The following is a 57,671-nucleotide window of genomic DNA, read 5'->3' on the forward strand; positions in this document are numbered from 1 at the left end:
CTGATGAGCATATTGATTCAGCACAGACGAGGGCAGTCTGACTTGCTCAAGTAATGACAAAACCTTCTGATCCATATTCTGATTCTGCTTTAACAAACGCATCGGTTCTGCTATGATCTCTTTCACCGTAAAGGAGGGATGAACAGAAGATAGATAATCTTGAAAGACAACACTCATTTTCCCCCGATTCACCCTCCGCCATTTGTCAGCTGTCATACCATCAATCTGTACCTCGCCTCCATCTATTTTTTCTAAACCGAGCAGGATACGTGCCAATGTACTTTTGCCACTGCCGCTCTCACCGACTAATCCGGCACATTGTCCTTTTTCGATTTGAAACGAAACATTTGATATGCGGTCTTTTGGTTTCTTTTGTTTTGAAAAAAGACCTTTCTTCTCACCGTGTTTGACTAGATCGATAGCTGTGATCAACATGGAAACGCCTCCACTCTCTTCTGCTGCCGCAGTGCTTCAGTAGGGGCAGATAATCGAAGCCTCGTCTCAAGTAAATGCTTTGTTTGGGGATGCCCCGGTGATGTGAACACTTCCTTGGCTGACCCATGCTCAAGCATTACTCCTTGGTGCATAACCATCAATTCATCAGCAATTTCCTGAACGACGCCTAGATCATGCGTTATGACGATTAAGGTAACACCCGTTTCTTCCTTTAGACTGTGTAATTGTCTGATGACTTCACGCCGATTAAAGGCATCAAGTGATGCAGTTGGCTCGTCTGCAATGATCATGTCTGGAGAAAGCATCATCGTGATGCCAATCATCACACGCTGAAGCATTCCTCCAGACAGTTCATACGGATATTTTTTCATCAAATCATATGGATTTTTTAAATGGACACGTGTAAGCCCAGCCATAGCATGTGCTTTCCCTTCTTTCCCTCGTAAGCCCAAATGCTGCTGAAATGTTTCCACCATTTGATGACCTATCGTTTCAATAGGGTTGAATGCATTCATGACATCCTGTGAGATGAAACCTATTCGTTTACCCCGCCATTGATGCGCTTCTTGATTTGTTAATGTTTTGCCGTCAAAAATGATCGTTCCTTCTACTTCTAGCGAAGGGGCGACAAGATCAATTAACGCTTTGGCGACAGTTGATTTTCCACTGCCACTTTCTCCAATGACGGCTAAACAGCGTTGTTGATGTAAAGAAAATGTGATATTCGTCACTATATTCTTTTGCTGCTGTGGATCATGTACGGACAGATTTTTTACGTCGATTAAAGGCAAATGGCCTCACCCCTTTCTTTCTGGTATGATGCATGGCAGGATTCGCGACATGCTGAAGGCTGTCTCCTAAAAAGCTCAACGCCATGACCACAAACAAGATGGCAAGTCCAGGCGCAAGCATATGGGCTGGATGTGTTACCATGACATTCTTCGCCTCATTGAGCATCATGCCCCATTCTGGTGTAGGTGCACTCACCCCTAATCCAAGAAAAGACAGTGCTGATATATTTAAGATCACCCAGCCCGCATCAAGTGTCGCAAAAACAGCAATTTCTCCTGAGATGCGAGGAAATAGATGTCTCCTCAATATGTAAAAGGGTTTGCCGCCAGTCACCTTTGCAAATTGAACAGAAGGTTCATTCGCATATTGAAGGACAGACGAACGAATCATTCTTGTATACCAGGCCCATTTCGCTAGGACATTGGCCAAAATAATATTGAATAGTCCAGGTCCGAGTATTCCCACAACCGCAAGAATCATCACCTCTGCTGGAAAGGACAGCATGACATCACACAGCCTCATCAAAACCCCATCCACCTTTCCTCGAAAGAAGCCTGCCATGAGTCCAAGCGCGCTGCCAATGAGCATCGTGATACACATCGTCAGCATAGCTGCAAGCATTGTTGTCCGAATGCCATATAAAAGCCGCGATAATACACATCTCCCTAGATGATCCGTTCCGAGTGGGTAAGTAAGACTGATACCGGCATATTTTTGAAGAATGTTCGTATTTGTTGGGTCATGTGGTGCTAACATTGGAGCAAACAGTCCAGCTAATGCGACAAGCGCTAACAGCCAGATTGAAAGAATCGCCATACGGTCTTTTCTTAATTGATGCCACCCTATCATTGTTGTCATACCTCCTTTCGCAATTGCGGATTCATGGTCATTTGCATCATATCAGCGATGAGATTGCACATAACAAACAGGAACCCCATCACAAACAAATAGGCTTGAATAATAGGGAAGTCAGCATGGAAAATAGCAGTTACACACAACCGGCCAACCCCTGGCCAAGCAAAAAGGTTCTCAATAATGACGGTTCCCGCAATGAGCTTTGGAATAGACATGCCAAGTGCTGTTACCGCTAATTGCAGGGCATGCCTCATGATTTTCAGTTGAACGGTTCGTTCTTTTAAACCACGTGCTCTTGCATAAAAAACAAAGGGCTCGTGCTGAAATTTTAGAATTTGATTACGTATGAGTCTCACATAAGTCGATAAGTAGCCAAATGATAATGTGACAGCTGGAAGAAGAATCGATTTGAACCCTTCCATTCCACTCGTATTAACCCAATTGAATTTGACAGAAAAAAGCCAAATCAACAAAATCCCCAGCCAAAAACTAGGCATTGAAGCGGCGATAAACACAAAGGCTCTCAATAAACGGTCCACCCAAGTGTGAGCAGCATATGCACAGATCACCCCGAACAATAAACTGAGCACTATGATAAAAAAGAGCGCTGCTCCTGCAAGCTGCAATGTCGCAGGCAGCGCCTCCATGATAAGATCAAAAACGGGCTCCTGAGTGACATAGCTCCTGCCAAAATCACCTGTTAATCCATTTTTAAGCCATGTGGCATAGCGGATGAAAAATGGCTGGTCTAAGCCTAACTCCTGCCGCATCGATTCAATCATTTCTTCTGTTGGAGTGACTTGATTCACCCGCAAAGCGACCTCTGCTGGATCACTTGCCCGCATCGTCAGCAGTACAAAAGCAAAGAAGGTGATAAAGATCATAAGCGGAAAAAGCATCAGTATTCGTTTTAAGAGATAGCGAGTCATGTCTCTGCCTCCGTTTTATGACGCAAAATACATACGGTCAAATGGGATTTCATACTGAGACACATGAAAACCTACGCCTTTCAGGCGCTTATTATAAACAGCCTTTGTCACAGAATAAGAGATTGGGAGGTAAACATTTTCATCATGGATATACGTCAATATTTCTTGATACATTTGTTTCCGCTTTTGCTCATCTGGTTCTACTAATACTTCCGTAATCGTCTCGTCCAGCCACTTTTTCTTTTTCAGTCCTAATTGAGCTTGATAATCAGCATGGGATGCTACACGGAATGAAGAGACATAAGTTTGTGGATCATAAGGAAGCCCCCAAGACAGCGAGTACATCAGATCGAACTTTCCTGTTTTTTGGCGATCTAAGAATGCCTGTTTTTCTTCTCCTCTAATATCCAGCTTAATCCCCACCTGCTTGAAATCTTGTTGAATCGATTCACTGATCGTTCTTTCCCCTGCATTATCGGAATTATTGTAAATAGCCACACTCAGCAGTTTGCCATTTTGATAGCGATACCCGTCTTCTTTCATCCTCCAGCCTGCCTCATCCAATATTGCCTCTGCTTTCTTCTTTTGATAAGTTTTCTTTTTCAGTGGAATATCTGCGTATGGGACAGAAGGAGCAAGCAATGTGTGTGCCACCTTTTCCGTTCCATTTAAAATGCCTTCAGTGATCATGTCCTTTTGAATGGCGTATTGAAAAGCTTCTCTTATTTTCGGATCTTTTGTGATTGGCTGGTTTGAATTAATCACAATCGATCTTGAGCCAACAGGAGGGCTCACGGTGACACCATATTGCCCTGCTTCTTTTAAAGCCTGGAATGAGTCTCCATCAATCATGTCACCATCTGCTCCAAATAAAAGATCAATCTCTCCTTTTTGAAGCGCAAGTAAGATGGTTTGGTGATCCGGCATGACTTTCCATTTCACAGTTGAAATTTTCGGCTTTTGCCCCCAATAGTGGTCATTCATTTCAAAAACGGCATATTGATTTTTCTTATGTTCCTTTAGCACATAAGGACCTGTACCTGCATAGCTTTTAACTCCTTTTGCAGTCGTTCCATCAATGAAGCTTTTTGGAGAAATAAAACGGAAGGGGCGTGTTAAGCCCAGCTCTTCTAACGTAGGATAATAAGGCTCTTTCAACGTGAGAACAAATGTATCGTCATCTACCGCCTTTGTGGATTTGATTTCAGATACGAGATTAAGCCAAGCGTTCTTTTCAATATTTTTGACAACAGCATCAATATTCAATTTCACTGCCTTTGCATTAAAAGGCTCACCATCTGAAAAAGTCACACCTTTTCGAAGATGAAAGGTATAGGTCCTTCCATCATTTGATATGTCCCAGCTTTTCGCTAAGGCAGGCTGAACGCCCTTCTCTGTATTGACGACAAGCGATTCAAACACCATATTTTGAGCAGCCATCTCTCCACCGTATAGATGAGGATTGATGTCCCTGATATCTTTTGTACTTGCATACACGAGCTCATCTTCTTCTCTATCATTGCTGGAGGATGCTTTGTTTTCAGAGCATGAGGCCAATAAAAAACAAGCCATCACTGAAAACAGCATCAAGGTGTATGACACGTAGGGATGCCTTTTCTCATATTTCTTCTTTATGTAAACAGGTTGATCACTCATATGTACTTCCCCCAATTCAACATTATCGTAATCATTACGATTATTAATCGAAATGATTACGAATTGAATATTAGCATACAGAAATGGGAAATACAACGTCTTTTCATAAAAAAAACAGACTCATGATTGAGTCTGTTTCGCTTGTATAAATTGGTCAATCACCTTTAATGCTTTTTCTGTTCCACCTGCTGCTTGGAAGCTTTCTTCAATTTTCTCAATCCCCGCACGGTACGTGTCACTGCCTAAAACCTTCTCAACAGTTTCTCTTAGCTGCTTTGGTGTCAGCTGATCTTTATCAAGTGTACAGGCAGCAGATAATTCGGTCAGTCTTTGTGCCACCATCGGCTGATCTTTATCGACTGGAATGACGACCATCGGAACGTGGTAATGAATACCTTCATTGACACTATTCATCCCGCCGTGCGTTACAAATACATCTGTCAGTTCGAGCACTTCAAGCTGCGGCACATAAGGCTCAATCAGAAAATGAGCAGGCGCCTCTTTTAAGAGAGAACGATTTACTTTTTCACCTGTTGCGATAATCACTTTTCCGTCAAAGTCTTCGAAAGCATCTATACACATATTAAAAAATGCTTCTGTATCCCCAAGAACGGTGCCCATGGAAATAAAAACGACTTTTTCTTGCTCAAGTGCTTCCAGCGGGAAATCATGCTGGTCGGCTCTTTTTAAAAAGCTCGGTCCAATGAAAACAAACGAATCGTTTAATGAATCAACAGAAGGCTGGAAATATTCACTTGTATAGACGATATTCAGTTCTCCACGGTTTTTCATAAATTGCATCAAACGCGTTGGCTGAACGCCAAAACGCTCTTGTATTTTTTCTAACAGATGATCGGCTTTCTCATCCTTTCTGTATAGCGGTGTATCAAAATGCGCCTCTTGCAGCACAAAAGATGGGTTGGACCCAATGCTCGGAATGTGCAAATAATCTCGAACAAGCTCCCCTGCCCCAAACATATCAAAGTAAACCAATTCAAATGAATGATTCTCGGAAAGTGTTTCCACCACCTCTAAAATATCATATGATGTTTGCAGCATGGCATGAAAGAACGGCTGCATAGAATCTAAATCTCCTTCTTCCACATGTAATGTCCGAATATAGTCTGGATGTATATGTACGTGAGCGCCTAAGCGTTTGATTCGTTCCTCATAATGTACAGTTGTGACCGCATGCACTTCATCGCCTCGCTCCGCCCATGCTTTGATCATTCCTAACATAGGGTTCACATGTCCTTCAGCTGGAAATGTAATCAATAAAATCTTCGCCACAAGAAATCCCTCCTCATTGTCAATTCCCTTCCATGTTAATCATATACAGCGAACTGGCTCAACAAATACGCCTGAAAAGGGAAGAAATGAGTCTTACGTCCAGTATTTCATGGAGGGACATGAACATAACGCCTTCTACGAGCAAACATCCAATATAACCCTTTATTATTTATTCTTGTATAATTAGTCATAATATTATTTTCAGCTTCATATTGGAGGGATATTTTGTGAAATTCTTGGAGAAATACAGTTATTTAATTATCATTCTTTGTCTAGCGGCAATGATCGTGACAAACTTCACTGTGAATGACAATACATTAAAAAATACTGTATCCGTGATTGGATTTGTCATTGTTCTTCTTACAATTATACCTGCGGCTATTTACAGGAAAGGCCAGAAAGGCAGATAACTCCTTTATAGCAATAACCCCCACTCTTATGTTAAGAGTGGGGGTTATTTTATTATATTCGGATAGATGTTGCTGTTTTGCAACAAGATCGTTTTTTCACTTGCTTACCCTAGCTTTATTAGAAGAGAACAATAAATTGAACATACAAAAACCCCTCTCCATATGAAGAGGGGTTCATGACAGACCTTTATCATCGTAAGCAATGTCAAATACGCGCTCGGAGAACGTATAATTAATGTCTTTGACTACTGTTGTAACAACATTTCAAAATGATTCCGTGCAAAATTTGTGCAAATAATATTTCTATTCTTACTTTAATACAGTATTACCAACATACATATTTTAAAAATCTTTTACCAGGTGGGGTAATTACCTTTAAATTCTCGCCAATTACCATTATCATCATAATTTAAAGAACCTTGAAACCCACAATGATTCCATATCAAATCATAGCTCGGTTTTAATAGGGTTTCTAGTCTATCATCCCAAGAATTAATAATGACCGTTGGTAACTTTAAGGTGGATTCATTTATTTTCTCTCTTGGTGATTTCGGGTTTCCAACAAAATAATCTGAAATGTTGAAAAGGGTAATACTAAGAGCTATCGGTAACTTAATATCTACACTTTTGATGACTTGAAGATACTTATAGGTGTAATTAAATATATCTTGTTCAAATTTTACGAATGGTATAAATTTCTTTCCATCACTTTCCGCAAGAATACCCGCATCAACGGATTCAATTATTCCATTTCTAAAGAATTGTACGTATGCATGGGGTTTTTCAGAATTTGACCACTTTGCAAATGTACAGTATCCATATTTATTAAATTTATAGTCCCAGCCTGATGTAAAGAATGGTTTCAGGGAAGTGGGATGCTCTAATTTACTTGTAGGTAAGCTAATATCCTTAGCAATAGATTCAAACGGCACTAAGTGTACAGCAAATTTTGCCCCTTCCAAAATATTCTCAGCAAAATTATTTTCCTCAAGTTCTTTTATTCGAGACTCTAACCATTTCTCATAATACTTTTCTTGGATTATTTCATTTTTTTCGCGCATCGGTATCATTCCTGGAAATGGGGGAGGAGACGTTGGTTTTTTCCGTTCAGTTGAAACTCCTTCGAGTATTGCCGTCTTAGCCTCCTCCTCCTCTTTACCAACTAAATCTATGTATATAATTTGTGGTAAAAGTCCTTCCAGTTCAATATCTTCAATTCTTACAGGCATTAACTTTTGATTTATTCCTGTTGGATCTGAAGCGAATGCTGAAGCCCATTCCGGTTGTGTATACAAAGCATTCAAATAGTTTTGGGAAAGTAGCGCTAAGGTGTGTTTAGCGCATTCGGATCCACGCTGCATTTGAAGAATAAAGTTGTTCCCAGTTTTAAAATCCCATTCTTGAAAAAAAACTTTATGCCCAGCCTCCTCTAACATGTACGAAATCCAACTAGCATAACTTTTATCATTGCCATTGTAGCTAATGAAAAAATCATATTCTTTTTCTGTCATGTTCTTCCCCTCTTTATCCAATATATCTTTACTATTACTATACCACTAATTCTTTGAAAATAAGTAATTAAAAAGGACTACATATAAACTTGACCTTTTCAGGCCAATGGTACAACCAGAGGATTAGAGAATTAAGGGAAATGAAAAACAAAAATCAGATACATCTTTATAAACTTATTTTAATTTAAAAACAATTCATCTCACTTAATGAATAATATTCTATATTCTAAGCCATACACACTTAAAACTTCTGCAAAACTCAAACCTCCTATCTGCTATTTGTTTTTAACCATTCCAAGTCCTCTTTTGTGTCCCTCTTGGTAAGCCATTCGGGAATGGATCATCTGCATACACTGGCTTCAAAAAGAATCTCATCAAATTCTTTCGTTTCTGAAAATGAACGTATAGCTCTAGTTGCTGTTGCACATTCATCATAACGAGGTTCACACTCATAGGCTGTGATTTCAGTTTCATGTCGTCTTCCCCATATAAGACCAAATAGGTCTATAAAACTTACGAGCCCCATCCAAAAGATCATAAGAGATTCTTTTATCTTTCTCCTCGACCCGTTCATCATCAAACAGGTGACCTGATCTTGAATGGAAATGGATTCGGTCATACAATGAGCGTAACTCTTTTACAAAAAAAATAGCCGCTCTTATTGAACGGCTGCTAAATTTAATATTAAAAATCATTTCAATCCTGTTGATTTGAAATATTGAATGGTTTATCTTCTTTAGATAATTCATTTCTTAGCATTTCACTAATATTAACAGTTGGCAAAATTACTCCTTCGTTGCTCCCTTTACTCGTTAAATCCGTTACTAGAGATCTTATATAAGGATAAAGAATTGCTAAACCGTTTACTTGCAAGAGTTCTTTTTTGTTTTCATTGGATATCTCTTCTTCAGACTCAAATTCAAAAAGACCTGCAATCTGTGCATAAACATATAAACTAGTTTCTTGAACTTTCTTATCTCCAAATTCTATGCTTAATTTTATAAATGCATGATCCTCTTTAGTTAATCTAAGAGTAACCTCAAATTCAGGGTTCAACTCTTCAAACTCTTTATCATCTAATGCAGGATTATGCTTATATACTGTATTCAAAACCTTGTAATCTACAAATTGTAAAATAGCTTTCACGATACTAACGCCTCTGACATATGGAAAGATTTGTTATTCATTGATTTAAAACTAATGTTTTTTCTTTTAACAGGTTGAATAGACTCTACTCCATGGATAGAAAATTTACTATCATCTTCTTTTTCCGTAAATATTTCTTCTTTATAGAAGAATAGATTCGAATCAACTTCAGGGAATACATCTTTTAGAGATATTTTTTTCTCAATTCCACCTTCCGAAACAAAATGACCGGGATTATCAGAATTAAATTCTAATTCAATGTCTAACTCCTCTGCGATTTTATTCAACTTATCTAGACTAAAGTTTATATTCATATTACTCACACTCTTTCTTAAGAGTTAAATTAATTTATTTTTTCTCTATTTTCATTATTACCGTAACTAAGTTTATTTAAACTAATTTTATCAAAATCGATAATACTTTGATCTCTTATACATAATTGAACACCATTCAGATGCATGTTTACTTTTTTTAATCTCTTTAAATTGTTTAATCTCTTTGAAGTTGTTTTAAATGTTCTTTGAATTGCTTTAATTTCATCTGTCAAAAAATTGCAATAAAAATTCATCAAAACGTTATGGCTATCTTCATTGTTTTTATGTTTAAACTTAATACCTTTTGTTTTTTCATCAATGATGCTGATAAATTTTTGAAAGTATTCTATTCCATCTCTCGAATCCAAATTCAAAAAATAGTCCGAGTTCAATGCTAAATCAGCTTTTATAAAAGCACAGTTCTTTTCTTCATTTTTTATTTTAGCCCAGCTCATTGCCTGTTCTGGATCATCTCTAAAAAAATAAACTCCTGTACCTAGCCAATGATTTTTTCTATTTTTCACCTCGAATTTTTTTTGTGAAACAATTTTCATAGCATTTGTGTGAGACGTACCATGAAATGCGTAAACAAGTAAATTCAATCCTGAACGATTAAAATCAGCCATTTCCCAAACACCTTTTAGGTTTTTTTCCGAAGAATCAACTCTTCCTTATTAATATTCTAGGTTATTATTGCATATTAAACAAGACTTATGCCTAATTTTTGTCAGTAGAGCCGTTTTAAATATAACTCAATACAAAGCATTTTTATTAATTAGTGGCATTTGTAAGACCAAACTAGAATCAATAAGTTTTTTCGTATTATTAACATCTCTACTAATTTTTTTGTTCCAAATCATTTATTCGTTTGGAGCTGATTAGACCCCATCTTTTTTAGTTTCGAGATTGTATAATACTCAACCCTAGAAATCAACCCCATATTATATGGCCGATGTGAATTTATTTCTTATTTATCCATTCCATGTCCTCTTTTGTCCATCCCTCTGGTAATCCATTTGGGAATGGATCATCTGCATACACTGGCTTCAAAAGAACCTCGTCATATTCCTTCGTTTCTGAATCCATATGGGCATACATATGAGCGTATAGCTCTAGTTACTGTTGCATATCCACCATAACGAGATTCACACCCATAGGCGGTGATTTCAGTTTCTTGCCATACTTCCCCATATAAGACCAAATAGGGCTATAAAACCTACGCGCTCCATCCACAAGATCATACGTGATTCTCTAGTCTTTCTTCTTCACCTGTTCATCATCAAATAGGTGACCTGTATGACGCTCAACGTTTATATGTGGAAGCTCATACTTAATGTCATACACTGATGTTTCGCCTTCATTTCACTGCTATGCTTCGTTTCTTCCATTTCAACTAAAGAACGGTTTCCGCTTTTCTTGTATGTCAAATAACTTTCTACCATATTCGTCGGGACTTCAAAATCAAATACAGGTGCAATCTTTCCTCAGATGTCATTTTTATTTAGATATTATGCTCATGTTATGAAGGAGTTTAGAGAAGAGAGACTATAAGTACTTTAGATTTGTTTCAAAAGATGTTAGTACTCGAAAGTTATACAAGTGAAAAATTTGTGCAAAACCAACCGAATTAATAACGTTTAGTCACATATTTCAATTACATAAAAAACAAAGAAAAACCCTTTATTTAAAAGGGTTTTTCTCATCTTTCACAAATTATTAATCGAATCCTATCAGATCCTAAGTACGCGCTCGGAGGGATTCGAACCCCCGGCAGACGTGGTACCGGAAACCACCGCTCTATCCAACTGAGCTACGAGCGCACGATATGTTTTTTGAACGTCAGCAAATCAAATTATAAGGGAAATGCTGCAAGAAAGCAATGATTAATCATTCGTCATGATGATGTATTTTCTTACTTTGTATTCATACACTAATATGATGGTTTGAAGTGGAATGATTTTGGGGAAAATGGATAGGGGTATTTGAATTTAGGTCAGCGTTTTGTTTGACCTTTATTGACCAAAAATGTATCATTGAATTACATACTTACCTAAAAGGTGAAGGAGGAACATTATGAATTTAATACCTACAGTCATTGAGCAAACAAATCGTGGGGAAAGAGCTTACGACATTTATTCTCGTCTTTTAAAAGACCGTATTATCATGCTTGGTTCTGCGATCGATGACAATGTTGCCAACTCCATCGTGTCACAGTTGCTTTTCTTAGAAGCTGAAGATCCAGAAAAAGATATTTCTATCTACATTAACAGCCCTGGCGGTTCAATCACAGCTGGTATGGCCATTTACGATACGATGCAATTTATTAAACCAAAGGTATCAACTATTTGCATTGGTATGGCTGCATCTATGGGTGCGTTCCTGCTTGCTGCTGGAGAAAAAGGTAAGCGTTATGCTCTTCCAAACAGTGAAGTCATGATTCACCAACCACTCGGTGGTGCCCAAGGTCAAGCAACAGAAATTGAAATTGCGGCAAAACGAATCCTTTCTTTACGCGATAAACTGAACCAAGTACTTGCTGAACGTACTGGTCAGCCAATTGAAGTCATTGAGCGCGATACAGATCGTGACAACTTCAAAACAGCGGAAGAAGCACTTCAATACGGACTCATTGACAAAGTCTTGACCCGTAATACAGAAGACCAAAAATAATGATCACAACACAAACCGTCTGTTCCTTGAACAGACGGTTTTTTGTGATTGACATATACTTTAAGACAGCTCCGTCCATTTCTGCTGAAGAGACGGTGTTTGATAAGAAGCCATCTGCGTGATTAATTCCTCCGGTTCACTCGAAGCATGTAACAATTGAAGGTGTGATTCATTCGAAAAACCTTCTTGTATACTAAATTTCACCATGTCTATGAGCGGGTTGAAGTAGTCATTCACTTGATACAATCCAATCGGCTTTTGATGGATGCCGATTTGTGCCCAGCACAGCACCTCAAATAATTCTTCATATGTACCAAAGCCGCCTGGCATCGCAATAAACCCATCGGCCAGCTCGCTCATTTTTGCTTTTCGTTCATGCATGCCTGTTACTTCAATTAGCTCTGTCAGCTCTTGATGCACGACTTCTCCTCTAAAAAGTCCCTTAGGCATGACCCCGATCACTTGCCCGCCATGTCTCATGACCTCATCGGCAATCGCGCCCATTAACCCAATACGCGATCCGCCGTAAACAAGACGAATGCCCTGCTTCGCCATATAAGCACCCAGCTCTACAGCCTTTTGTTTATAGACATCATTTACACCTGGATTCGAACCAGCAAACACACAAATCGTTTTCATCAAAACAGCCCCATCTCTCTCTATGATTTCTTCACCCACTCATTCTACTATAATGATTTGTAAAGAAACAGCCGTTTCTTCTATATATAGTGTAAAATCAAAAGAGTGAACACCATATAAGGAGCTGTAAAGAGAGAATGCAAACAACTGAGATGGAGAAGTGGATCAAGGATTTTTATCAAACGAGAAATTGGACAGAATACGGACCGTTTATCCGGTTAGGCTTCTTAATGGAAGAAACGGGAGAACTCGCTCGCGCTGTTAGAGCAATAGAAATCGGACGAGACCGGCCTGATGAGCAGAGACAGGAATCATCTGAGCTGAAGAAAGAACTCATTGAAGAAATGGGAGATGTTTTAGCAAATCTCCTCATTTTAGCGGATCAATATGATGTCACAGTAGAAGAGGTCTTCAGCGCTCATCAACAAAAACTCACAAAGCGTTTTTCTGGAGAAAAAGAGCCAGTAAAAAACACGTGACCAAGCTGTCACGTGTTTTTTACGCCTTAAAGATGCTGTGGTGAAATGTCATCCGTTCGTTCAAAGAAATGCTGTTTTCCGATATGATGGAATAGACCTGTTCGATGCAAAAGCTCCTTAGGCTGTGATTGAAGTCCAACGATCATCAGCTTTCCATTATGATGCTTTAACCGATTGGAGATATTCATGAGAACCGCTTCTGCCGATGTGTCCATGTAATTGACTTTATTCATAAGCAGAATGAGCGTTTTCGGTTTTGTTTGAACATGATCCAATATCGAATTTTCTAATGAATCTGTTGTTCCGAAAAAGAGCGGCCCTTCAATGGAATACATACTGATCCCTTTCTCCTCTGTCTGTTTTTCTAAAGCAGCTGCTGTTTCCATTTGAGGAACGGCGACATTTGTATGGATATTGGTCGTCTGGCTCATTTTTTTGATAAAGGCGATAAACGCTAAAATGAGACCAGCAGTGACGCCAATAATCAAATCACCGATCACTGTGAGCAGGAAGGTCACGACCAGTACAAGCGAATCAGCATTTTTCACTTTCAAAATATTGATAAACTCTTTTCTCTCACTCATATTCCAAGCAACAAACATTAAAATCGGTGCCATTGCAGCAAGTGGAATCATCGACGCATACGGCGCAAATACCATTAAGATCAGCAAGACGACAACGCCATGCACCACACCAGAAATCGGACTTGCCCCGCCATTTTTTATGTTCGTGGCCGTTCGGGCAATAGCTCCCGTCGCTGGAATTCCTCCGAAAAGCGGTGCCGCCATATTGGCAATTCCTTGCCCCACAAGCTCTTTATTGCTGTCATGCTTAGAGCCTTTCATATTATCAGCGACCATTGCGGATAAAATCGATTCCACGCCGCCTAAAAGCGCAATGACAATTGCTGGAGGCAGGAGGTATATCATTTTTTCAATCGTCAATTCAGGAAAAGCGAAGGTTGGCAGCTGACGAGGGATTTCACCATATGCAGAGCCAATCGTTTCAACTTGTCCTTGAAAAAAGAGAACGGCTAGAAACGTAGAAGCCAATAAACCTAATAGAGCACCAGGTATTTTGGGAATGTATTTTTGTGCCGCCAAAATCACGATGAGCCCGATGACGGCTGTGATAATGGCGAGACTGTTTGTAGTACCAAGATGCACCACGATTTCTCTCATATTGAGGAAAAAGCTTTCATGTTTTTCAACACCCTTTAATCCGAGGAAGTTGGCAATCTGTCCTGAAAAAATAATGACAGCAATGCCAGCAGTAAAACCGATGATAACCGGACGAGGAATAAATTTCATGAGCTTTCCTAGTTTGAATATTCCGAATAATACAAGCATACAGCCTGCCATAAAACCGGCAATGAGCAAGTTTTCAATACCGTACTGGCTGACGATCCCGAATAAAATTGGAACAAACGCCCCGGTCGGCCCGCCGATCTGATACTTTGAACCACCAAACAATGAAATCAAAATGCCGGCAACGATGACTGTGTATAATCCATATTCTGGTCCGACACCAGATGCAATGGCAAATGCCATGCCTAAAGGAATTGCCACAACGCCCACGACAAGCCCAGCGATTAAATCGCGTCTAAACTTTGATGAATTGTACCCTTCAAATCTTCCATAAAAACGCATGGTATGTGTTGGCCTCCTTCAAGTATGTGTAGATGATTTAGGTATACTGTGGGTCAATTTGTTTGTCTTTCACTACGACATCCAGCTTTCCTGTCGATGGGTGAATCACCAGTCCATGAACTGCCACATCACTTGGCATCAGTGGATGCTCTTTCACTAATTTCACACTTTGGGCCACGCTTTCTTCAACTGAATCAAAGCCTGTCAGCCAGCCCTTTAAATCAACTCCTGAGTTTTTCACAATGCTTAAGCATTTCTCTTCGATTCCGCGTGCTTTCGCCTTTTCAAGTAAAGGGTCCGCCGCAAGACCTGCCATTCCGCATTCATGATGCCCTACAATGCATACTTCCTCTGCCTTTAGTTCATAGATAGCTAGCAGGATACTCCGCATCACACTGCCGAACGGATGTGTCACGATGGCGCCTGCATTCTTAATGATTTTTGCATCCCCGTTGCGCAGACCCATAGATTGCGGCAATAATTCCAAAAGACGGGTATCCATGCACGTTAAAATAACCAGTTTTTTCTCAGGAAATTTTCCCGCTTTGTAAGGCTCATAATGTCTCTCATTCACAAACTCTGAATTGTGCTGAAGAATCTGTTCTAATTTTGACTCCATTTTGCCATCTCCCATCTTTTTTTAAGTAACGTAAGCTCGTTTCTGTCCTCCTTTTCTTTCTTGTGTTCTCAAGAATAGAGAAGAAAAATGATAGAAAAAAAAGAAAAAAATGAGAAAACGATGAGAAGAAATATCATCATTTTCTCTATTTTACGCTGCATCCCAACGGCTTCGCGGGTTTGTTTTTAATCTATTGTTCTCATCACACCAAAAGACAATAAAATGGTTTAGTAGAAAATGACCATCCCGTTTAATACATTTCAAATATAATAAATTTTCTATCAAAAAGTCTCGATCTATTTTCCAGTTTGTCAGATAATCTCTCGTAATTTTTTGCAATTTCATATGTCTCATCTACTATCAGCTTATTTTTATATAGATAAAAAATGCATCAGATGGCATAAGAATCTACTTTTTCACTAAGAAAATGTCTTTCTTTACCGTTATTTCAGTATATTAAATATTGAGCTGCTAATATTCAAACGTGTTCTGCCGAAATCGTTGCTTTATAATAAAAGGAGTAAGATGACCAAGTGAAAGGAGCGAATTGACTGTGACACCACACATTTTTGTCGCCAAACCCTTGCCTGCCTCTTTTGAGGAAATGCTAAAGGAACATTGTACATACGAGGTTTGGCAATCCAAAGACCCTATTCCAAGAGACATGTTGTTTGAGAAGCTGCAGCACGCTGATGGTCTTTTAACGTCCGGAACAAAAATCGATCAAGAGCTGTTAGATCACGCACCAAAACTCAAGGTGGTGAGCAATAACTCTGTCGGCTATGACAATTTTGATATAGAAGCGATGAGGCAAAGAGGCGTGATTGGTACGCATACTCCTTATACGCTCGATCATACCGTGGCTGACCTTGCCTTTTCGCTCATTCTCTCCTCTGCGCGAAGAATCGCCGAGCTTGACCGTTTTATCCGTGAAGGAAAATGGACGAAATTCGTACAGGAAGAAGAGATCTTTGGCATTGACGTACATCACCAAACGCTCGGTATTATTGGCATGGGACGTATCGGAGAACAAGTGGCCAAACGGGCAGCACATGGTTTTGATATGAACGTTCTTTATCATAACCGAAGCCGGAATGAAAAGGCTGAATCGGCGTATGGCGCTGTCTATTGTGCACTTGATGATCTTTTAAAACAAGCTGATATCATCGTGTTGATTACACCGCTGACCGAGGAAACATATCATATGATTGGGGAACGAGAATTGAAGTTAATGAAGCAAACGGCTTTATTTGTAAACATTTCCCGCGGGAAAACAGTGGATGAACAAAGCCTCATTCAAGCACTTCAGGAGGGATGGATCAAAGGCGCTGGTCTTGATGTGTATGAGCAGGAACCGCTTCAAGAGGATCATCCTTTCAAAGAGATGAACAATGTCACCCTAGCCCCTCACATCGGTTCCGCTACTGAAACAACAAGGGATCTCATGCTAAAACGAGCCATTCATAATGTGATTCATGGAATAGATGGGAAGGCGCCTGTTGATGTTGTGAAGGAGCTTGCTTCATCTTGAACTGAAAAGACGCAGAAACTGCGTCTTTCAAATTGTTGACAAAGGGCTAAAATGATCTTTATTTTAGCTCTTTGTCTTCTTTTCAGCGTGATAGAAAACCTTTGCAGTCTAGGAAGGACGGCTACTTTTGCGGAGCGAATTTGACATTCGTGAGCACCAGCGCGCAGGACTGACAAAGAATGCGAGGGTTTGTCTACACGCTGAAAGACGCAGAAACTGCGTCTTTTTATTTATTTCTTTAGGAGACATCAGGAGAAAAGCCTCATTTTAGCAAAGATCCTGATTCTTTACATTTCCTTCATGTTCGGGTGCTATAATATGAGCTAGACAAGCATCAAGAGGACGGCATCCGATTTCCTTAATAGGAGGATGAAGATGAAAAGATTGAGTTCGGTTTTTACTATGTTCGCTCTGATCGCTGCTATTCTGTTTTCTGGATTTGTCCCGCAGCAAGCTCATGCAGAAACACCTCTTACACCAACAGCCACAACTGAAACTGCTTCTATTCAGCTCACGCCAGATGTGCGTACCCTTGCCGTCATTAATACGTTTGATGGTGTAGCAGATTATTTAATTCGCTACAAACGACTGCCTGATAACTACATTACAAAATCACAAGCAAGTGCTCTCGGATGGGTGGCATCAAAGGGAAATCTAGCAGAAGTGGCGCCAGGTAAAAGCATTGGTGGAGATATTTTCTCAAACCGGGAGGGACGTCTTCCTTCAGCAAGCGGCCGAACATGGCGTGAGGCAGACATCAACTACGTTTCAGGCTTCCGCAATGCAGACCGTCTTGTGTATTCAAGCGACTGGCTCATTTACAAAACAACAGACCATTATGCGACTTTCACACGTATTCGATAATCAATAAAAAAGACAGCCCTATTTGATCTGGGGCTGTCTTTTCATATGGTGGTTTACGGTATAAGCTTTTTTACGTAATCCTCAAAAGGAATCGGCAGCGGCTTTTTCGACACTTCTTCGTGTTCATGTGTGGTGACATGATCCTCAGTAACGATCACACGTCCTGTTGGCGTGAGCTTTGACGCAAGCGGTCTTTTGTTAAATGGAGAGGATTCATTTTCATAAATCTCGTGTCTCATTTGGGCTAATACAGACTCGTCCACCTCGTTCAATGTGAAAGCATAGCCTGTTTCAGCGCCATCTCCCTTATCTAATTGGAGCAGATGTGTCCCTTTTTCGGTTTCCTCAGCTTTGACGCGAAACCTCATTGACGCTCCTTCCACCCAATCTCCTGTAAAAGGCACAGGCTGAAGAGGTAAATTCACACCAAATCCCGCATCAATGAGGAAGCGTTCGTTGTGATGCTTCAACATGATGGCTACGTGCGTGCCATCAATTGCCCACGTATCCGCTTCTTTGTTATACACTGTGCCTTGAAGAAGCTGTACAGAGAGCCCTGCCTCTTTTAACACATAGTATAAGAGAGGATTGAGATCATAACAAAGACCTCCTCTGTTTTCTTCAAGAAGATGCTGCTTCAATCCTTCTTGATTCAAAGCGTAGGATTGTTTGTTCAAAACAGATCTATTTTCGAATGGAAAGGTATAGGCCATTTTTTTAAATAATACAGGCAAGTCTTTAAAGGTGATGGACTGGCCTTCATATCCGACCTTCTGTAAAAAAGCTGATTGAATCATGACATTCCCTCCTAAAAAAAACTGAGCCTTTGAAGAGACTCAGTTTTCTTGATTGATAAAATCTGTTAACGCCTCAATGGCTTCTTGTTCATCTGCACCATCTGCAATCAGTGTGACAGTAACCCCAGAGCTGATCGCAAGACTCATGAGACCCATAATGCTTTTCGCATTGACTTTTTTCCCATCTTTCTCTAGAAAAATATCAGCACCAAAGCGATTGGCTTCTTGTACGAACAAAGCAGCTGGACGTGCCTGCAAGCCTGTTTTCAGCTGGATGGTGACCGTTTTTTCCACCATATGATCTGCCTCCCTTTTTCATTCTCCTATTTGAGTGTAACAGCTTGTCCGTTTCGTAATTGTTCTGCGATTTGATCTAGCTTTCTTAAGCGATGGTTAATCCCTGACTTGCTGATCTTGCCGCTTTCCACCATTTCTCCAAGTTCCTTCAGCGTGACCTCTTGATAGTCGACTCGCAGTTTGGCAATTTCACGAAGCTTTTCCGGCAGGGCATCAAGCCCAATTTTTTCATCAATGAATTGAATGTTCTCGACCTGACGCAGTGATGCACCAATCGTTTTATTCAAGTTTGCTGTTTCACAATTGACGAGCCGGTTGACGGAGTTCCTCATATCTCGGACGATCCGCACATCTTCAAAGCGGAGCAGTGAGTTATGAGCACCCACAACGCTTAAGAATTCCGTGATTTTTTCTGCTTCCTTCATGTACGTAATGTACCCTTTTTTGCGCTCAAGTGTTTTACTATTGAGATGAAATTGATTCATCAGCTCACAAAGGGCATCATTATGTTCTTTATATAGTGAAAAAATTTCAAGGTGATAGGAGGACGTTTCTGGGTTATTCACAGAACCGCCTGCTAAAAAAGCACCTCTCATATAGGAGCGCTTGCAGCATCTTTTCTTCACAAGTTCTTCTGAAATATTGCGCTCAAATACAAATTGCTCACCTAATATTTTTAAATCCTCTAAAATGGTTTTCGCTCGTTCTACCAGTCTGACAATATACACGTTATTCTTTTTCAATCTCATTTTTTTACGGACGAGCAGTTCGACTGTCACATCGTATTTCTTTTTGAGCAGCGTATAAATCCGTCTTGCAATGGCTGCGTTCTCTGTCTGTATATCTAAAATCAATTTTCGATTAGAGAAAGATAATGAACCGTTCATACGGATGAGGGCAGAAAGCTCTGCTTTTGTGCAGCAGTCCTTCACGTCCAGATTAGTCAGCTCTTTTTTTGTTTCGGATGCAAATGACATCCTTGCCACCCCCATTCCTATTTTTTCTGTTGCAGCAGATCGACAAGCAGCGAGGCTACTTTCAGCGTGTCATGACGAATGACATGCTGGTCATATGTAATGATTTCTCCTGGAATCACTTCTAGTCCCATTGCTTTCAGTGCATCTGTGTCGAATTGGACAGGCTGTGCCTGTTCTTCTGCATATTTTGCTTTGATTTCTTCTGGAATTTCTTTATTGTTCACAAAAATCGTATCGATAAATGGACGATCCATATGATCATTTAATGCCTGAACATGATCAGCTGCACTGTAGGAAAGCGTTTCCCCCGGCTGCGTCATGACATTGCATATATACACTTTTTTCGCCTTAGAGCGAATCACTTCTTCTCCAATATGCGGGACAAGCAAGTTTGGCAAAATACTCGTATACAGGCTGCCAGGCCCAATCACGATTAAATCCGCCTCACGAATGACTTGAATGGATTCTGGCAGTGGTTCAATCGTATCGGGTGTGAGGAACACTCGTTTAATTCGCTCACCATAGGTAGGAATTTTCGATTCTCCCGTCACCATTTGCCCATTTTCTAATTCCGCATGAAGAACAACACTTGAGTTCGCTGCTGGCAATACTTTTCCTCTCACATTTAAAACCTTGCTCATTTCAGTGACGGCATGAAAAAAATCACCGGTTATATTTGTCATGGCCGCAAGAATGAGGTTGCCGAGTGAGTGGCCTGTTAAGTCATTCCCTTTGTTAAAACGGTGCTGAAATAAATCTTCTACAAGCGGTTCCACATCAGAGAGAGCCGCAAGGACGTTTCGAATATCTCCTGGAGGGGGAATATTCAAATCATGCCGCAGTCTGCCTGAGCTGCCTCCGTCGTCAGCAACCGTTACAATAGCGGTAATGTCCACCGGCTTCGTTTTAAGCCCTCTGAGCAAAACAGATAAGCCAGTGCCGCCGCCAAGAATGACCACCTTTGGTAGTGTCGTCATCTATTTTCTGCTTCTCTTTTCAATGTCCCGGTGAGTGACATGTGTATAGTAGTCGTTTTTAAAATACTCCGATAAATAGTTGGCCAGCGTCACAGATCGATGCTGTCCGCCTGTACAGCCGATGGCAATCACAAGCTGGCTTTTTCCTTCTCGTTTATAGGACGGAAGCATAAAGCTGAGGAGATCGATTAATTTCTCTGTGAATTTTTGTGTTTCAGTCCATTTCATCACATAGGAGCGCACTTCTTCATCGTTTCCAGTCTGTGGACGCATGCTCTCAATATAGTAAGGATTCGGCAGGAATCTCACGTCAAAGACAAGATCAGCATCAATCGGCAGACCGTATTTAAAGCCAAAGGACATCACGTTTACTGTAAACACCTGCCCCTGATTCGTGGCAAAGTGCGTGACAATTTTTTCTCGCAGCTGTTTTGGTTTTAAATCCGATGTATCAAAAATCATTTGAGACCGGCCTTTTAACTCCTCTAACAGCTCGCGCTCCATTGCAATTCCTTCAAGCGGCAAACCTGTTGTCGCAAGGGGATGCGAACGTCTCGTTTCTTTGTATCTTGAGACAAGTACCTTATCATTTGCATCTAAAAATAGAATCCTTGGCGTGATCCAGTCAAGATCACTCATTTCATCTAACGCGGCAATTAAGCTGTCAAAAAATTCGCGTCCGCGCAAATCCATCACAAGAGCGACCTTGCTCATCTTGGAATTCGATTCCTTCATGAGCTCTAAGAACTTCGGTAAAAGTGATGGCGGCAGGTTATCAACACAAAAGTAGCCTAAATCTTCAAAGCTTTGAATGGCGACGGTTTTCCCCGCACCTGACATTCCTGTAATAATCACAAGCTGAATATCTTCTTGTTTGTGTGTATTCATGCCTGCTTCCTCTCCTTCTTTATGAAAACGGTTCATGTATTATTCTCCCTGAGGATCTAACCGATAAGCAATCAGCTCAAAATCGGGTGTATACGTAAAAGTGCCGTGCAGAAGTCCCTTTCCTTTAAGCATGAAATCAAGAATATGGGAATCTCCTGGGGCCATCGGCAAATGAGGCACATCCTTTACGTCATGCCACTTTAAAATGCCTTCCTCTGACTCTGTTACGTTTTTTCCAGTAAATGAATCTGCCATAAAGGTGAACATCATCCACTCTTGAACGATTTGATCGCCTTCTTTTATGATAAAGGTAAAAACACCTTTCAGCTGCGGATTTAAAATATAAATACCTGTTTCTTCTCTATATTCTCGAACGACTGAATCCTTGACCGATTCTCCGCTTTCCATTTTGCCGCCCGGTGCTACCCACCAGCCCCGTCTTGGCTTTTGCAGCAAGAGAACTTGATCTTCGTGATGCAGCACACAATTCGTTACTCGTTGCATCAGCTGTCACCTACTCTTTTATGTCTTTAACTTATTATACAGGTTCAACCTGACTCCCACAATGAACATGCCCGTTCTTCCCCGAAAACAGACCGGTTTTCGTTTGAATCGTGTAACGGGCAATTTCTCTACTCTTTATTTTACAGCATCTAACGGTTCTCCATGCGTCATTTGTGAACATCTCGTGAATTTCTGATTTTAGGCAAAAAAAAGGACACGGATTCACATCCGTGCCAAACATGTATTCCTTATAAAAGGGGGTCAATTACTAGTTTCATCATAACGGAAAATTATTTCACCCGTGTTACATTCCAGTTAAAAGCCCATGACGCTATATTAAGGATTTACGACAGCCTTTTATTTCGTTGCTTTGAGTTTTTCAGCAAGCTCTTCTACATAATGCTGTGCGCTTTGTGCTGCAATACTTCCGTCACCTGTTGCTGTCACAATTTGACGAAGTGTTTTTTCTCGAATGTCACCTGCGGCGAAAATACCTTCCACTCTTGTTTCCATTCTTTCGTTTGTCTCGATGTAGCCTTCTTTATTTGTAATGCCGAGATTTTCAAATGGTTTAGACAGTGGCAGCATGCCGATATAGATAAAGGCGCCGTCTGTTTTAAAGTCTTCTTCTTCACCAGTCACCGTATCAACCAATGTCACACTGCCGACTTTCCCGTTTTCTTCATTGATCTGTTTGACGGTTTTGTTCCACTTGAAGTCAATTTTTTCATTATCAAAGGCGCGCGCTTGTAAAATGCTTTGTGCACGAAGTTTATCGCGTCTATGGATAATCGTTACTTTAGATGCGAAGCGTGTGAGATACACACCCTCTTCTACCGCAGAATCACCGCCGCCGATGACGACAAGCTCTTTGTTTTTAAAGAAAGCCCCGTCACATACTGCACAATAGGATACGCCGCGGCCGCCAAGTTCTTTTTCACCTGGTGCACCGATTTTTTTGTATTCAGCCCCTGCCGCGATAATGACAGAGCGTCCTTTGTATTCTTTTGAGCCGGCTTTAACGATTTTATATTCTTCACCGTTCACGATTTCTTTAATATCGCCATATGCATACTCTGCACCGAATTTCTTCGCATGCTCAAACATTTTATTTGAAAGTTCCGGCCCTAAAATGCTTTCAAAGCCAGGATAGTTCTCGACATCTTCCGTATTTGCCATTTGTCCGCCTGGAATTCCTCTTTCAATCATTAATGTTGAAAGATTTCCCCGTGATGTATAAACAGCGGCTGTCATTCCGGCAGGACCCGCTCCAATGATGATCGTATCGTAGATTTTTTCTTCTGACACAACTGTCACTCCCTCTTCAATTGCTGCTCGCATTTCTTATTAGAATGCCCTTGGGTGATGCTTCCATTCATGACAGAGAGCATCATTTCCACTCTTAGCTTTTATTCCTTACCCATATCCTATTAAATCTGCGGGGAATAAGCGAATCATTTGCTCATATCTTCAAAAAAAGAAAAAGCTTCCTTAAACTGCTGTTTAAGGAAGCCTGTTTACGGTTATATAAAAAGTAATGATTTATTCAACGACTCTTCTTACAACGCCATTGAAATATCTCTTCCAATAAGGATTACTCATTGAATCAACTGAAACACCATGGGAGCTGTTGTCGTTCAAGAATGTACCGTTTCCTAAGTAAATACCAACGTGTCCATTTACTTTATACGTATCAAAGAACACAAGGTCTCCGCGTTTCATGTCAGATGCACTTACAGCTCTTCCTTTACCTACAAGCGTATCTGTTGTTGTACCGCCAACTGGTCCAAGGTTGATGCCTGCTGATGCAAATGCCCAGCGAACGAATGAAGAACAGTCAAAACGACGTGCGTCAATATCGGCTTGTGATCTGCCGCCGCCCCATTTATACGGTGATTGTCCAACGATAGTAGAACCTGTGCTGATCGCACCTTCAATTCCGCCTACGTTACTGCTGACAGGTGATCCACCGCCAGAAGATGGCTTCTTGCTTGGTGCACTGCTGTTGCTGTTATTGTTGTCATTAGAAGATGATCCACTGTTACTTGAAGACGGGCTGCTATCGTTATTTGAGCTGTTGTCTTCCGCTTGGACACTAGCTTGACGCTGCTGCTGTTGTCTTTGCGCTTTTTCTTCTTTTGCTTTTTGAGCTGCTTCTCTTGCTTCTTTTTCAGCTTGTTTTTGTGCAGCGATTGTTGCGTCTTTTTCAGATGCAATGCTGTTAGCCTCACTGTTTAACTCGCTGATTTCAGAAAAAGCACTTCCTTTTTGCTTTTTCACTTGCTTGAATAGCTTGTCTTTTTCATCAAGCTGTTTATTCAAGTCTGATTGTAGCGTTTCAAGCTTTGCAAGTGTGTTTTGCACATTTTCAAGCTTTGTGTTTAATTCGTTTTCAGACTTTTGAAGTTCTGCTTTGTCTTTTTCCTGCTCTTTAATGATTTCACTGTCTGCGTTGATGAGTGTAGATACTGCACCTGCACGGCTGATGAAATCGCTAAAGCTTTTTGCTCCCAGTAATACATCTATGTATTTCGTAGAACCGCCGCTCTCTTGAAGGGCACGTACACGCTTTTTCAAGAACTCGTTTCTTTCTTCAATACGTTTTTCTGTATCAGCAATTTCTTTTTTCAGTGCTTTGATTTCTTTTTTTGTTTTTTCATTTTCTTTTTGTTTTTCTTCGATTTGATCACTTGTTTTTAAAGCTTTCTCATCAATATCTTTAAGCTTTTGTGCAAGTGCCTCTTGTTTTGCTTCAAGCTTTGAAAGCTCTTCTTTTTTCTTTTGAAGGTTCTTGTTTACCTCAGATTGCTTGCTGTCTAGTTCTTGTTTCTTTTGTTCAAAGTTCTGTGCGTTTGCTTCATGCGTAAATGGAATAAATAAACCGCTCGCTCCGATCACCGAAGCTAAACCGAAAGTAATAAACTTTTTCACGAATAGTTCCTCCTTTGACAATTTCCCAAGCGACATTAGAAAGCAGCAAATTCTCTGCGATCAATCTGTGCTCTCTATGTCTTTCTTCCTGATTGTTCAGTCAGATGTTGACCAGATTGTTTCTATCACTAGGTGTTTCATTATGTATAGTAAAATATTTAAATATCTATCTTTGTTTTAATCCACGAGTTTCATTATACATGAGACATCGACAAAATGAGCTAATATTTTTATTACATTTATGTTTCAAAAACATGTCGTGATTGTCATACTTCGCCAATTCCTTGCAAATCCCACCTTTTTATCCAAGAAAAAAGCATGACCTTTTCGGCCATGCTCGGATGTTCTGAATCTATTTACCTATTTAATCGATTAACGTACAGATCTCTCGTTCGTATTTAGACAGTGTTTGAACACTGATCTGAAAAGCCGAAGCAACATCTTTTTTGCTGACAGCTGCTTCTTGTTCATTCATCCATAGATAATAAGATGCTGCTGCCCAGGCAGGTGCATTTTTCTTATCAATACCAGAAGCACGTGCCTGCTGAATAATATGGAATAACCAAAAATAAGGCATATGGCTGTCAGGCTGAACCGCTTCCTCCAGACTGGATGCCGCCTGTTTTGCAAAAACTGCATCTTCTGAAAAAGACTTTTCTTTCATTTCATCTTCATATAAAAGCAGTTCTATGAATTGCTGTTCAAAGGCCGTTTTCGCTGCGCGGGCATCAAGGACAGACTGCAGAACGTCACGTTCCCCTTTTTGTTTACTGACATAGTACGCAGTCAGCCGTTCCTCAATCGAGACCATTGGCTCAGTCACCTCAGGTTTATCCTGCCACGGCTTGATTTCATCTGCATCGATATCTTCTTCGACCATCTTATCCCAAACCGTTTGGGCGAGCGTCTTGTGGCCTGTATGATAGGCTGCGCTTGCAAGCCAGTATAAAAATGTACTATCTCCTTGAAAACCTGTTTTGTACAAAGAATAAAGCCATTTAAAGGCCCATTCAAATTCTCCCACAAGGGCAAATGTTGCACCAAGCTTATAACGCTGTTCACTTAGTATTGGATACACGTGCGTTAATTGCTTTGCTAACACGTTGACCTTTTCTTCTTCTTTTTCATAATGGTAGAAGACTAGCTGATTGCAAAGGGCATGCAGATTACCGGGATTTTCATGAAGGACCCGGTTCAACATTTCTTTCGCCTGATGGATTCGGCCAGAATAAAAATAGGCCAAAGCGAGATTATTATACGCCGACCAAAATTCTGGATACTCAACAATCATCTGTTCCAGCATCTCAATGGCTTCATCGAGTCTGCCGCTTTCTAGCAAATGGTTTGCTTGATCCTGCTTCACAATCAGGTCATCCTGATCATAAGGAAAATCTTCGTCCTCTTCGTCGCTCATGTCGAGCAGGTCAAGAAGGTCGTCATTTTCATCCGCAAATTCCCCGTTCTCTTCCAGCGCGGCATAAGCAGTAGCTGATTTATATGCCTCTTGAAACAGTCCGAGATTCGCATAATTATTGGCTTTAAAATAGTGGCACTCAGACATGTTTTCATCGATGTGTTCAAGGATAAAATCAAGCAGTTCGTTTGATTGCTGGTAATGACCCATTTCAGTATAAATAATGGCAAGCTGTGACAGCATTTCTACATTTTCAGGCTCAAGTACGATGGCCCGCTGTATCAGCTTACTTGCCCTAGACAGATTTCTTTCTCTATATGCTTTAAGACCTTTATGAAAAAAGTAATGCCCATCTTGAAATAGCTGGACGACTTGTGTGTGATTATTTTGAGAAGTGTATTTACTCACCGATACCCTCCATTTCGAACAGTGTACCGTGTGTAGTATAACATACTTCACCAGTCGTCACATAGAACAAAAGGAAAGGAAGGATTTGTTTTTCATTTAAAAATAAAAAGCCTGGGATATCCCCCGGCTTTTCATTCACCTTGATGACGTTTTTTTAATACCTTTAATACATCATCAAGCGGCAATTGCTGTTCGCGTAATAATACAAGAAGATGATAGAGGAGGTCAGCAGTTTCCCATTTCAATTCTTCTTGATCCCGGTTTTTCGCTGCAATGATCACCTCAGACGCCTCTTCCCCTACCTTTTTCAGGATTTTATCGACCCCTTTTTCAAATAGATAGGTTGTATAAGCCCCTTCTGGCATTTCCGCCTGACGCTTTGCAATGACTTGTTCAAGTTCATTTAATATCGCAAAACGTTCCTGCTCTTCGCTCAGGCGTTTTACCCCTTCTTCCGAAAAACAGCTATAGCTGCCAGTATGGCAGGCTGGGCCGCTTGGCGCGACAAGGACAAGCAGAGCGTCCTTGTCACAGTCATATCGAATAGAAATCACTTGCTGGGTATGTCCAGAGGTGGCGCCTTTGTGCCAAAGCTCGTTTCTCGACCGGCTATAAAACCATGTTTCACCTGTCTCCAGCGTTTTTTCATAGGATTCTTGATTCATATATGCAAGCGTCAATACTTCCTTACTTTGAGCATCCTGTACAATCGCAGGAATCAGGCCCGCTTCATTAAAGGTTAATTCATTTGCCTGTTTCATCTGACCTTCACCCCGTATTCTTTCAAATATGTCTTCACCTCTTGAATGGAGGTTTCTTTATAATGGAAAATGGATGCTGCTAATGCTGCATCAGCTTCTCCTTTTGTAAAGGCCTCGAGCATATGCTGAGCATTGCCAGCGCCGCCAGAAGCGATCACTGGCACATTGACCGCCTCTGATACAAGCTTTGTCAATCGATGGTCAAAGCCTGTCTTTTCACCATCAGCATCCATACTTGTCAGCAAAATCTCTCCTGCCCCTCTCTGCACAGCTTCCTTCGCCCAGTCGCTGACCTCTAAATCTGTTTGACGGCGTCCTCCGTGTGTATAGACCATGTATGCTTTTTTCTCTTCATCGTATTTTGCATCAATTGCGACAACGATACACTGTGAGCCAAAAAAGTCAGCACCTTCTGAAATCAGTTCCGGTCTTAACACAGCTGCTGTGTTGACAGATACTTTGTCTGCACCTGCTCTTAATATACGCTTCATGTCATCAAGGTGGTTAATCCCGCCTCCCACTGTAAATGGTATCGCAAGCGTAGACGCGACTTGTTTGACTACATCCACCATCGTTTTCCGGCCTTCATGAGAAGCAGAAATATCAAGAAAGACGAGTTCATCCGCCCCTTCCTCATCATAGATCTGCGCCAATTCAACCGGATCACCAGCATCTTTTAAGCCAAGGAATTGCACCCCTTTGACAACACGCCCTTCCTTCACATCAAGACATGGAATGATTCGTTTTGTCATCATATGCGGTCAAGCCCTTCAAATGCTTCTGCTAAAGTAAACTGCTTTGTGTAAAGTGCCTTTCCAACGATCGCACCAGACACACCAGACTGTTTTTGCGCTGACAGCTTTTGAAGATCAGCTACTGCGCTGACACCACCTGAAGCAATCACTTGTTTGCCGGTTGCTTCTGCTAAGCGAACCGTGCTTTCTACATTGGGACCAGACAGCATGCCATCCATTTGAATATCGGTGAAAATAAAGACCTCTGCGCCTTCCTTTGCCAATTCCCTGCCGAGTTCCTCTGCCTTCACTTTAGACGTTTCAAGCCATCCTTCAGTCGATACAAAGCCGTTTCGCGCATCAATCCCAATTGCGATTTTCTCTCCATATTGCGCCAGCATTTTTTTCACAAAGGCTGGGTTCGAAACAGCTGAGCTGCCGAGAATCACTCTATCTACGCCGCTCTTTAAATAAAAGGCAACGTCTTCTTCTGTCCGAATACCGCCGCCGATTTGTACCTTCACATCTAAAGAAGAAGCAATCGCCAGCACATGCTCATGATTGACACGTTTCCCTGCTTTTGCACCATCTAGATCCACAAGATGAATCCATGCTGCTCCATCCTTCGCAAATTGCGCGGCCATGTCGAGCGGTGAATCTCCATAAATGGTTTCTTGATCGTAATCTCCTTGCACAAGACGTACACATTTGCCATTTCTCATATCAATCGCTGGATATAATATAAACTCGCTCATTTGCTCACCCTCTGTTCGTTTGCTAATTGAATAAATTGTTTGAGCAGCGCCATTCCCGTTGTACTGCTTTTTTCAGGGTGAAACTGTGCTCCAAGCACATTTCCCTTGCCAACAACAGCTGGTACTTGAACACCATAGTCCGCGCTTGCTAATTGCTCATCTGGATTCATATCGCTCACATAATAAGAGTGAACAAAGTACGCAAATCCTTCTGGTACACCGTCAAACAATGAGGAGGGCTGATGAAATGTGAGCTCATTCCATCCCATATGAGGTACCTTCAGCCTTTGCCCGTCCTGATCACGGTCCTTTAAAAGAACGACACGCCCTTTTAACAGCCCCAATCCTTTTGTGAGGCCTGCCTCTTCACTTTCTTCAAATAACAGCTGCATGCCAAGGCAAATGCCGAATAACAGCTTTCCTTCCTGCACAACTTGGTGAATAAACGCCTCAAGTCCAGTCTCTTTTAACAGCTGCATTGCATCACGAAACGAACCTACTCCGGGCAATATATAAGCATCTGCTTTTTTCAGCTCCTCCACATCAGAGGAGACGATATAGCGGGCACCTGCTCGTTCCAGTGCTTTTGATACGCTGAACAAATTTCCCATTCCGTAATCAATAACTCCGATCATTAGAGCATCCCCTTTGTTGAAGGAATTCCTTTCACACGTGGATCAATGGTTGTTGCTTCATCTAAGGCACGTGCCATCGCTTTAAAAATGGCTTCAATTATATGATGTGTATTGGTTCCGTAGTGAACAATCACATGAAGATTGATCCGGGCTTCAAGTGCAAATTTCCACAGAAACTCATGCACTAGCTCTGTATCAAAGGTACCAACCTTTTGACTCGGAAAGGCCGCTCTCATTTCCAAATGAGGACGATTGCTTAAGTCGACCACGACCTGGGCAAGTGTTTCATCCATCGGAACAAAGCTGGAGCCATACCGCTTAATTCCCTTTTTATCGCCTAACGCTTCCTTAAACATTTGCCCAAGTACAATGCCGATATCTTCTGTTGTGTGGTGATCATCAACATCCGTATCTCCTTTCGCATCGACGGTCAAATTAAAGTGTCCATGCTTCGTAAATAAATCAAGCATGTGCGTCATGAAAGGGACATCTGTTTGAATATCCGCTTTTCCTTCTCCATCAATTTCTAGCGCTAATGAAATGTTCGTTTCATTTGTTTTTCTCGCTGTTTTCGCCTGTCTCATTACGATTCCTCCCGCTTTCTCGCTTCAATCGACCTTGCATGTGCTTCAAGCCCTTCTAATCTGGCAAAAGCCGCAATGCTTTCCCGGTGTGTTTCAAAGGCTTCTTGACTATATGAAATAATGCTCGTTTTCTTTTGAAAATCAGTCACCCCAAGCGGGCTGGAGAATCGAGCTGTTCCGTTTGTTGGCAGCACATGATTCGGCCCTGCAAAATAATCGCCCACCGGCTCTGGACTATAGCGTCCCAAGAAAATTGCGCCAGCATGCTTGATTTGACCAAGAAGTGATTCTGGGTATGCTGTCAGCACCTCTAAGTGCTCTGGTGCTAATTGATTGATGACGTCTACTGCACGTTCGATTGATTCTGTCACGTAAATACGGCCATGATCTTGTATAGATTTTGCTGCGATTGATTTTCTCGGCAAAGTATCCAGCTGCTTTCGAACTTCAGCCTGCACACTTTCAGCAAGTGTCTTAGACGGTGTTACCAAAATACTAGATGCCAGCGCATCATGCTCTGCCTGTGAAAGTAAATCCGCCGCTACCTCATGCGCGACTGCTGTTTCGTCTGCTAGAACTGCAATTTCACTTGGACCTGCAATCATATCAATGTCTACCTGACCAAATACTTCCCGCTTTGCCAGCGCGACATAAATGTTGCCTGGACCTGTGATTTTATCAACAGGCTTGATGCTTTCCGTTCCATAGGCAAGTGCCGCAACCGCCTGCGCTCCGCCCATTTTATACATTTCAGAAATACCAAGCTCCTTCGCCGCAGCCAGTACAGCGTCAGAAAGACGACCATCTTTCCCAGGGGGTGTCACAAGAACGATTCGTTCAACGCCAGCGACTAGCGCAGGAATCACATTCATTAATACAGATGATGGATAAGCAGCTGTTCCACCAGGGACATACACACCTACTGCATCAAGCGGCGTTACCTTTTGTCCAAGCATTGAGCCGTCCTTTTGGTGATAAAACCAAGAGGATGTCAGCTGGCGCTCGTGGTATGTGCGAATATGCTTGATAGCCGTTTGAATAATCTGAACCATCTCTTTATCCAAGCGGTCACAGGCTTTTGCCATTTCATCGTCTGTGACAAGTGGATCTTCAATCAACACACCGTCAAATTGCTTTGTAAAAGACTGTACAGCTTCATCACCATTTGTTCTCACTTCTTGTATAATGCGCTGAACAGCCTGACGCTGCTCTTCTGTTCCTGTATCTAAAGACCGTTTGAGTGAGAGAGTATCTGTCTCACCTTCTTGTAGATAGGTGATGTTCACGATGTTTCCTCCCCTTCTCCAATAATTCTTGCAAGACGCTGCGCCATTTCATCGATCACCGTATCCTTCATCCTATAGCTCACAGGATTGACAATAAAACGTGACGTGATATCACAAATATGTTCCGTTTCCACAAGTCCATTTTCTTTTAATGTTTGACCTGTAGAGACAATGTCTACAATGCGATCGGCAAGCCCAATGAGCGGTGCTAATTCTATGGAACCATTCAACTTAATGATCTCCACCTGCTCCCCTTGCTCTCTAAAATAGGATGATGCGACATTTGGGTACTTTGTTGCCACACGCGGTGCGACACCACCCCAGCTCGCTCCTGGCAATCCAGCAACAGCTAAATGACATTTACTGATGTTTAAATCGAGCACTTCGTACACATCACGAGCTTCTTCGAGCATGACATCCTTCCCTGCAATGCCAACATCCGCCACGCCGTGCTCTACGTAGGTGGTCACATCCATTGGCTTGGCTAAAATAAAGCGGAGGTTTTCTTCTGGTACATCAATGATTAATTTTCTTGAATCCTCGAATTCCTCTGGCAGCTGGTACCCCGCCTGTCTTAACAGCCCTGCTGCTTCTTCAAATATCCGGCCCTTTGGCATCGCCATCGTCAACACTTTACCCATTCCGCTCTTCCTTTCTAGCGCCGATAAAATAAGTCACCTGTTCAAATGCCTTGGTCATCGCGTCAATATTTTCAATCCCCGCTAAGTCTTGCAGGACGATCTTTTTCCCTTTTGACCGCTCCTTTTCTGCAAAAGCAAAGGCTTCCAGTCTTTGTTCTTTACTAAAAATCACAGCCTCCTGCGGCTCAATGATTTCTTTTGCATCGAGCGCTTCAAGAAGACGGTCTAGTCGAAGTCCGAACCCTGTAGCTGGCGCAGGTGCATCAAAGTGAGCAAGCAATTGATCATATCTCCCGCCGCTTCCGATGACCGACCCAACATGATCTGCAAATACTTCAAACAAAATACCCGTATAATAGCTCATATGACTCACCATGCTTAAATCTAAACGGATATATTCTGTACAGCCGTAATCTTCAAGTGTCTCCCAAAGCGACTTTAACTGTGCGAGCACCTCTTTTCCTTCTTGTGAAACAACGATTTCCTCTGTCCGCTCTATAACCTCTTGGCCGCCTCTTAACTCTAAAAGCTGTAACAGCCTCGTTTTATCGATGGAGGAAAGCGGTAATTGTTTCACATGCTGACGGTATCCCACATAATTCTTTTCATATAAGAAGCGGCGAAGGACGTTTGCACGCTCTGTATTTCCGAGTACATCAACAAATAACGTTTCTGCTAAAGCGACATGCCCGATCGCGATTTTGAAGGACCTTAGCCCGGCATTTTTTAAGGCAAATACGGCAAGCGCGATGACTTCAGCATCTGCACTAATCGAACCATCACCAATCAATTCAATTCCGACCTGCTCAAATTCTGACGGCCTTCCGCCTTCTCTTTCCTGGGCGCGGAACACATTGGCTGCATACCCAACACGAAGCGGATACGCCTGTTCATGAAGCTTGGAAGCCGCCACTCTTGCAATCGGACCTGTCATATCAGGTCTTAGCACTAGAGTTTGCCCGTTTTGATCAAGAAGCTTAAAAAGCTGTGTATCAGTAATCGCCGATTGAACACCGACTGTATCGTAAAATTCAAGCGTTGGTGTCTCCATCAAACGGAAACCCCAACCAGTCATGACCTCTGTTAAGGAATGCCTCACTTTTTTTTTCGTCTCATACAATCCAGGTAATGAATCCCGCATACCATATGGTTTCTCAAACATAAACATGTTTCTTCCGCACCTCCAACACATTAAAACAAAAAATTCCGAATCCTTTAGTTCGCTAATATGATAATATGCTAACAAAATAAAGCGATTAAATCAATCATTTTTATTTCTCTCTATTTTCATCAACATATTCTGGAATTATTACATTCAAGTGACACCTGTGCCTTTTCTGTATGTTCGATGAAGGAACGTGCTATAATACTTAAAAATATTGAATAACACAGGAGATTAACAGTGAAGTTCATCCAGACATTCATCTTAACTTTGTTGTGCGCATGTCTTGTTTATTTCGGCTTTATATACGTTTCACAAATCGATCAAGTCAAGAAAACAGCTTCGCCGCAAAAAGCAGCAAAAGAAAACGATACAGCACTTGCGGCTGAAGAAACTCGTTCAACGAAAAAAGCAGAAACCACACATCATTCATTAAAAGGAAGCAAAAAAGCCATGGACGTCATTCTCTACAATCAAATGGATGCGCCAAGGCTTTATAACGGATGCGAAGTCACGAGCTTAGCGATGCTGCTTCATTACAGCGGCTATGAGCAAGTAACGAAAAACACATTGGCAAATGAAATCAAACGCGTTCCGCTCAATTATGAAAATGGCTTAAAAGGAGACCCTCATGACGGGTTTGTAGGCGATATGGAGAATGGACCGGGTCTTGGGGTTTACCACGAACCGATTTATCAGCTTGCGAAAAAATACGCGGGCGATCAAGTAGTCGACTTAACCGGAAAGCCTGTTAAAAAGGCCATCTATCAATCCCTTGAAAAAGGCTATCCTGTCTGGGTGATTACGACATCCACCTTTGACAAAACAGATAACATCGAAACATGGAATACACCAAATGGCAAAATAGATGTAAGCTTTAATATGCATAGCGTGGTCATCACAGGCTATGACAAGGAGCATGTCTACTTGAATAACCCCTATGGAGAAAAGAATCAAAAAGTCGACCGTGATCAATTTGAAGATTCTTGGGAACAGATGGGCAGTCAGGCGATTATCATTATATAATTAAACAGAAAAAGACAGTGAATACTCATCGTGGAGCTTTCACTGTCTTTTATTTATAATGTATTTTTAAATGACTTTCTAGGCATAATCTCAAGTAAATTAACAAAATCATTAGGACTTGTTACAAAAAAAGTATAAAGTTGTCTTTTTTGCCCACCCATTGAAGCTAGATAAATCTCATGATTAGGTGCTTTATCATGACTACCACTTATCACCAAAGTTGAATTTGTCATCGTAAGTTTCCAATTTGAATCAATAGAAGGATAAGAAACACCAGGAAAGTTTGTATTAAATGGGATTTTCGCAGAATGATAAAACTTAAACCCTAATTTTTTACTACTTGTGTCAGTTACATCTATAAAGATTGCCTTATTAGACGCAACTGCACTTTCTATAACTTTTTTACATGCAGCATCTGAGCATCTATAGGATCTGCCAATTTTTTTTGTTGGCATCCATATAGAAAGTGGATTCTGAAATTGCAAGTTTACTACTGAATGTGTACGACTACTTGTAGCATTTATATTAAATCCCCGATTATCACCCTTTAAATAGCCTCCTTTTAAGAAGTTTGGATCTTTAACAGATTTATATGGGATGAATGTGTTATAAATAATACTATATGCATCATTTTTGGGAAAAGCTGCTTTTGTTGATAGAGCTTTAGACTTTCCTTCTTCTCCTTTACTTGTTAATAACCCAAGTGGAGATTTTAGTGAGTCCTCTGTCAACTTTGGTATTTCAACAATGCTTGAAAACTCTGCACTAATATTATAGAGTTTTGATTTTTCACTTTTAGTTAACTTAGATTTATTAATTTTCCTTTTAGCTAACAACTCGTTCACTTTATTTTGAGACTTCTTGCTTAGTGGAACATTCGTCTCGACTTTATATGTATAACTTTTTCCAGGCTTCACATTAGAGTCAAAATAGGTTTTTGACTTTGTCTTTTTCAAAAGTTTGTTATCTCTGTATATAGAGTAAACTCCATTATCTCCTTGTATTTTTCCCCACTTCAGGCGAACACCATCTGAGCTAGAATGAGTATCTAACCCATTTTGATTAATTGAGTTATCTACTATTTCTTGTTCAGGATATAACTCATTTTCATTGTTAGACGAAAAAGCTTTGCTTTTCATATAACTTTTTGACTGTTTTGGTTCCAAATAAGAACTATTGTCGATTTTGATAGCTATTACTTTTTTTAATTTGTTACTTTTATAGATACCCAAATTATATTTTTGTATTTCATCTTTAATTTTCACTTTTATTTCATCTTTTTTACCTTCATAAACTAATTTATCATTATCATAGAGCTTATAATAATCTCCCTTTTCTTTAGCAACAATAGTTGCATAAGTACTATTCTTGCGAATAGATATACCTTGTTCATTAGACGCATAAGCATGTTGGGAAACTAAACAAACAGCAATCAAAACACTAAAGTAAAATATTATTTTTTTCAACATTAGAACACCTCAATTAAGCTTAATATGTTACAATCATTACGTTACCATAATTTAATTTATATTACAATAATTCCTAAGGAGAATAGTGTATGAATAATGACAAGTTTTTCAAAATATTATCTATAACTTTTAAATTTATTTCATGTATGATAATTAGCTCTATTACATTAAGCTTATTTATAACTATTTATCAATATTTATTTAATGGATTGAGCATTTCTTATTTTATAATTTATTTACCATTTATATCTCTATTTTATTTAATCTTTTGTGTTCCTCTACAATTAATACTTTATAATAAAGTAACAAAATACAATTTGAAGTACCTTCTAATTTATATAATAATATCAGCTATCGTAAATGTATTAATTATTGATGCAACATTTAGAAACAAATTTGAGGTGATATTAACCATAATAGTTAGTTCACTTATTTATTGGTTTTTTGATTCATTATTACTTAGAAATAAAAAATAAAAAAGCACCTATAGAAATAGAAGATTCTTGGGAACAGATGGGCAGTCAGGCGATTATCATTAAAGCGTAAAAAAACAACCTCTATCCTCATAGAGGTTGTTTTTGAATGATTTATTTTTCTAGTAATTCCATCAGACGGTCTTCAAGCTTTTCAGCTGTCATCGCACCTCCGCCCAGGCTGAAGTATTCATCCCCTCTTTTTAATAAAAGTGTAGGATAGCCGTTCACATGAAGTTGATGAACCTTGGCAAAGTCGGCATACGCATCATTCATCGCTTCTTTTGTTTTCATGCGTTCTATGACTGCGTCAGGATCAAGATGATGCGCTAAAGCGATCTCCCGATACGTTTCTTCATCACTTAGGCTTTTTCCGTCTTGATAAAAAGCCTTTTGCATCGATGAAGCCAAGTACAATGCGCGCTCAGGTGCGATGGATCTTAATGCAGAAAAACCAATGGCCGCAGCCTCAGAGTCTAAAAGAAACATTCCGTTTGCTAACAGCTTCTGATAACGTTCACCAAACTCGACACCAGTCAGCTGACTAATACGCTGATTTGCTTCTGGAATGTGTGGATAATCCTTTATTGGAAGACTTCTTTCTCCTACAAATAAACCACCCGACACAAGTGTTAATGATATCTCCGGATGATTTTCATGCAAAGTGCGGATACTGTTTGAAAATCCATAACACCAGCCACAATACGCATCCCATACATAGATGAAAGACAATTCTTGCTCATTCATACGTTAGACTCCCTATTTATCGTTTTTAGGCGGCCATGAAACTGCTTATTCAGCTTCAGATACAACGGTAAAACGTTCTCCAACATGGGCTGCCTGCTCCACCTCATCAACGAGCGCAATGGCGTAGTCAGCATAGCTCACATAGCTGTCACCTTTAGAATTGACAATCAGATGGTCTTTCCCTTTCACGTAAGAACCTGTACGTTTGCCAGCTGGATTAAAGAATGCAGCTGGGCTGAGGAAGGTCCATTTTAATCCCTCTGTCTGTTGAAGATCTTTTAGGTTTTCTCCTTGCTGTGAAGCCGTAGCAGCATATTCTTTAGGAAACTCTGGTGTGTCCACTAGTCTTGTTGTTTTCGCCTCATCTACAAATAGACTTCCTGCTCCGCCCACAACGATCAAACGAGTCTCAGGAGCCTCTTTTAAAATATCGATCAGCTTTTTCCCAGCTTCTACGTGAAGATGCTCTTTTCCAGCAGGTGCGCCAAATGCATTTACAATCACATCAAAGCCTTTGATGTCTTCTGCTTGCAAGTGAAACACATCCTTCTCAAGAACAGCTAGAGATGAATCTGTCACCTTTTGTGCATCACGGACGATTGCCGTTACTTCATGTCCTCTTGATTGGGCCTCTTTCACAATTTCTTGTCCTGCTTTACCTGTTGCACCAATAATTCCAATTTTCATGTTAACTCCTCCTGCAATATGATTTTATGTTGATAAAGAAAGGTGTAACTAATACGGTTACAACAGAGGTAAAAAAAATTGAATAGATCATCCAATTTTTTTGATTAGCACATGCGTTAGTTCACTTAATTTGATCTCAGCAAGCACTTGCTCCATCGCACTTTGAGCGCGGCATAAAATTAATTCTAGCACCGCTTGAATATTTGCACCGATCGGACAGTCAGGATTTGGGCTTTCATGAATTTGAAACAATTCTCCCTCATCTACGACTTCAACCGCTTTATACACATCGAGCAGTGTGATGTCGTCTTCACTGCGGTTCAGCTGAGAACCACCTTTGCCAAGACTCGTTGAGATTAGACCTGCTTTTTTTAATTTACTCATAATGCGGCGGATGACCACTGGGTTTGTATTCACACTTCCCGCGATATCCTCCGATGTCTGTAATGATCCTTTTTCAAGTGATAGCAAGGCCAGAATATGGACAGCGACAGTAAATCTGCTGCTGATTTTCATGTTTTCTCACCTCTGTTGTAATCATTATAGTTACACCATGTCACATTGTCAACAAAAAAGTCTGCCGAGCTACTCAGCAGACGTAGATTGACGTGCTTCCATTTCTTCTTTCGTATAAATCATGCGCATTGGATTTCCTCCAACAAATGAGCCTGCTGGCACATCCTTATGAACAAGTGTACCAGCCGATACGATCGCTCCATCCCCAATGGTCACACCAGGTAAAATAGTTGAATTAGCTCCAATTAAGACTTCATCACCAATATAGACTTCCCCAAGTCTGTACTCTTTAATCAAATACTCATGGGACAAGATGGTTGTGTTATAGCCGATCACACTATTTCGACCGACAGTGATTTTCTCAGGAAACATCAGATCAACCATCACCATTAAGGCGAACGCCGTATCCTCGCCGACCTTCATACGAAGAAAGGTTCGGTAAATCCAATTTTTCATTCCCATAAAAGGCGTGTACCTTGCCATTTGAATAAAAATGAAGTTTTTCACCACTTTGAAAAAGGGAACTGTCCGATAGACTTGCCGCAGCGAATTGACCCCTTTTACAGGATAACGATCTGTTTTTCTCAACTTAATCAGCTCCAACAATCGCCAGGAGATCACTCATTTTCTTCAGCATGAAATCAGGGCGATGCTTTAAAAGGGCCTCTTCTCCCTTAATCGACCAAGCAACACCTGCCGTCTTTGTCCCTGCCGCTTGACCAGACAAAATGTCGTGATAATTATCACCGACCATCACCGCTTCATGCGGATCACTGCCAAGCTTTGATAATGCCAGCTGAACAGGCTCCGGATGCGGCTTCTCATTTTGTACATCATCGAGCGTCACAATGACCTCAAAGAACGGCTCTAAACCGGTCAGCTTCAATCCCATTAAAACCGTATCCCGTATCTTCGTTGTGACAATACCGAGCTTAAATCCTCGATCCTGCAGGACTTTCAATGTGTCGATAACGGTCTCATATTCAGTCACAAGCAGATCATGCTGCTTATGATTAAACGTGCGGTACATCTGAATCATGTCATCTGTCAAATCAGGGTCCATCGCAGAAAATGTATCAAACAAGGACGGACCAATGAAATGAAGAATATCCTCACGGCTGTACTGACCAGGGTAATAGTGATCCAGCGTATGCTGAAATGAAGCAATAATTAATTCATTTGTATTGATTAATGTGCCATCTAAATCAAATAGCACTGTGTTGATCGTTGATTCGTTCATATGGCTTCCTTTCTAACAGCTGCATGTTCCCGCTTCCGCCAAATATAGCTAATGGCAGCTGTCAATAAAATTGCAGAAATCAGGCGGATCACAAGAAGCGGCCATACCGGAATACCAAGTGGAATAAAAACCAGCGTATCTTCGACCACCGCATGACAGGCAACAAGGAAAATAAAGGCAAGGGTTAAGTCCTTTTTACTCACACCGTCCTCTTCCACTGCCTTCATCATCACACCGGCTCCATAAGCGAGACCAATCGTTAATCCAGCCACCATCGTCATAGACGTATTTTCTTTCATTCCAAGCATTCTAGTAAAAGGTGACAGCCACTTAGACAGTGTATGGAGCCACCCTAAATCTCTCATAAATTGAATGATGATCATGAGCGGGATAACGATACAGGCAAGCTGCAGCACACCGAGTACTGCTTTTTGTAAAGCAAGAAGGACGATCATGTACCAGCTGGAAGGCACATCAGCCGCCTGAGCTGCACTAAGCAGTCCATATTGCGCCGGCTCCTCGCCTCCCTGCCAAACGAGATGAATGACAATAGCAGAAATAACAGCAAGACTGATTCTAACCAGCAAAATCACAGATACTCTCAGTCCAACCTTTGCTGCCACTGTTGATTCGATGATCAAGTTATGGCAAAAGGACAGCATCACTGCCAAAATAAACACTTCCTTCACAGGAAGCTCTAATGTCAAAATGGCAGCAATCCCCGCATACAAATTCAGCATATTTCCTAATACAAGCGGAATAGCCGCTTCCCCCGAAAGACCAAACAGCCCCATAAATGGCTGAATGAATCGGATGATCCAATCCATGACAGGCGTATGCTGCAAGATACTGACGAGAATGGTCACTGGAAAGATGACTTTACCAAGTGTCCAAGTTGTCGACAGCCCTGCTTTCAAGCCGTTTTTCCATGTCTCTCCCATCTTCTTCTGATCCCCCCTGCTTAATTCGATGAGTTGTTCTCTTTATACGGAATGGATGCGTATCCTTTCATTCTTCTAAAGAAAATCAGTAGAACAGCCACTGCGAATATCGCAATCGAAATCATCTGTGCGATTCGAAGATGCTCTGTCAGCATTAAGCTGTCTGTTCTCATCCCTTCAATGAAGAAACGGCCGATTGAATACCAAATTAAATAAGACAAGAAGATTTCGCCTCTGCGCAGCGAGGTTCTGCGTAATAAAATCAAGATGACAACACCAACAAGATTCCATAATGATTCGTATAAGAACGTCGGGTGATAATAGGTACCATCAATATACATTTGATTAATGATAAACTCAGGCAGATGCAAATTTTCTAAAAAGGTTCTTGAAACCGCCTCACCATGCGCTTCTTGGTTAATAAAGTTCCCCCAGCGTCCAATTGCCTGCCCTAGTAAAATACTAGGTGCTGCGACGTCAGCTATTTTCCAAAAGGATACCTTTCTCACTTTTGTAAAAATGATGGCTGTCAGCACGGCACCGATCAGCCCGCCGTGAATCGCAATTCCACCATTCCAAATCTTAATGATTTCGTTTGGGTGCTGCTGATAGTAATCCCATTCGAAGGATACATAATAAATTCGGGCACAAATAATCGCTATTGGAATGGCAAATAAGATTAAGTCAATAAACAGATCTTTATTGATTCCTCTTTTTTCACATTCTCTCAAGGCGAGCCAAAGTCCAAGCAAGGCCCCGACCCCAATAATCACACCATACCAATGAACCGAAATAGGTCCGAGGTGAAAAGCAATCGGATCAATTGGCTGAATTGCTTCGTTCATATAGTCAACTCCTATTCATCCTGGCCATTGTCTTCAATGACATCAGCAAGTTTACTTGTAAATTGTTCCGCTGCATTATGTCCCATACGCTTCAGCCTGAAGTTCATCGCAGCCACCTCAATGATGACCGCTAAGTTTCGACCTGGCCGCACAGGGATCGTCAGCTTCGGCACATCTGTATCGATGATGCGCATTTTCTCTTCTTCCAGTCCTAAACGATCATACTGTTTGCCTTGTTCCCAAAGCTCAAGGTTCATTACAATCGTAATTCTCTTATAGCTTCTGACAGCGCCTGCTCCAAATAAGGTCATCACATTAATAATGCCTAACCCGCGGATTTCTAAAAGATGTTCAATCAGCTCAGGTGCGCTCCCGACTAACGTATCCTGATCCTCTTGACGGATTTCCACGCAATCGTCTGCGACCAGCCGATGTCCCCTCTTCACTAATTCTAAGGCTGTTTCACTTTTTCCTACTCCGCTTTTCCCAATTAACAACACACCTACACCATATACATCTACGAGCACACCATGAATAGCAGTCGTTGGTGCAAGCTTACTTTCTAAAAAGTTGGTCAATCGACTCGAAAGTCTTGTCGTTTTTAGGCTAGATCGTAAAACGGGCACGCCATTTTCATTTGATGCTTCGATTAATTCCTTCGGCACATCACGATCTCGAGACAAAATAATGGCAGGGGTAATATCTGTACAAAGAGACATCATTCTCTGCTTTCGTTCGCGTTCTGGGAGCTGTTCAAAAAAAGAAAGCTCTGTTTTCCCTAAAAGTTGAACTCTTTCTTTTGGGTAATATGTAAAATAACCAGCCATTTCAATACCTGGTCTGGAAAGATCACTGATTGTAATGGGACGATTAATCCCTTCTTCCCCACTTACCAGTTCAAGATGAAATTGTTCCATTATGTCCTTCGTACGAACTTTCGGCACGTTTCTTCCTCCTTTTATCACAGGCGATTCAGAAATACAGCTCTATTTTATCACTTTCAATGATGAACCCAAAACAGTATTTTATCCTGTTCCTGTTTCACCGCCCTAACTGGTATAGACAACTATACTTAAAAAGAGTAAACTTAAATGAAAGATAACGAATAAGGGGGCTTAAACATGAGCGGTTCTTTATTGCTCTCCAACATTCATATTGTGACAAAGACAAAGGTCATTGAAAACGGTTTTGTCGGTTTACGCGATGGCAAGATCGACTATATTTCAACATCACCACCGACAGGAAATTATGAAAAAGTATATATTTCCCGGGAAAACTTTTATTTACTCCCTGGAATGATTGATATTCACATCCATGGCGGATATGGTGCAGACATGATGGATGCGACAGCAGAAGCAATGAATACGCTCGCTGACAACCTTCCGTCCGAAGGAACGACAAGTTTTTTAGCGACAACCATCACACAAAACCATCATGAGATTGAGCATGCACTTAAAAATGTCGCTCAGTGGAAACAAAGTAATGAAGCACAAGCAGGAACTCAGGCACAATGTATAGGAATCCACCTCGAAGGTCCATTTATTTCTAAAGATAAGGCAGGGGCACAGCCTGTTCAATGGATTAAACAGCCTGATATTCCGCTTTTTAAAAAATGGCTGGATGCTTCTGATCAGCTCATTCGAATTGTCACGTTTGCACCTGAGGAAGACACAGATTTTGCATTTCTTTCTCTATTACAGGAAAAGAACATTATCCCTTCTATTGGACATACGAATGCCCATCATGACATGATCAATTTAGCAGCTAAGCATGGTGCACGCCATGTAACGCATCTTTATAACGCAATAAGTTCGTTTCAGCACCGTGAACCGAACGCTGTAGGTGCTGCTCTTACGAATGAGAACCTTTATACCGAACTGATCACAGATGGGATTCACTCCCATCCTCTTTCCATCAAGCTTGCGTATTTGGCAAAAGGAAGTGATCGTTTAATCATGATCACAGACTCGATGCGTGCAAAAGGGCTTGGGAATGGAACGTATGAATTTGGTGGTCAGACGGTCACAGTCAGCGGCGAAAAAGCATTGCTGGACGATGGTACACTTGCAGGATCGATTTTGCGAATGAAAGACGGCGTCAAAAGGATAAAACAGCTCACAAATTGTGAGTGGACAGAGATTGCGAAGATGACCTCAACCAATGCGGCCGCTCAGCTGGGACTTGATCAACAGCTCGGTTCCATCGAAGTTGGAAAACTAGCAGATCTGGTGATTTGGGATGAATCTGGTGAACTGATGATGACGATCTGCCGTGGACAAATCGTCTTTGAAAAAAAGGAGGCCACCCACTAATGAACATCATCGAATTTGAAAGCAAAGATCAATTAGGAAAAGAAGCAGCTGCCATTATTGCAAGGACAATAGCTGCTAAACCCGATGCCGTACTCGGCCTAGCAACAGGCGGTACACCTATTGAAACTTACAAAGAGTTAATTCAACTTCATCAAGCGCATCAATTGTCTTTCAAGCAAACAAAAACAATCAATTTAGATGAATATGCAGGACTTGATCCAGAACACGAAAATAGTTATATGACCTACATGAAACGTCATTTATTTGACCATATTGATCTCCCTCACGATCAGTATTTTCTTCCAAATGGCAATGCAGCTCATTTAGAAAAGGAATGCTTAAGATATGACCAGCTCATTGAGGATGTAGGCGGCATCGATCTTCAGCTCCTTGGAATCGGTCAAAATGGGCATATCGGTTTTAATGAACCAGGTACCCCTTTCAACTCAAAAACTCATGTTGTGCAGTTAGATGAAAACACGAGACAGGCTAACGCAAGATACTTTTCTTCTATTGATGAGGTACCTACACATGCCATCACAATGGGAATCGCGAGCATTCTTTCAAGTAAAAAGATTCTCCTTCTTGCTTCAGGAAAATCAAAAGCGAAAGTGATACAATATTTAGAACAGGCAGAGATTCATCCAGACTTTCCAGCATCAGCACTGAAACTTCATGAAGATGTAACGGTCTTGATTGATCGAGAAGCTGGATCACTACGCTAAAAACGAGAGGATTTTCACATGTTTATTGATAAGCAGTCACCTATTCCGATGTACCATCAGATTATGGAGAACTTGAAAAAGCAAATTGAGGATGGAACATTAGCACCTGATACAATCATTCCTTCTGAAAGAGAATATGCCGAACGCTTTGGTATTAGCCGAATGACTGTCAGACAAGCCTTATCGAATCTTGTGAACGAAGGATATTTGTATCGACAAAAAGGAAAAGGCACCTTTGTTAGCCGGAAAAAATTTGAACAGCCGCTTCAAGGCTTAACAAGCTTTTCAGAGGATATGCGCCAGCGTGGACTCAAAGCATCAAGCCAGCTGATTGACTTCAAAAAAACTGCATGTCCAGAGCACTTGCTGCCAGTCTTACATCTGTCAAATAGTGATGCTGTATTTGAGCTCAAACGGATACGCCTTGCAAATGATGAACCGATGGCGATTGAAACGAGCTATATACCTGAAAGATTTGCCGGAGATTTAACAAAGAAACATTTAACTGGCTCTTTATATGAATATATAGAAACTCACACTGGCCATGTCATTGCTCATGCCAAACAGGAACTTGAAGCCAATGTTGCCTCAAAGGAAGAAGCAAACTTGCTGTCTATTTCAGCAGGCGATCCTGTGCTGTCAATAACAAGAACGACTTTTTTTCAACAAGACATTCCATTTGAGTATGTCGTTTCTGTTTATAGAGGGGATCGTTATAAGCTCATTCATACAATGGAAAGATAAACAGTGCCCCTGACACGGAGCACTGTTTTTTTATTTCCTAAGAAATTTTGTTTCGCCATCATCTTTTGTATGGATTTTCCATATTGGTGAAATGGCTTTTCCTTGAAAACGATCTTTTGCTACAGTGTACCAATAATAATCTTCATTTGGCTTTAAGCCCTTCCACTCAAAGCTTGCTTTTTTGCCGCTTTTTACGCCGCGCGCTTCTCCTAGAAGAACATTCGTATACACATTGAGTTCAAAATAATTGGTTTTGACAGATTTCATTTTCGGTGTCAAATCTACATCGATTGAAAATTCATCCTGATCTCCATACGTTTTAGGATCATAAAAATGCTCTTGATTCAAGTAAGGAGAGTATGTCGTAAAATGAAGTTGATTTTTTTCTTGATCGGCTGTTATGACCCTCATAAACCCTTGACCACCTTCAGGTCCTGACTGATAATCGGCGAGTATTTGATATACTTTCCTGTCGACTTTTCCATCATGGTCATCATCAAGCTCATCTACTTTTCTGCTTGCTCCATGGTAATGACCGCTAAATACGGCCACAATATTAGGATGGCGTTTCACCACTTGGTGGAAGATGAGGTCGCCAATCGGACTCCGGTTGCCGCTCACTAACAAATACTCATGGAAATTTAAAATGACGATACGATCTGGATGCTCAGAAATTACACGGTTTAACCAATCAATTTCATCTTGCTTAATCCCCCAGCCCATGTACACCATCATATAATCATTGCCGCCGGCAGAGATGAGATCATAATGACCTTTATTGTTTCGATAGGATTCACCATAGTAAGGCTTATCAGCAAAGCGTTTTTCCCCGAAATATTTCCCGTATTCCGCATATAAACCGTCCTTGTGTCTAACATCATGATTTCCTGCTAAAACCCCATAGGGAATGTGATTCTGATCCAATACACGCATAAATGTATCAGCACGGTGCCATTGCTTATCCTTTGAATCATCCACAATATCGCCTGTGTGGAACACATATTGAATGTTTAATTTTTCTCTTTGATCTCTGATCCATTCAACCATTTGTTTAAAGATATGAGGATAGCTCTTTGCATAATATTGAGTGTCAGACATCCATACCATCTTATATGGCTTTTGCGATTTGCTGATTTCATCCTGTACTAGCAAATCAAACGTTTGATTCTTCATGTACTGTCTCACTGACAGCAGCCCTTTCAGGTAAAATTCCTTTTGATCCTTGGCAAAATGATGAGTGATCTTATCCCACTTTTCCTGCTGGTGATTCCACGCGTACATTGTCACCTTTCTCCCTGACAATGAACTCCCTTTCCATACAGCTTCGACGACATCCTTTTCACGTACATCATGATGAACCTTAATTTGAAAACGATGATAAGGAAAACGCTGTAAATCCTTCGTTTCAACTGACTTCCCATCAACAAATGCAATGCGGTTCCTTTCTTGATCAGAAAAAATCATTTCTCCTTTTTGGAGATAACTCTTAGGCGGTTCTGTCTCTGCTGCATACTTAAAAATCTTCATTGAAGGATGCAGCGATGTATATTGATAGGCACGATAAAATGAGTAATCTAACTTATCATTCGTTGGATCCTTGGTTAGCACAGTTTGTTTTGATGATTTCATTTTTGTCTTATCTGCCACCCGCTCTGGTGTTTCAGGATGCTCATGTACCGTCTTGAACTCTTTTTTTAACGTCGACATGTTCCCGGCAGCGTCTTTTGCTTTGATCGTAAACGTGTGCTTCCCAGGCTTTAATTCACTAGAGGACGTCTGATATGGCAAAGAAACTGGTTTGCCATCTACATATGCCTTCAACTCCTCTATGTCACTCCAGCGATCCGTTACTTTTGCTTTTAATGTAAAGGCGCCTTTATATTGATCCTTTGCTTGTACGTTGGTCTTAATTCTCGGCCCAGTGTTATCAACTTTCACACGTACTGAAGCGTGCTCGTCTGAGGTTTTGGCCTCAATTAGGTGCGGCCCTTCTTTCAGCCTTTTTGTGTCCCACTTTATATAGGTTGAGACATACGCCTCTTTTGGAATCTCAAATTGAAACGTTCTCACCTTTTTTGCGTTCCCGCTGTCTCCCATTCTCCATTCTTTTAGCGGCTTCGCATTGATTGGCGGAATTTGTGTTCCATTTGATAAGATCATCCTGACGTTTTTCAATTCAAAATCATCATGATTCTCTCCAGGCAGCCGGTCCATCGGAGAAGACTTTGTGCCAGCGTGGAAAGAGATCGTTTGGAGACCTGCCTTTTTTATCTCTTCTTCGGGTATTGGCATTGTATAGGTACGGTACACTTTTGTCGAATCATCAAAAATAGAAAGTAAACGCCTACCTATAGACACACCATTTTTAAAATATAAATTTGTTCCTTTGACATCAAATGCGATATATGGATCCGCTTCAAGGGCAGAGGATACTTGCTGATTCCGTTTTCCATCTATCCGCAATTCGATGCTTTTTTTCTGATCAGACGTTGCCTTTAATGAAAATAAACCTGATACCGTATCTCCCTCTTCTACATTGAATCGTAGACCGTGGGCTTTGCTGACCTGCTCCACATCAATCGTTTTTTTCAACGTCTTGGCTTCATTTTCGCCGTCTGACGCTTCAAGCTGATATTCCAATTGTTCTTTCCCAATAAACTCAGGTGAATAAATAATATGATGAAATAACCGGTCATTATGGTCTTTTTGCAGCAGGATTTCCTTGAACGGATCTTTTCGATTCGTTCGATAGCGCAGCTTGACGGTTTTTACAGCCTGATCATCTTGGACATCTGCCTTAATCTCTACACTTTCAGTTGGTTTCACCGGCTTCCTTACCGTCATATCTTCAATCACAGGTTTATGGATATCTTGAGAAATTTCCTTTTTCTCAGATGGAATTTGTGCTTTTAGTACTTTACCTGGAGTGGGTTCTTCCTCAATTTTCGAAATCAGCTTCGTCTGCGTCGTACCATCCATTGGATACTTAAACAGCAAGGATTTATGCTCGCTAAACCATGATGGCTTCAAACGAAAAGCGGCAGAAGAAATTTCTTCACCTATATTTGTTGTGATCGAAACAAGACGAGATTTAGAGTTGGACAGCCCTTTGCTCTCGATAATGGACAAATGCTCGCCCTCTTTTAATTGGCTTTTATACATGGCATTAAAGTCCGCTGCCGTTAAATGCTCCTGCCCTTTTTTTCTCAGCCAGAATACATAAGGTTTTCCAGGTGAAATGGTGACTGGATTTGTGTGAAAGGAATATACATCATCCATTTCAATGCCCTGTGCAGGATTGCGGTAGCGGAGCTGATAATGTTTAAGAGAGATAGGCGCATGTGTCGTGTTATACACTTCGATAAACTCAAAAGCATCTTTGCCTTTTCGGTTTTTTGAATTGACGACAATTTCTGTGATGAATAAATCCGGAATATGTGAAAGATCTTCTTCAAATCCATTTAAATGAACCGATTTCTCTGCCGTTTTGATTACTGATTTTTGCGTAAAGAACTCTGTATAGTAACGAACGGTTGGATTCCATAATTGATCTGGCGGAATTTTCGCTGTGAATTCTGGCTTCATCCCTGGCAGCCGTTCCATTGGAATCAAGCGGTACCCCAGTTCATCACTTTGTTTATAATACAAGTTCGCAGACAAAATCTGTTCTTGGTCACTAATGGACGCACGAAACTGTAGATCATGGCTTTTTCCTAGAACCGGGCGGACGTCCACATGAAATTGGTCAAAGATAAAAGGCGAAAAAGGCTTGTCCGGTACATTCACTTCTGTTTGAAGAAAAGGGCCTGCTGAAGCAGGCTGACTGAAACAAAAAAGAATGATAAAAAAACATAAAAGCATGATTTGTCTGCTCACGTTCACCATCTTGCACCGCCTCCCTTCGGATATTGTGTCTCCTGAAGGTCGTTTTTATGTCAGATGGAACGGAGAAACGATGCAAATTTGCACAAAAAAACCGTTAGCTTTTTTTCGCTAACGGCTCTACAATTCCTTTTTGTATCAACAGATGGAAAATGGATAAAATGACAGCCATCCAAATGGCCGTTCCGAATCCATCAATGTTAAAGCTATCTCCCATAAAGCTCGATGTCATCATGAGTGTAATCGCATTGATGACAAATAAAAACAATCCTAGTGAAAGAACGGTCACTGGAAGCGTTAAAATGATCAAAAACGGCTTCACTAAAATATTGAGCAAGGACAAAATGATACTTGCCACAATGGCTGCACCAAAACCTTCAATATACACGCTCCCGAGCCCAGGCAGAATGCCCGAATCAAAATATCCAGCAATGACGATTAAAAGTAATGCATTTACTAAAATACTGACAATCCATCTAAGCATTTATTTAGTGCCTTCTTCCGGAACAACAAAATACCAGATGAAGTAGATCAGGAAGATCGGCATAAATGCTGTCAAAAATCCGATGATGACGGTTAAAATGCGAAGCAGCGATGCATCAACACTTAAATATTCCGCAAGTCCACCAACAACACCCGCTATTTTTTTATCTGTTGCTGAACGATAAAGCTTCTTCATGTAGAATCACTCCTTGTCTGATTGGTGCTTTACTTGTATTGAGCCTGTTTTTGTTTCTGCAAAAATGGATATACTGTGCACCGCTTGTTGATTGGCTTTGATCATTTTCTCTTTTTGTAATGTTTCATTTTTTTCTTTAATCATCTCTGCATCAAGTAAATCGTGAGAGATAGACCCAAGATTGCTTTTCAGCTCAGCGGTCACTGCACATGCACGCGGAATCTGAACGTCCACACTGCCTGTTGTCGTTTTCGCATAGATGGAACGGCACTTTTCATCTGACAGCTGAACAGCAATATTTCCATTAAAGCTTTGAGCATCAATTGATTCACTTTTCCCGCGCAGGTCTATGAGCCCATTGATGGTTTCTACTTCAATCATACCACACTCGTGATCTGCCAGTTTGATTTGTCCGTTTGCTGTTTCTATTCCGACTTTTTCTGCTTGTAACGAAGCAAAAGAGACAACACCATTTGTCGTTTTCGCGGCAAGTTCTTTTGTCTTTAGCTTTTCCCCGCGAATCGGTCCATTAAACAGCTTGACCTTGATCTTATCGTATTGGATACGCGGTACGTATAATGTAACATTGACTTTCATCGTCTTCTTTTCGGTTCGAATAAAAAATTTATCTCCTTCAAGCCCGCAGTCCAATTGATTGAGAAATTGCTGTCTTGCCTGCTCTCCATCCTCTGCACGGTAAATTTTTGCATGACACTCTGCTCGAATATCTCGATCGTCCCAAGGCATCACGTTGAGGCTGCCGTTCGCCAATTGAATATCTAAATGAGAAAGCGATGCGTCCTTGAACTGAAAAATGTGCTCAACATCAACGGACTGTCCAAAGTTCAAATCAAGATCCACGTCTTTTACCTTTTTCACCGCAGAGTCTAACCAGCCAAACAGCTTTGCCCCAAGATTTTCGGTGCCGTTTCCTTTGCTCTCTGCTCCAGCTTTTTCTTCATGAAAGGTGTGATCAGCCGTAGACTTTTCTAATGAAACTGACTGACCTTCTTCTAGTTTTTCCAGCAGCGTAATTGCTTCTTTTGCTGATAATACTCCGTCTTCTACTAATTTTAAAATTCGTTCTTTTTCATTCATACAAAGCCCTCCTAAGATTTGATGGATTGAAGTACTTTAATACCTTGAATGATATTCCAAATGACAGAGATCAAAAAGCCAATGACTACTAAAAAAGACAAGATGAACACCATCATGACTGGAATGAGCGAGTCACCTGCCTGTGTCGTCAATAAAAATGGGATAGACCCAAAAATCAACAGAATGCACGCTGCGACCGGCAAAAGATGTGACCATAATGCCCGCAATGCGTGCCGCTTCGTTTCCTTTTGATCTACTACAAAAAACGCCACGATCGGTACGATAAACGGCATAAATAATACACTAAAATAACAAATAGAAGCAATAATCGACTGATCTCTATTCATATATATTCGCTCCTTCATAACGAAAATCCCTTTCTAACTCATACGTTTATTGCGTATAAAAAGTTTCAAAATCATTCGATTTACATATGACCTTAGACACAAATTATTTCTTTTTGCACCTAAGAGTAGATTCTTCACAGATTACCCTTTAAAATATGTTGAAAAGATGGTGATTATCATTATAGGGGGTAATTATTTTGACAGATCATCATAATTCAAAACATACGGCTCAAACGCTTTTAGACCTTATACAGAAACAGAAAAGCATGAACAGCGATATGATCAAGGAGCTTGAGACCATTCATCCGTCTCATCCAAAGTATGGTGATATCCGTTATTTAAAGGTACTGCTCGACAGCAGCAGCACCCATATTTTAAAGGATTTAACGCACCTCAGTAATTTAATGCCGAAGGAAGATGTGCAGTAAAAGAAAAACCCCTCTTATTGAGGGGTTTTCTTTATGAAGAAGTCACACTTTCCGTTTCTTTAACCAGTTGTTTCATGCGTTTACGGTCACGCTCTAAAATAGGCTTCAAATATTGACCTGTGTAAGATGCTTCTTCTTTTGCAATGTGCTCAGGAGTACCAGAGGCAATGATCGTTCCGCCGCCTGCACCACCTTCTGGTCCGAGATCAACGAGATAATCAGCAGCCTTGATAATATCAAGGTTGTGCTCAATGACCAACACCGTATCTCCGTTTTCAACCAAACGCTGAAGCACCTTTAATAAACGGGCAATATCATCCACATGCAGTCCTGTTGTCGGCTCGTCCAAAATATAAAGGGACCTTCCGTTTGAACGGCGGTGAAGCTCAGATGCCAATTTCACGCGCTGTGCCTCTCCTCCGGACAATGTCGTTGCAGGCTGTCCAAGTGTAATGTATCCAAGCCCCACATCATAAATCGTTTGAAGCTTCCGCTTAATCTTTGGGATATTCTCGAAAAATTGGAGTGCGTCCTCCACAGTCATTTCAAGCACATCAGCAATGTTTTTCCCTTTATATGTGACCTCGAGTGTTTCGCGGTTATAACGTTTCCCGTGACACACTTCACAAGGCACATACACATCTGGCAAAAAGTGCATTTCAATTTTAATGATGCCATCCCCGCGGCACGCCTCACAGCGGCCGCCTTTGACGTTAAAGCTGAATCTGCCTTTTTTATAGCCTCGTACCTTTGCTTCGTTTGTTTGTGCAAACACATCCCGCACATCATCAAAGACACCTGTATACGTGGCAGGGTTGGATCTTGGTGTACGGCCAATTGGAGATTGATCAATATCAATGACCTTATCCAAATGATCCATTCCTTTGATTTCTTTGTGCTGCCCTGGCTTCGCCTTCGCTCTGTGCAATTTTTGTGAAAGTGATTTTAATAGAATTTCATTCACAAGCGTACTTTTTCCTGAGCCGGATACTCCGGTCACAGCTGTAAAGACACCCAGAGGGAACTTCGCATTCACGTTTTTCAGGTTGTTTTCTTTTGCACCTTTTATCTCAATATAGCGACCGTCAGGCTTTCTTCTCTCAATTGGCAGCGGAATAAATTTCTCACCTGATAAATATTGGCCTGTTAAGGATTTCGGGTCCTTCATGACTTCTTCTGGCGTTCCAGCTGAAATCACTTCTCCTCCATGAACTCCTGCTCCAGGTCCAATATCTATTAAATAATCAGCGGCTAGCATGGTATCTTCATCATGCTCCACGACAATCAGTGTGTTCCCGATGTCACGCATATTTTTCAACGTCCCGATCAACCGGTCATTATCGCGCTGATGCAGACCAATGGATGGTTCATCTAATATATAAAGAACACCTGTCAGCCTTGAGCCGATTTGAGTTGCCAGGCGAATCCGCTGCGCCTCTCCGCCTGATAGTGTGCCAGCGGACCGGCTCAAATTCAGATAATCTAATCCCACATTATTTAAGAAGGACAAACGCTCTTTGATTTCACGTAAAATGAGCTGGGCAATCTGCAAATCTTTCTCAGACAACTCAATTTTTTCATAGAAATCAAGGGCATCAGAGACAGACAAATCGGTGATTTCTCCGATATGCTTGCCATTGATGAGAACCGCCAGCGTTTCTTTTTTCAGACGATATCCTTTACATGTCGGACATGGCTGATTGGCCATATATTTTTCCATTTGTTCACGAATATAATCAGAGCTGGTTTCCTTATAACGCCGTTCAATATTACGAAGAACGCCTTCAAACTCAATTTCATTTTCACGTACCTGACCAAAATCATTTTCATATTTAAAATAAATCCGTTCAGATCCGCTTCCATATAAAATTTTATCAAATAAATGCGATGGGATATCTTTCACAGGAATGTCCATGTCGATGCCATAATGTGTACAAACAGCCTCAAGAAGCTGCGGATAGTATTGCGAGCTTTGCGGCTCCCATGGTGCAATGGCATGCTGCCGTAAAGTCAGATCCTTATTAGGAATGACAAGCTCAGGGTCGACTTCCAGTTTTGAACCGAGCCCATCACAGCTCGGGCAGGCACCAAAAGGACTATTAAATGAAAACATTCTCGGCTCAAGCTCACCAATAGAGAACCCGCAATGCGGACAAGCATGATGTTCGCTGAATAACAGCTCTTCTTGTCCAATCACATCAATCATCACTCGGCCTTCGCCCAGCCGCAGCGCCGTTTCAAGGGAGTCAGACAGCCGAGCAGCAACGCCTTCCTTCACGACAATTCGGTCAATGACTACTTCAATGGAATGCTTCTTGTTCTTTTCAAGCTCGATATCTTCTGAAAGATCCTCCATCTCTCCATCGACTCTCACTCGTACATAGCCCTGCTTCCGAATTTGATCAAGCACTTTCACATGTGTTCCTTTGCGGCCGGATACAACTGGTGCAAGCACTTGTAATTTCGTTCTTTCAGGATATTCTAAAATACGATCTGTCATCTGCTCAATCGTTTGTGACGTAATTTCAATTCCATGTATAGGACAAATAGGTTTTCCGACTCGAGCATACAAGAGACGCAAGTAATCATAAATCTCAGTAACAGTACCAACTGTTGATCTAGGGTTTCGGCTCGTCGTTTTCTGGTCAATACTAATCGCCGGAGAAAGACCTTCAATGGCATCTACATCCGGTTTATCCATCTGCCCAAGAAATTGGCGTGCATACGCTGAAAGAGATTCAACGTACCTGCGCTGACCTTCTGCATAAATCGTATCAAAGGCAAGCGACGATTTTCCTGAACCAGATAATCCCGTAATGACCACTAGCTGGTCACGCGGGATATTCACATCAATATTTTTAAGGTTGTGGGCTCTAGCACCTTTCACCTCTATTCGTTCCATAGCCATCAGGCAATCATCCTTCCGCTTTTAGCTCTAGCAATAGATCTCTTAATTCTGCTGCTTTTTCAAAATCAAGCGCTTTTGCTGCATCTTTCATTTCCATCTCAACTTTTTCGATCACTTTTTCTCGTTCTTTTTTGCTCATTTTCGAAAGCTTTGGTGCTGCTTTTGTTTCGTATTCTTCTGAATCCTCATGTATCTTTGTTGCCTTAATGACATCTCGAATTTTCTTATGGATCGTTTGCGGTGTAATCCCGAATTTCTCGTTATATGCTTCTTGCTGTTCTCGTCTTCGCTTCGTTTCTTGAATCGCAATGTCCATCGATTTCGTCATATTGTCTGCATACATAATGACCCGGCCTTCTGCATTTCTCGCTGCACGGCCAATCGTCTGGATGAGGGATCTTTCAGAGCGTAAAAAGCCTTCTTTATCCGCATCTAAAATGGCCACAAGCGACACTTCTGGAATATCCAGTCCTTCACGAAGAAGGTTGATTCCAACAAGCACATCATATTTACCGAGACGCAGATCACGGATAATCTCAATCCGCTCAAGGGTCTTAATCTCTGAATGCAGGTAATTCACCTTGATTCCGATTTCTTTTAAGTAATCTGTGAGATCCTCAGACATTTTCTTCGTCAATGTGGTCACGAGCACACGCTCATTTTTCTCAACTCGTGCATGAATTTCTCCAATTAAGTCATCAATTTGTCCTTCAATCGGACGGACTTCAATGATTGGATCAAGTAATCCCGTTGGACGGATAATTTGTTCCACAACCTCTGGTGTTTTCTCAAGCTCATACGGACCAGGCGTGGCTGATACATGCACAATATGATTGATATGTTTTTCAAACTCATCAAAAGTGAGCGGTCTGTTATCAAGTGCTGATGGCAGGCGGAATCCGTGATCAACCAACACTTGCTTTCTCGCTTGGTCCCCGTTGTACATGGCGCGGATTTGCGGAATCGTCACATGCGACTCATCGACCACAATCATAAAATCATCTGGGAAATAATCAAGCAGTGTGTAGGGTGTTGAACCAGGCGGACGCAAGGTCAGATGTCTTGAATAGTTCTCAATTCCTGAACAAAAGCCCATCTCTCTCATCATCTCAAGGTCATATCTTGTCCGCTGCTCAAGGCGCTGCGCTTCAAGCAATTTTCCATTTTCGCGAAGCTTTTCAAGCTGTTCTTCTAGCTCTTGTTCAATATTGATAATGGCTTTTTCCATTTTTTCTTCTCTTGTGACGAAGTGAGATGCTGGGAAAATCGCCACATGATCTCGATCACCAAGTATTTCTCCAGTCAGCGCATCCACTTCACGAATACGTTCAATTTCATCACCGAAAAACTCCACTCTGATACAATGCTCATCTCGTGAAGCGGGAAAAATCTCAACAACGTCTCCTCTGACTCGGAAGGTTCCGCGCTGAAAATCTATATCATTACGAGAATACTGAATATCCACCAGCTTACGAAGAAGCTGATTGCGTTCAATCTCCATTTCAGTACGCAAAGACAGCACAAGCTCTCTGTATTCCTCTGGCGAACCTAAGCCATAAATACAGGACACACTGGCAATGATGATGACATCTCTTCTCTCAAATAACGAGGACGTAGCCGAGTGTCTCAGCTTATCAATCTCATCATTGATGCTGGCATCCTTCTCAATAAATGTATCGGTCTGAGGTACATATGCCTCTGGCTGATAATAATCATAGTAACTCACAAAATATTCAACAGCGTTATTCGGAAAAAATTCCTTGAATTCGCTGTATAACTGACCGGCAAGTGTCTTATTATGCGCAATGACAAGTGTCGGTTTGTTCACTTCTTTGATCAGGTTGGAGACAGTAAAGGTCTTTCCCGTACCTGTAGCACCTAACAGCGTTTGATGCTGTTTCCCCTGATGGATCCCCTCAACAAGCTTTTCAATCGCCTTTGGCTGATCTCCTTGGGGCTGATAGTTAGAAACTAATTCAAAGCGGTCACTCACATCAAAGCCTCCGTTTCGTTTACGAAATCTATCTAATGAATATATTATCATAAAAGAACACAAAAATACGAACTAAAGTTCGGCTCTTACTTGATTTTTATTTCCAATACAGTCATACCCTCTCTCCCATGGGAAATAACCCTCTTAAGAAAACCTTCCTTTCAGTATGGAACATTTTGGAGTGAGATATTCGATGAGCAGAAAAAGAAAGCTGTGCTTACTAGAAATCGTAAGCACAGCTCTTTGTTTAAAACATGTCAATTTTCAGCCATCATGCTCTTGATAGCGATGACATCATTGATTTTCTTCAGCTTTTTCTCTTTTTTCGATTTCTTTCTTAGCCATAAACAAAGCCCCAGCTACTAAAGAAATAATATCTAATCCCACAATAAAGTAGGTTTCTGTATAGCCTTTCATGTACGAAGCAAATAAAAGCGCTGCTGTTAACGCAATGCCCACATAATGATTATAAGTAACCTTTGAAAATAAAATAACGAGCAAGAAAGGAAAAACTAGTGCAAATATGGCTTTTGTAATCACAAAAACCCTCCCTCTTCATGGTCTACTTCCTTGATTATAGTAAAGATTGGCATATTGAACAATTCACAGTTTTCAATTTCGCCTTTTTTCTCCATGTTCGGAGACTTTTGTTTTAGAAATAGAAGGAAATTAGTGAGATTGTCCCCTTTGTAAAGATAGGTCTTTCCGTCTTTGACAATAACATCCAATCAATCCTATGATTAAAATGATAGTGCGCACTATCATTTTAAAAAATAGAGAGACATACAAACCATTGGCTATTTGGATAAGGGGGCATTCCCATGTATTCAGTTTTATTTCATGCGGCTGAAGAATCCGCATCACTCGCAGGGGCAAAAGGCCTGAATTTAATCAAATTAAACAATCACGGCCTGCCAGTCCCAGATGGGTTTATTATTAAAACCAACAGCTTTGAAAGCTTTCTTTCATATCACAATCTGCAGCCAGCAGAACAAAACCTTTCTCAAAAAATCAAAGAAGCATCGTTTCCTTTACAAATGGAAGCAGAGC

Annotated in this window: 61 protein-coding genes and 1 tRNA gene (2 of these 62 only partly in view); 12 read left to right on the forward strand and 50 right to left on the reverse strand. The window is 41.0% G+C overall.

Annotation, left to right across the window (positions count from 1 at the left end; all coding sequences use genetic code 11):
* The 6 genes from NSQ76_RS17020 to NSQ76_RS17045 form a co-directional block, all read right to left on the reverse strand.
* Positions 1 to 435: the 5' portion of an ABC transporter ATP-binding protein gene (locus tag NSQ76_RS17020; RefSeq protein ID WP_341055040.1), read on the reverse strand. Its footprint begins 336 nt before the window's first position; the window shows 435 of its 771 coding nt (coding positions 1-435); its start codon is at positions 433 to 435; the stop codon falls past the left edge of the window.
* Positions 429 to 1,247 carry an ABC transporter ATP-binding protein gene (locus tag NSQ76_RS17025; protein WP_341055042.1) on the reverse strand — a complete coding sequence of 273 codons (819 nt, stop codon included), beginning with the start codon at positions 1,245 to 1,247 and terminating at the stop codon, positions 429 to 431. Before NSQ76_RS17025 ends, NSQ76_RS17020 begins: the two co-directional genes overlap by 7 nt.
* Complete coding sequence (gene opp1C / locus NSQ76_RS17030; RefSeq protein ID WP_341055796.1) at positions 1,210 to 2,097, reverse strand: nickel/cobalt ABC transporter permease; 888 nt, start codon at positions 2,095 to 2,097, stop codon at positions 1,210 to 1,212. Before opp1C ends, NSQ76_RS17025 begins: the two co-directional genes overlap by 38 nt.
* Before the next feature lie 5 nt (positions 2,098 to 2,102).
* On the reverse strand, positions 2,103 to 3,032 hold the full coding sequence (gene opp1B, locus NSQ76_RS17035; protein WP_044333963.1) for a nickel/cobalt ABC transporter permease: 930 nt from the start codon (positions 3,030 to 3,032) through the stop codon (positions 2,103 to 2,105).
* A gap of 15 nt (positions 3,033 to 3,047) precedes the next feature.
* Positions 3,048 to 4,688 (reverse strand): nickel ABC transporter substrate-binding protein, encoded by a 1,641-nt coding sequence (nikA, locus tag NSQ76_RS17040; protein WP_341055047.1) that lies wholly within the window; start codon positions 4,686 to 4,688, stop codon positions 3,048 to 3,050.
* 120 nt (positions 4,689 to 4,808) lie between these two features.
* Entirely contained in the window at positions 4,809 to 5,978 is a 1,170-nt protein-coding gene (locus NSQ76_RS17045; protein ID WP_133744536.1) for a macrolide family glycosyltransferase, read from the reverse strand.
* Positions 5,979 to 6,205: 227 nt separating this feature from the next.
* Between NSQ76_RS17045 and NSQ76_RS17050 the strand changes: the two genes are divergently transcribed.
* A complete protein-coding gene (locus NSQ76_RS17050) occupies positions 6,206 to 6,388 on the forward strand; it encodes a hypothetical protein (RefSeq protein WP_025094009.1) in 183 nt (60 codons plus the stop codon).
* A gap of 353 nt (positions 6,389 to 6,741) precedes the next feature.
* On the opposite strand, the gene NSQ76_RS17055 is transcribed toward NSQ76_RS17050, so the two are convergent.
* The 7 genes from NSQ76_RS17055 to NSQ76_RS17085 form a co-directional block, all read right to left on the reverse strand.
* A complete protein-coding gene (locus tag NSQ76_RS17055) occupies positions 6,742 to 7,899 on the reverse strand; it encodes a toll/interleukin-1 receptor domain-containing protein (protein WP_149126258.1) in 1,158 nt (385 codons plus the stop codon).
* A gap of 285 nt (positions 7,900 to 8,184) precedes the next feature.
* Positions 8,185 to 8,373: a hypothetical protein gene (locus NSQ76_RS17060; RefSeq protein WP_149126257.1), complete on the reverse strand. Its 189-nt coding sequence runs from the start codon at positions 8,371 to 8,373 to the stop codon at positions 8,185 to 8,187.
* Between the two features lie 222 nt (positions 8,374 to 8,595).
* Positions 8,596 to 9,045, reverse strand: coding sequence for a protein-export chaperone SecB (locus NSQ76_RS17065; RefSeq protein ID WP_187470512.1), 450 nt, complete (start codon positions 9,043 to 9,045; stop codon positions 8,596 to 8,598).
* Positions 9,042 to 9,359 carry a hypothetical protein gene (locus tag NSQ76_RS17070; protein ID WP_149126255.1) on the reverse strand — a complete coding sequence of 106 codons (318 nt, stop codon included), beginning with the start codon at positions 9,357 to 9,359 and terminating at the stop codon, positions 9,042 to 9,044. The genes NSQ76_RS17065 and NSQ76_RS17070 overlap by 4 nt, the downstream gene beginning before the upstream one ends.
* Positions 9,360 to 9,388: 29 nt before the next feature.
* The gene (locus NSQ76_RS17075) at positions 9,389 to 9,985 is read right to left on the reverse strand and encodes a hypothetical protein (protein WP_341055058.1); all 597 of its coding nucleotides are present in this window, start codon (positions 9,983 to 9,985) and stop codon (positions 9,389 to 9,391) included.
* Between the two features lie 334 nt (positions 9,986 to 10,319).
* Entirely contained in the window at positions 10,320 to 10,457 is a 138-nt protein-coding gene (locus tag NSQ76_RS17080; protein ID WP_187470511.1) for a hypothetical protein, read from the reverse strand.
* Between the two features lie 646 nt (positions 10,458 to 11,103).
* Positions 11,104 to 11,179 (reverse strand) — tRNA-Arg (locus NSQ76_RS17085).
* Between the two features lie 253 nt (positions 11,180 to 11,432).
* Here NSQ76_RS17085 and clpP point away from each other — a divergent pair.
* The gene (clpP, locus tag NSQ76_RS17090) at positions 11,433 to 12,029 is read left to right on the forward strand and encodes an ATP-dependent Clp endopeptidase proteolytic subunit ClpP (protein WP_024427684.1); all 597 of its coding nucleotides are present in this window, start codon (positions 11,433 to 11,435) and stop codon (positions 12,027 to 12,029) included.
* Between the two features lie 60 nt (positions 12,030 to 12,089).
* Here clpP and NSQ76_RS17095 read toward each other — a convergent pair whose 3' ends face one another.
* Entirely contained in the window at positions 12,090 to 12,668 is a 579-nt protein-coding gene (locus NSQ76_RS17095) for an LOG family protein (RefSeq protein ID WP_024427683.1), read from the reverse strand.
* A 137-nt stretch (positions 12,669 to 12,805) separates the two neighbouring features.
* Here NSQ76_RS17095 and NSQ76_RS17100 point away from each other — a divergent pair, with 137 nt between their 5' ends.
* Positions 12,806 to 13,147, forward strand: coding sequence for a MazG nucleotide pyrophosphohydrolase domain-containing protein (locus tag NSQ76_RS17100; protein WP_025094005.1), 342 nt, complete (start codon positions 12,806 to 12,808; stop codon positions 13,145 to 13,147).
* Positions 13,148 to 13,173: 26 nt separating this feature from the next.
* Here NSQ76_RS17100 and NSQ76_RS17105 read toward each other — a convergent pair whose 3' ends face one another.
* Together NSQ76_RS17105 and NSQ76_RS17110 are read right to left on the reverse strand one after the other, a co-directional pair.
* Positions 13,174 to 14,796 (reverse strand): SulP family inorganic anion transporter, encoded by a 1,623-nt coding sequence (locus NSQ76_RS17105; RefSeq protein WP_024423544.1) that lies wholly within the window; start codon positions 14,794 to 14,796, stop codon positions 13,174 to 13,176.
* Positions 14,797 to 14,833: 37 nt separating this feature from the next.
* A complete protein-coding gene (locus tag NSQ76_RS17110; protein WP_034624502.1) occupies positions 14,834 to 15,415 on the reverse strand; it encodes a beta-class carbonic anhydrase in 582 nt (193 codons plus the stop codon).
* 553 nt (positions 15,416 to 15,968) lie between these two features.
* Between NSQ76_RS17110 and NSQ76_RS17115 the strand changes: the two genes are divergently transcribed.
* Both NSQ76_RS17115 and NSQ76_RS17120 read left to right on the forward strand, forming a co-directional pair.
* Positions 15,969 to 16,946, forward strand: coding sequence for a 2-hydroxyacid dehydrogenase (locus NSQ76_RS17115; protein WP_024423546.1), 978 nt, complete (start codon positions 15,969 to 15,971; stop codon positions 16,944 to 16,946).
* A gap of 375 nt (positions 16,947 to 17,321) precedes the next feature.
* The gene (locus NSQ76_RS17120) at positions 17,322 to 17,810 is read left to right on the forward strand and encodes a ribonuclease (RefSeq protein ID WP_024423547.1); all 489 of its coding nucleotides are present in this window, start codon (positions 17,322 to 17,324) and stop codon (positions 17,808 to 17,810) included.
* A gap of 53 nt (positions 17,811 to 17,863) precedes the next feature.
* Here the strand turns inward: NSQ76_RS17120 and NSQ76_RS17125 are convergent, their stop codons facing one another.
* The 17 genes from NSQ76_RS17125 to NSQ76_RS17205 all read right to left on the reverse strand — a co-directional run bounded on the left by NSQ76_RS17125 (position 17,864) and on the right by NSQ76_RS17205 (position 33,567).
* Positions 17,864 to 18,607, reverse strand: a complete 744-nt coding sequence (locus NSQ76_RS17125) for an arylamine N-acetyltransferase family protein (protein WP_341055070.1) — start codon at positions 18,605 to 18,607, stop codon at positions 17,864 to 17,866.
* A 39-nt stretch (positions 18,608 to 18,646) separates the two neighbouring features.
* On the reverse strand, positions 18,647 to 18,904 hold the full coding sequence (locus NSQ76_RS17130; protein WP_024423549.1) for an HPr family phosphocarrier protein: 258 nt from the start codon (positions 18,902 to 18,904) through the stop codon (positions 18,647 to 18,649).
* 26 nt (positions 18,905 to 18,930) lie between these two features.
* Positions 18,931 to 19,881, reverse strand: coding sequence for a DNA-binding protein WhiA (gene whiA / locus NSQ76_RS17135; protein WP_024423550.1), 951 nt, complete (start codon positions 19,879 to 19,881; stop codon positions 18,931 to 18,933).
* Between the two features lie 17 nt (positions 19,882 to 19,898).
* Positions 19,899 to 20,858, reverse strand: a complete 960-nt coding sequence (locus NSQ76_RS17140; protein ID WP_024423551.1) for a gluconeogenesis factor YvcK family protein — start codon at positions 20,856 to 20,858, stop codon at positions 19,899 to 19,901.
* The gene (gene rapZ / locus NSQ76_RS17145; protein ID WP_024423552.1) at positions 20,859 to 21,746 is read right to left on the reverse strand and encodes an RNase adapter RapZ; all 888 of its coding nucleotides are present in this window, start codon (positions 21,744 to 21,746) and stop codon (positions 20,859 to 20,861) included.
* Positions 21,747 to 21,785: 39 nt separating this feature from the next.
* A complete protein-coding gene (locus tag NSQ76_RS17150; protein ID WP_024423553.1) occupies positions 21,786 to 22,250 on the reverse strand; it encodes an 8-oxo-dGTP diphosphatase in 465 nt (154 codons plus the stop codon).
* Positions 22,251 to 22,607: 357 nt separating this feature from the next.
* Positions 22,608 to 23,558 (reverse strand): thioredoxin-disulfide reductase, encoded by a 951-nt coding sequence (gene trxB / locus NSQ76_RS17155; protein WP_024427675.1) that lies wholly within the window; start codon positions 23,556 to 23,558, stop codon positions 22,608 to 22,610.
* Between the two features lie 234 nt (positions 23,559 to 23,792).
* Positions 23,793 to 25,181, reverse strand: a complete 1,389-nt coding sequence (locus NSQ76_RS17160) for a C40 family peptidase (RefSeq protein WP_034622766.1) — start codon at positions 25,179 to 25,181, stop codon at positions 23,793 to 23,795.
* A gap of 364 nt (positions 25,182 to 25,545) precedes the next feature.
* Positions 25,546 to 27,003 carry a tetratricopeptide repeat protein gene (locus tag NSQ76_RS17165; RefSeq protein WP_024423555.1) on the reverse strand — a complete coding sequence of 486 codons (1,458 nt, stop codon included), beginning with the start codon at positions 27,001 to 27,003 and terminating at the stop codon, positions 25,546 to 25,548.
* A gap of 131 nt (positions 27,004 to 27,134) precedes the next feature.
* Positions 27,135 to 27,764 carry a bifunctional phosphoribosyl-AMP cyclohydrolase/phosphoribosyl-ATP diphosphatase HisIE gene (gene hisIE, locus NSQ76_RS17170; protein ID WP_024423556.1) on the reverse strand — a complete coding sequence of 210 codons (630 nt, stop codon included), beginning with the start codon at positions 27,762 to 27,764 and terminating at the stop codon, positions 27,135 to 27,137.
* The gene (hisF, locus tag NSQ76_RS17175) at positions 27,761 to 28,519 is read right to left on the reverse strand and encodes an imidazole glycerol phosphate synthase subunit HisF (protein ID WP_034623807.1); all 759 of its coding nucleotides are present in this window, start codon (positions 28,517 to 28,519) and stop codon (positions 27,761 to 27,763) included. Before hisF ends, hisIE begins: the two co-directional genes overlap by 4 nt.
* Positions 28,516 to 29,253, reverse strand: coding sequence for a 1-(5-phosphoribosyl)-5-[(5-phosphoribosylamino)methylideneamino]imidazole-4-carboxamide isomerase (gene hisA, locus NSQ76_RS17180; RefSeq protein ID WP_034623806.1), 738 nt, complete (start codon positions 29,251 to 29,253; stop codon positions 28,516 to 28,518). Before hisA ends, hisF begins: the two co-directional genes overlap by 4 nt.
* Positions 29,250 to 29,888 (reverse strand): imidazole glycerol phosphate synthase subunit HisH, encoded by a 639-nt coding sequence (gene hisH, locus NSQ76_RS17185; protein WP_341055082.1) that lies wholly within the window; start codon positions 29,886 to 29,888, stop codon positions 29,250 to 29,252. The genes hisA and hisH overlap by 4 nt, the downstream gene beginning before the upstream one ends.
* Positions 29,888 to 30,472: an imidazoleglycerol-phosphate dehydratase HisB gene (gene hisB, locus NSQ76_RS17190; RefSeq protein WP_034623804.1), complete on the reverse strand. Its 585-nt coding sequence runs from the start codon at positions 30,470 to 30,472 to the stop codon at positions 29,888 to 29,890. Before hisB ends, hisH begins: the two co-directional genes overlap by 1 nt.
* The gene (gene hisD, locus NSQ76_RS17195; protein ID WP_034623803.1) at positions 30,472 to 31,758 is read right to left on the reverse strand and encodes a histidinol dehydrogenase; all 1,287 of its coding nucleotides are present in this window, start codon (positions 31,756 to 31,758) and stop codon (positions 30,472 to 30,474) included. The genes hisB and hisD overlap by 1 nt, the downstream gene beginning before the upstream one ends.
* Entirely contained in the window at positions 31,755 to 32,399 is a 645-nt protein-coding gene (gene hisG / locus NSQ76_RS17200; protein WP_024423562.1) for an ATP phosphoribosyltransferase, read from the reverse strand. Before hisG ends, hisD begins: the two co-directional genes overlap by 4 nt.
* Positions 32,392 to 33,567 carry an ATP phosphoribosyltransferase regulatory subunit gene (locus NSQ76_RS17205; RefSeq protein WP_034623801.1) on the reverse strand — a complete coding sequence of 392 codons (1,176 nt, stop codon included), beginning with the start codon at positions 33,565 to 33,567 and terminating at the stop codon, positions 32,392 to 32,394. Before NSQ76_RS17205 ends, hisG begins: the two co-directional genes overlap by 8 nt.
* A gap of 234 nt (positions 33,568 to 33,801) precedes the next feature.
* On the opposite strand from NSQ76_RS17205, the gene NSQ76_RS17210 reads away from it, so the two are divergent.
* Positions 33,802 to 34,587 (forward strand): C39 family peptidase, encoded by a 786-nt coding sequence (locus tag NSQ76_RS17210; RefSeq protein ID WP_034623800.1) that lies wholly within the window; start codon positions 33,802 to 33,804, stop codon positions 34,585 to 34,587.
* A 53-nt stretch (positions 34,588 to 34,640) separates the two neighbouring features.
* Here NSQ76_RS17210 and NSQ76_RS17215 read toward each other — a convergent pair whose 3' ends face one another.
* Entirely contained in the window at positions 34,641 to 36,056 is a 1,416-nt protein-coding gene (locus NSQ76_RS17215) for a hypothetical protein (protein WP_034623798.1), read from the reverse strand.
* 146 nt (positions 36,057 to 36,202) lie between these two features.
* On the opposite strand from NSQ76_RS17215, the gene NSQ76_RS21010 reads away from it, so the two are divergent.
* Complete coding sequence (locus NSQ76_RS21010; RefSeq protein WP_445661676.1) at positions 36,203 to 36,532, forward strand: UPF0715 family protein; 330 nt, start codon at positions 36,203 to 36,205, stop codon at positions 36,530 to 36,532.
* Positions 36,533 to 36,643: 111 nt separating this feature from the next.
* On the opposite strand, the gene NSQ76_RS17220 is transcribed toward NSQ76_RS21010, so the two are convergent.
* From NSQ76_RS17220 to hprK, 8 genes are all read right to left on the reverse strand, one after another.
* A complete protein-coding gene (locus tag NSQ76_RS17220; protein WP_341055093.1) occupies positions 36,644 to 37,276 on the reverse strand; it encodes a DsbA family protein in 633 nt (210 codons plus the stop codon).
* A 45-nt stretch (positions 37,277 to 37,321) separates the two neighbouring features.
* Positions 37,322 to 37,963: an NAD(P)-dependent oxidoreductase gene (locus NSQ76_RS17225; RefSeq protein ID WP_061110127.1), complete on the reverse strand. Its 642-nt coding sequence runs from the start codon at positions 37,961 to 37,963 to the stop codon at positions 37,322 to 37,324.
* Between the two features lie 87 nt (positions 37,964 to 38,050).
* Positions 38,051 to 38,479, reverse strand: coding sequence for an Rrf2 family transcriptional regulator (locus tag NSQ76_RS17230; protein WP_024423567.1), 429 nt, complete (start codon positions 38,477 to 38,479; stop codon positions 38,051 to 38,053).
* Positions 38,480 to 38,548: 69 nt separating this feature from the next.
* A complete protein-coding gene (locus NSQ76_RS17235) occupies positions 38,549 to 39,067 on the reverse strand; it encodes an acyltransferase (RefSeq protein WP_024423568.1) in 519 nt (172 codons plus the stop codon).
* Between the two features lies 1 nt (position 39,068).
* Complete coding sequence (gene ppaX / locus NSQ76_RS17240) at positions 39,069 to 39,719, reverse strand: pyrophosphatase PpaX (RefSeq protein ID WP_024423569.1); 651 nt, start codon at positions 39,717 to 39,719, stop codon at positions 39,069 to 39,071.
* Entirely contained in the window at positions 39,716 to 40,660 is a 945-nt protein-coding gene (locus tag NSQ76_RS17245; protein ID WP_024423570.1) for a nucleoside recognition domain-containing protein, read from the reverse strand. Before NSQ76_RS17245 ends, ppaX begins: the two co-directional genes overlap by 4 nt.
* 20 nt (positions 40,661 to 40,680) lie before the next feature.
* The gene (gene lgt, locus NSQ76_RS17250) at positions 40,681 to 41,505 is read right to left on the reverse strand and encodes a prolipoprotein diacylglyceryl transferase (RefSeq protein ID WP_103131662.1); all 825 of its coding nucleotides are present in this window, start codon (positions 41,503 to 41,505) and stop codon (positions 40,681 to 40,683) included.
* A gap of 11 nt (positions 41,506 to 41,516) precedes the next feature.
* Positions 41,517 to 42,449 (reverse strand): HPr(Ser) kinase/phosphatase, encoded by a 933-nt coding sequence (gene hprK, locus NSQ76_RS17255; protein WP_024423572.1) that lies wholly within the window; start codon positions 42,447 to 42,449, stop codon positions 41,517 to 41,519.
* A 177-nt stretch (positions 42,450 to 42,626) separates the two neighbouring features.
* On the opposite strand from hprK, the gene nagA reads away from it, so the two are divergent.
* The 3 genes from nagA to NSQ76_RS17270 are packed head-to-tail and all read left to right on the forward strand — an operon-like array spanning position 42,627 to position 45,286.
* Positions 42,627 to 43,817 carry an N-acetylglucosamine-6-phosphate deacetylase gene (nagA, locus tag NSQ76_RS17260; RefSeq protein ID WP_341055101.1) on the forward strand — a complete coding sequence of 397 codons (1,191 nt, stop codon included), beginning with the start codon at positions 42,627 to 42,629 and terminating at the stop codon, positions 43,815 to 43,817.
* Positions 43,817 to 44,542 carry a glucosamine-6-phosphate deaminase gene (gene nagB / locus NSQ76_RS17265; RefSeq protein WP_171464714.1) on the forward strand — a complete coding sequence of 242 codons (726 nt, stop codon included), beginning with the start codon at positions 43,817 to 43,819 and terminating at the stop codon, positions 44,540 to 44,542. The genes nagA and nagB overlap by 1 nt, the downstream gene beginning before the upstream one ends.
* An 18-nt stretch (positions 44,543 to 44,560) precedes the next feature.
* The gene (locus tag NSQ76_RS17270; protein ID WP_341055106.1) at positions 44,561 to 45,286 is read left to right on the forward strand and encodes a GntR family transcriptional regulator; all 726 of its coding nucleotides are present in this window, start codon (positions 44,561 to 44,563) and stop codon (positions 45,284 to 45,286) included.
* A gap of 30 nt (positions 45,287 to 45,316) precedes the next feature.
* Here the strand turns inward: NSQ76_RS17270 and NSQ76_RS17275 are convergent, their stop codons facing one another.
* The 5 genes from NSQ76_RS17275 to NSQ76_RS17295 form a co-directional block, all read right to left on the reverse strand.
* Positions 45,317 to 49,171 (reverse strand): metallophosphoesterase, encoded by a 3,855-nt coding sequence (locus NSQ76_RS17275; RefSeq protein WP_341055109.1) that lies wholly within the window; start codon positions 49,169 to 49,171, stop codon positions 45,317 to 45,319.
* A 94-nt stretch (positions 49,172 to 49,265) separates the two neighbouring features.
* The gene (locus NSQ76_RS17280; RefSeq protein ID WP_024423577.1) at positions 49,266 to 49,652 is read right to left on the reverse strand and encodes a phage holin family protein; all 387 of its coding nucleotides are present in this window, start codon (positions 49,650 to 49,652) and stop codon (positions 49,266 to 49,268) included.
* Positions 49,653 to 49,847, reverse strand: a complete 195-nt coding sequence (locus tag NSQ76_RS17285; protein ID WP_024423578.1) for a PspC domain-containing protein — start codon at positions 49,845 to 49,847, stop codon at positions 49,653 to 49,655. It lies immediately after the preceding gene.
* A gap of 6 nt (positions 49,848 to 49,853) precedes the next feature.
* Entirely contained in the window at positions 49,854 to 50,945 is a 1,092-nt protein-coding gene (locus NSQ76_RS17290; protein ID WP_024423579.1) for a DUF4097 family beta strand repeat-containing protein, read from the reverse strand.
* 11 nt (positions 50,946 to 50,956) lie between these two features.
* Positions 50,957 to 51,292, reverse strand: a complete 336-nt coding sequence (locus NSQ76_RS17295) for a hypothetical protein (RefSeq protein ID WP_024423580.1) — start codon at positions 51,290 to 51,292, stop codon at positions 50,957 to 50,959.
* A 197-nt stretch (positions 51,293 to 51,489) separates the two neighbouring features.
* Here NSQ76_RS17295 and NSQ76_RS17300 point away from each other — a divergent pair, with 197 nt between their 5' ends.
* The gene (locus NSQ76_RS17300; RefSeq protein ID WP_024427654.1) at positions 51,490 to 51,720 is read left to right on the forward strand and encodes a hypothetical protein; all 231 of its coding nucleotides are present in this window, start codon (positions 51,490 to 51,492) and stop codon (positions 51,718 to 51,720) included.
* Between the two features lie 31 nt (positions 51,721 to 51,751).
* On the opposite strand, the gene uvrA is transcribed toward NSQ76_RS17300, so the two are convergent.
* The 3 genes from uvrA to NSQ76_RS17315 all read right to left on the reverse strand — a co-directional run bounded on the left by uvrA (position 51,752) and on the right by NSQ76_RS17315 (position 57,161).
* Positions 51,752 to 54,628 (reverse strand): excinuclease ABC subunit UvrA, encoded by a 2,877-nt coding sequence (uvrA, locus tag NSQ76_RS17305; protein ID WP_034623782.1) that lies wholly within the window; start codon positions 54,626 to 54,628, stop codon positions 51,752 to 51,754.
* Between the two features lie 7 nt (positions 54,629 to 54,635).
* Positions 54,636 to 56,621, reverse strand: a complete 1,986-nt coding sequence (gene uvrB, locus NSQ76_RS17310) for an excinuclease ABC subunit UvrB (protein ID WP_024423583.1) — start codon at positions 56,619 to 56,621, stop codon at positions 54,636 to 54,638.
* A 294-nt stretch (positions 56,622 to 56,915) separates the two neighbouring features.
* Positions 56,916 to 57,161, reverse strand: coding sequence for a CsbA family protein (locus NSQ76_RS17315; RefSeq protein ID WP_024426229.1), 246 nt, complete (start codon positions 57,159 to 57,161; stop codon positions 56,916 to 56,918).
* A 281-nt stretch (positions 57,162 to 57,442) separates the two neighbouring features.
* Between NSQ76_RS17315 and NSQ76_RS17320 the strand changes: the two genes are divergently transcribed.
* A protein-coding gene (locus tag NSQ76_RS17320; RefSeq protein ID WP_341055117.1) for a PEP/pyruvate-binding domain-containing protein crosses the window boundary here: on the forward strand, positions 57,443 to 57,671 show its start. It continues 2,303 nt past the right edge of the window; 229 of the gene's 2,532 nt are visible here — the first part of the coding sequence; it begins with the start codon at positions 57,443 to 57,445; its stop codon lies beyond the right edge, outside the window.

The sequence above is a fragment of the Bacillus sp. FSL M8-0256 genome, assembly GCF_038005765.1.
In the GTDB taxonomy this organism is placed as follows: Bacteria; Bacillota; Bacilli; order Bacillales; family Bacillaceae; genus Bacillus; species Bacillus safensis.

Bases quoted from the DNA above. Each gene is read 5' to 3' on its own strand.
- hisA (WP_034623806.1), bottom strand. From the start codon at position 29,253: ATGAGCGAGTTTATATTATATCCAGCGATTGATATGAGAAATGGCAAA.
- NSQ76_RS17130 (WP_024423549.1), bottom strand. From the start codon at position 18,904: ATGGTGGAAAAAACGGTCACCATCCAGCTGAAAACAGGCTTGCAGGCA.
- NSQ76_RS17120 (WP_024423547.1), top strand. From the start codon at position 17,322: ATGAAAAGATTGAGTTCGGTTTTTACTATGTTCGCTCTGATCGCTGCT.
- nagB (WP_171464714.1), top strand. From the start codon at position 43,817: ATGAACATCATCGAATTTGAAAGCAAAGATCAATTAGGAAAAGAAGCA.
- NSQ76_RS17225 (WP_061110127.1), bottom strand. From the start codon at position 37,963: ATGAAAATTGGAATTATTGGTGCAACAGGTAAAGCAGGACAAGAAATT.
- NSQ76_RS17105 (WP_024423544.1), bottom strand. From the start codon at position 14,796: ATGCGTTTTTATGGAAGATTTGAAGGGTACAATTCATCAAAGTTTAGA.
- NSQ76_RS17270 (WP_341055106.1), top strand. From the start codon at position 44,561: ATGTTTATTGATAAGCAGTCACCTATTCCGATGTACCATCAGATTATG.
- hisG (WP_024423562.1), bottom strand. From the start codon at position 32,399: ATGGGTAAAGTGTTGACGATGGCGATGCCAAAGGGCCGGATATTTGAA.
- NSQ76_RS17080 (WP_187470511.1), bottom strand. From the start codon at position 10,457: ATGTATGCCCATATGGATTCAGAAACGAAGGAATATGACGAGGTTCTT.
- NSQ76_RS17150 (WP_024423553.1), bottom strand. From the start codon at position 22,250: ATGCAACGAGTAACGAATTGTGTGCTGCATCACGAAGATCAAGTTCTC.
- NSQ76_RS17295 (WP_024423580.1), bottom strand. From the start codon at position 51,292: ATGAATAGAGATCAGTCGATTATTGCTTCTATTTGTTATTTTAGTGTA.
- NSQ76_RS17245 (WP_024423570.1), bottom strand. From the start codon at position 40,660: ATGGGAGAGACATGGAAAAACGGCTTGAAAGCAGGGCTGTCGACAACT.
- NSQ76_RS17075 (WP_341055058.1), bottom strand. From the start codon at position 9,985: ATGGCTGATTTTAATCGTTCAGGATTGAATTTACTTGTTTACGCATTT.
- uvrA (WP_034623782.1), bottom strand. From the start codon at position 54,628: ATGGCTATGGAACGAATAGAGGTGAAAGGTGCTAGAGCCCACAACCTT.
- NSQ76_RS17230 (WP_024423567.1), bottom strand. From the start codon at position 38,479: ATGAAAATCAGCAGCAGATTTACTGTCGCTGTCCATATTCTGGCCTTG.
- NSQ76_RS17285 (WP_024423578.1), bottom strand. From the start codon at position 49,847: ATGAAGAAGCTTTATCGTTCAGCAACAGATAAAAAAATAGCGGGTGTT.
- NSQ76_RS17055 (WP_149126258.1), bottom strand. From the start codon at position 7,899: ATGACAGAAAAAGAATATGATTTTTTCATTAGCTACAATGGCAATGAT.
- nikA (WP_341055047.1), bottom strand. From the start codon at position 4,688: ATGAGTGATCAACCTGTTTACATAAAGAAGAAATATGAGAAAAGGCAT.
- NSQ76_RS17220 (WP_341055093.1), bottom strand. From the start codon at position 37,276: ATGAATGAGCAAGAATTGTCTTTCATCTATGTATGGGATGCGTATTGT.
- NSQ76_RS17070 (WP_149126255.1), bottom strand. From the start codon at position 9,359: ATGAATATAAACTTTAGTCTAGATAAGTTGAATAAAATCGCAGAGGAG.
- NSQ76_RS17280 (WP_024423577.1), bottom strand. From the start codon at position 49,652: ATGCTTAGATGGATTGTCAGTATTTTAGTAAATGCATTACTTTTAATC.
- whiA (WP_024423550.1), bottom strand. From the start codon at position 19,881: ATGTCATTTGCATCCGAAACAAAAAAAGAGCTGACTAATCTGGACGTG.
- hisIE (WP_024423556.1), bottom strand. From the start codon at position 27,764: ATGAAACAGGCAAATGAATTAACCTTTAATGAAGCGGGCCTGATTCCT.
- nagA (WP_341055101.1), top strand. From the start codon at position 42,627: ATGAGCGGTTCTTTATTGCTCTCCAACATTCATATTGTGACAAAGACA.
- opp1B (WP_044333963.1), bottom strand. From the start codon at position 3,032: ATGACTCGCTATCTCTTAAAACGAATACTGATGCTTTTTCCGCTTATG.
- NSQ76_RS21010 (WP_445661676.1), top strand. From the start codon at position 36,203: ATGATAATTAGCTCTATTACATTAAGCTTATTTATAACTATTTATCAA.
- NSQ76_RS17140 (WP_024423551.1), bottom strand. From the start codon at position 20,858: ATGACGACACTACCAAAGGTGGTCATTCTTGGCGGCGGCACTGGCTTA.
- clpP (WP_024427684.1), top strand. From the start codon at position 11,433: ATGAATTTAATACCTACAGTCATTGAGCAAACAAATCGTGGGGAAAGA.
- hisH (WP_341055082.1), bottom strand. From the start codon at position 29,888: ATGATCGGAGTTATTGATTACGGAATGGGAAATTTGTTCAGCGTATCA.
- NSQ76_RS17215 (WP_034623798.1), bottom strand. From the start codon at position 36,056: ATGTTGAAAAAAATAATATTTTACTTTAGTGTTTTGATTGCTGTTTGT.
- lgt (WP_103131662.1), bottom strand. From the start codon at position 41,505: ATGAACGAAGCAATTCAGCCAATTGATCCGATTGCTTTTCACCTCGGA.
- rapZ (WP_024423552.1), bottom strand. From the start codon at position 21,746: ATGAATACACACAAACAAGAAGATATTCAGCTTGTGATTATTACAGGA.
- hisB (WP_034623804.1), bottom strand. From the start codon at position 30,472: ATGAGACAGGCGAAAACAGCGAGAAAAACAAATGAAACGAACATTTCA.
- ppaX (WP_024423569.1), bottom strand. From the start codon at position 39,719: ATGAACGAATCAACGATCAACACAGTGCTATTTGATTTAGATGGCACA.
- NSQ76_RS17110 (WP_034624502.1), bottom strand. From the start codon at position 15,415: ATGGAGTCAAAATTAGAACAGATTCTTCAGCACAATTCAGAGTTTGTG.
- NSQ76_RS17060 (WP_149126257.1), bottom strand. From the start codon at position 8,373: ATGAAACTGAAATCACAGCCTATGAGTGTGAACCTCGTTATGATGAAT.
- NSQ76_RS17205 (WP_034623801.1), bottom strand. From the start codon at position 33,567: ATGTTTATGTTTGAGAAACCATATGGTATGCGGGATTCATTACCTGGA.
- NSQ76_RS17095 (WP_024427683.1), bottom strand. From the start codon at position 12,668: ATGAAAACGATTTGTGTGTTTGCTGGTTCGAATCCAGGTGTAAATGAT.
- opp1C (WP_341055796.1), bottom strand. From the start codon at position 2,097: ATGATAGGGTGGCATCAATTAAGAAAAGACCGTATGGCGATTCTTTCA.
- NSQ76_RS17275 (WP_341055109.1), bottom strand. From the start codon at position 49,171: ATGGTGAACGTGAGCAGACAAATCATGCTTTTATGTTTTTTTATCATT.
- NSQ76_RS17125 (WP_341055070.1), bottom strand. From the start codon at position 18,607: ATGATTCAATCAGCTTTTTTACAGAAGGTCGGATATGAAGGCCAGTCC.
- hisF (WP_034623807.1), bottom strand. From the start codon at position 28,519: ATGATGACAAAACGAATCATTCCATGTCTTGATGTGAAGGAAGGGCGT.
- NSQ76_RS17290 (WP_024423579.1), bottom strand. From the start codon at position 50,945: ATGAATGAAAAAGAACGAATTTTAAAATTAGTAGAAGACGGAGTATTA.
- NSQ76_RS17100 (WP_025094005.1), top strand. From the start codon at position 12,806: ATGCAAACAACTGAGATGGAGAAGTGGATCAAGGATTTTTATCAAACG.